Genomic DNA, 55,746 nt, shown 5'->3' on the forward strand with positions numbered 1-55,746 from the left:
GGCTCGTACAAAACCTCCGGCGCGATCCAGGACGATGCCGTCCCCGCGCTCAAGGACGGCCGCGTCATCATCACCAACGTCCGGGGCTTCACCCTGGAACGGGCCTACACCGTGTTCCCCGATCTGCCCAACACCGCGCAGATCATCAACCTCGATCTCGAATCCCTGGCCGATCTGGAAAAGATGCGCACGTGGTTTCAGTGGGCACCGCGGGGCGCGTTCCTGATCTTCGACGAAACCCAGCTGCTGTTCCCCAAATCCTGGCGCGAGAAAGACCTCGAGAAGTTCGACTTCCCCGGCGGTCCCGAGGCGGCGCACGAAGCAGATCGGCCGATGGGATGGCTGGATGCCTGGACCCGGCACCGGCACTTCAACTGGGACATCGTCCTCACCACGCCCAACATCAGCTACATCCGCGACGACATCCGCATGACCTGCGAGATGGCCTACAAGCATTCCAACCTCGCCGTCATCGGCATCCCTGGTCGCTACAAGGAGGCCCAGCATGACGCCCAGCTCAACCGACCACCCGCTGACGGCACCATCGTCGAGTACAAGCGAATCAAGAAGCAGACCTTCCGGCTCTACCAGTCCACCGCCACCGGAAAAACTCAGGACACCAAAGCAGGCAAGAGTCTCTTCCGGTCGCCTAAGTTGGTTCTTCTACTGGCACTGCTGGCCGGCACTATTGGCTTTGTCAGCTATATGGGACCTCTCAAGGTCGTCGGTGGCAGCGCTCAGCCGAAGCCTGATTCTCCCCATCCTCCGCAAGTCAGCGAGCCTAATCCTCAAGGGGCTGCTCTACCTGCTCAAGCGCCTGCTGCTGCGAATCGCGCTCTTTATGCTGGTGCTGTTCTTGGCCAATCAAGTGTTCCGACTCTTCCACTAGCTGAGCATCCCTTCGCGGGCCGGCAGATCGCCGTGGCGGCCCGCGTGAAAGGGCTGGTGAAGGGCATGCAGCGCGAGATGTACATGTTCGTCATCACCGACGCGGAAGGACGCCGGCTGATGCTCAACTCCTGGCAGATGGGCGAATCCGGCTACGGCGTAAAGGCCCGCTCTGAGTGCGTCGCCGAGCTCTCCTATGGCGAGTACCACGAAACCATTGTGTGCGCCGGAGCCTTCCCCAAGCCGGCGCAGATGCCTGCTACAGCGCCCGCAATGGCCGCTACCGCACCGCCGGCACCCGCACAGCCCACGCTCACCATCGTCCCCGACTCCGAATACCCGGCACGCCCCTGGAGGACCCAATGACCCTGCACGGCCTGATCAACGCCCTCGGGCTGCTCGCGCTCGCGTATGCGCTCGGCTTTCTCACTGCCCTGCAGGTCATGCAGCCGGTGGCGGCGTTTCCGTTTTGAGTCGGCGAGCCGCGCCGCCGGCCGGGAGCGCCAGGCACGAGCGGTAGGCCGAAGGCGCGGCCGACGACCCTGTAACACGTCGGATAGCTAACGAGTAAGCACCTCAATAAACCTCATTGAAGGTACGAAAGAATGAAAAAGGCAGTTCACCCCCTCCGCCTGATCCTCAAGGAGACCGGGGATTTTTATGAGTCGTCCGAAGGACGGATTTTCATGGACCCGAGCAACGGCAGATTCGCCGACCTGTCGGGTGTGCGCCTGCTGCGCTGTGGCGTCGATACAGTGCGGCAGCTGTACAACGGCATGATCCGCCCGGAAGTCATGGCGCTGTTCGATGAGCCCGAGGATCTCGTCAACTTCGCCGGCTACAAGTGGGCCAAGGGCCGCATCGGTCGGGACTCCGGCTACCAGTTCCGCCTGCAGAACGCCGACATGGGGCTGATCCTGCTGATCAAGAACCATAACGTGAAGCTCGAAAACATAGGCCCGCACCTCAAGATTGAAGTGTCGCCGCATGCCCTGGATGGTGCCGATCCGAAGATCCTGCAGGGCGTAATGGATGACCTGGCCGCTGGCGTTCTCTCGGCCTGCGAAGTGAACCAGTGCGCCGTCCATATCGCGCTCGACGTGCAGGGCTGGACCCCACCTGTGGACTTCGTGGATCGCATGCACTGCCGGTCCCGTCGCGTCCGCCAGATCAGCGGCATCGACCGCATCGAATACGACGGCAACGCCTCGGTCTATGGGCGTGGTGAGACCTTCATGTTCGGCTCGGCCAACGGCCTGCAGATGTGCCTCTACAACAAAACGCTGCAGGCGAGAGCGACCGACAAACTCGACTATTGGGAATCCGTGTGGGCTTCGCTCAACGGCGATCCCTTCGGCGATGGCGAACCTGCCTTCAACCCGCTGGAAACTGTGTGGCGTATCGAGTTCCGCTACCACCATTCCATCGTCCAGCAGTTCTCCGAAGGCTCCAGGATGACCTCTGGCGAGGTGATCGGCTGCCGCACCTACGAAGGCCTATGTCCACACCTGCAAGGCCTCTGGCAGTACGCCTGCGACAACTACAAGTTGATTTCCCGGGAAGGGATCTTCGACGCCTTCTGGTCGCTGATCAGCCTGGACACCAAGGTCCAGATTGAAGCCGATCCACTCATCGAACGCATCGAGTACCGCCGCTATTACAAGACCGCTCAGGGCTTTTCCGGCAAGAACTGCGAGATGTTCCTGGGCCAGTTCGCCAGCCTGATCGCACGGGAGCGCATCCCGCCAAAAAAAGCCTTAGAGGTCGGGCGTACTTTGCCCTTTTGGCACGTGATCGAGGATCACTACACCGCCAAGGGCTACAGCACTCGCGACCTCGAAAAGCACGTCATTGGACTCATAAATGATCGCTACATCAGGCGCGGCTACGCCATTTGATGGGATCAGCGAATCAAGTAGCGGCGACGGAGTAATGGAAATGGAATCGAAGGCACGCACTCGCAGAATACTGCGCTTACCCGAGGTGATTCACCTCTGCGGCATCAAGCGCTCGACCATCTATCTCTGGATGAGCACGGGAGCATTTCCCAAGGCCAAACAGATCGGCCCATCAATGGTGGGATGGGACTCCCTGGAAATCGATCAGTGGATCTCCGCTCGACTCGATGGAAAGGATTGGAAGTCCGAGGGGGAAGCATGAGCAGAGAGCTGATCAAGATTGCCGAGTTCCAGCGTCGGTATTGGGGAGCGAACGGCACACCACTCTGTAGTCAGACAATACGTAACCAGATCCGAAATGGTGATATTCCGGGCGTCAGGATCGGCAAGCTTTGGTATGTAGACTGGCGAGCATTCAATAAGGGGACAAGTAACGAACTGGTCGCCATGGTGCTCAAGGACCACTGCTGATGTCACCGCGTCCTCGTAACAAAGCAAATAGGTCCCTTCCGCAGAATCTCTACCTCGACGGTCGACGTGGGACTTTCAGGTACAGGCGCCCTACTGATGGCGTCTGGTTTCAATTCGGAAAGGATCGGCTCAAGGCAATTGATGCTGCCAAACAACTGAATCTCACCTTCATGCAGGGTGCCGACTTGGTTGCCAAGGTTAAAGGCCTGGCTACAACCTTGTTCGTCGACTTTCTGGATTACTACCAGCGCGAAGTACTGCCGCCGCGCGAGTTGGCGAAAGCCACTCTGGAACTCTACGCCGTGAGATTCAGGCAGTTCAGAACAGCCTGGCCGTCTCAGGCCGTGGATGAAATCACTCTTCGAATGGCCGCCGAACTACTCGATGGTTTAACCCCGCGAGCTGCCAACCAAGCCAGAGCCCTGCTTATCGATATCTTCAACCATGCCGCCGCTAAGGGACTATGCCCGGATAATCCTGCCGCTGGGACTATCCCCAGGATCGAAAAGAAGCAACGCAAGCGCCACACCGGGGAAGGACTGAAATCGATCAGAGAACAATCTCCGACCTGGCTGCAGAATGCGATTGATCTTGCGCTGATCACTGGCCAGAGGCGATCAGACATCTTGTCGATGAAATTCGACGATATACGGGACGGATTTCTGTACGTCATCCAGCAGAAGACAGCCAAAGTATCGGATGCCGCCTGGATCCGCTTCCGCGTAACCCCCGAGCTGCAGGATGTATTGGATCGCTGTAATGATGGTGTCCCCTCCCCCTTCCTGATTCATCGGCGACCGGACCGGAAGTTGGGCCTGGCTGACCGAAAGGAACACTGGACGAAGATCGATGAACGCTACCTGTCCAGGGCATTCAAGGAAGCGCGGGACGCTGCAGCCTGCTACTCAGGATGGAAAGACGAAGAGATGCCGGGCTTCCATGAGATCAGGGCCCTGTCGCTGCATTTGTATAAGAAGGCCGGGAAAGACGGCCAGAAGATCGCTGGACATGCCAGCGCAGAGATGACGAAGAACTATCAGCGGGACCACGCCGAAGTGGTCTGGTCAGATGCGATTCCGGACCTGGATATCAGCGAATTTGCCCGCTAGTTTTGCGCGCATATTGCGCCGGTTTTGCGCAGTCCAGAAATGAAAACGGCCCAAACACTGTAAGTATTTGAGCCGCTTCAAGAATTTGGTCGGGACGGAGTGATTCGAACACTCGACCCCTTGCACCCCATGCAAGTGCGCTACCAGGCTGCGCTACGCCCCGACGTTGCTTTTGAGTTCCCTCAGAAGCGGATCGCACTATACCCCAAGCATTTGCTTTGGAGAAGTGCTTTTTTCATTTTTTTCAGTTACTTGCGCAGCACATGCAGCACGTCTTCCAATTCGGCAATCATCTGCCGGATCAGTTGCTTGTACTGGGTGGCGTCCTCGCGGGCTTCGTCGCCGGTGAGGCGCTGGCGGGCGCCACCGATGGTGAAGCCCTGATCGTAGAGCAGCGCGCGGATCTGGCGAATCATGAGCACGTCCTGACGCTGGTAGTAGCGCCGGTTGCCCCTTCGCTTGACCGGGTTGAGTTGCGGGAACTCCTGTTCCCAGTACCGCAGCACATGCGGCTTCACCGCGCAAAGATCGCTTACTTCACCGATGGTGAAGTAGCGTTTGCCCGGAATGGGAGGCAACTCGTCGTTATGACTTGGTTCCAGCATAAGCTTCAACCCTGGCCTTCAGTTTCTGCCCTGGACGAAAGGTGACGACGCGCCGGGCTGTGATCGGGATTTCCTCTCCCGTCTTCGGGTTGCGTCCGGGGCGCTGGCGCTTGTCGCGCAGGTCGAAGTTGCCGAAACCCGACAACTTTACCTGTTCGTTATGCTCCAGCGCCTGGCGGATCTCTTCGAAGAAGAGCTCCACCAGTTCCTTGGCTTCCCGCTTATTCAGGCCCAGCTCTTCGTACAGACGTTCAGCAATTTCAGCTTTCGTCAGAGCCCCCATACGCTACTTCCTTAACGTGGCGTTGAACCTTTGTTCCAGCGAGGCGACGATATTCTGCGTAGTCGCGTTCACCTCGTCATCGTTAAGAGTGCGTGATGGATGCTGCCAGGTCAAGCCAACGGCCAAGCTTTTTCTAAGCGGATCAATGCCTTTACCGTGGTAGACGTCAAACAACCTGAGATCTGTCAGCCATTCGCCTGCATTGTCACGAATTGTGGCAAGAATGAAGTCGGCAGGAGTATCGAGATCGACGATCAGCGCCAGGTCACGGCGCACTTCGGGGAAGCGCGACAGTTCGCTGAATTTCGGCAGGCGACCCTTGGCGACTTCGGCCAGTACCAGCTCGAAGACATAGACCGGGCGATCCAGGTCCAGCGCCTTGGCCAGCTCCGGGTGCAAAGCGCCCAGGTAGCCGACCAGCACGCCGTCGCGCTCGATCTTGGCAGTCTGACCTGGGTGTAGTGCCGGGTGCTCAGCCGGGGAGAAGGTGAAGGCCTCGATGGCACCGGCGTTACCCAGCAGCGCTTCGACGTCGGCTTTTACGTCGAAGAAATCGACGCTTTCACGACCATTGGCCCAGCCTTCCGGCTGACGAGCACCGCAGACGACGCCAGCGAGCATGTTTTCCTGCACCAGCCCGTCCAGCTGACCAACGAAGCGCAAGCCGCTTTCGAACAGACGAACGCGAGTCTGCTGGCGGTTGAGGTTGTGCTGCAGGGACTTCACCAAACCCGGCCAGAGCGAGGCGCGCATGGCGGCCATGTCGGCGGAGATCGGGTTGGCCAGCATCAGCGGTTCGACACCCGGGTGGAACAGCTGGAACAGCTTGGGATCGATGAAGCTGTAAGTGATGGCTTCCTGGTAGTCGCGGGCGACCAGCAGGCGGCGCAGCGCCGGCAGCTCAGCCTGGGACTCGGACTTGGTGTTCGGCGCCAGGCGAGCCTGCGGGTAACGAACCGGCAGACGGTTGTAGCCGTACAGGCGGCCCAGCTCTTCGATCAGGTCAACTTCGATGGAGACGTCGAAGCGATGGCTCGGCACGCCCACGATCCAGGCATCGGCACCGGTTTTCTGGACATCGAACTCAAGAGCGGTGAGCAAACGCTCGATCTCGGCGTTTTCCAGGGTCATGCCCAGCATCTGGGTGACGCGCTCGGCACGCAGGGTAACCGGGGCAACCTTGGGCAGATCGGCTTCGCTGACTGCCTCCACGATCGGGCCGGCTTCGCCGCCGACGATCTGCAGCAGCAGTTCGGTGGCACGCTCCATGGCGCGACGGGCCAGCTGCGAGTCCACACCACGCTCGAAGCGATGCGACGCATCGGTGTGCAGACCGTAGGAACGCGCCTTGCCGGCAACAGCGATGTTGTCGAAGAAAGCACTTTCGAGGAACAAGTCGCGGGTCTTGGCGCTGACGCCACTGTGCTCACCGCCCATCACGCCAGCGATGGCCAAGGCGCGCTCGTGGTCGGCGATCACCAGGGTGTCGGCACGCAGGGTGACTTCCTGGCCGTCAAGCAGGACGAGCTTCTCGCCCTCCTCCGCCATGCGCACGCGCACGCCGCCCTTGATCTCGTCGAGGTCGAAGGCGTGCATCGGCTGGCCCAGCTCGATCATCACGTAGTTGGTGATGTCGACAGCAGCGTCGATGCTACGAATATCGGAACGGCGCAGACGCTCGACCATCCATAGGGGAGTCGGCTTGCTCAGGTCGACGTTGCGGACAACACGACCGAGGTAGCGCGGGCAGGCCTTGGGAGCAAGCAGTTCAACGCTGCGCACTTCATCGATCTGCGGAGCAACGGTGCTAACCACCACCGGCTTAACCTCGGTGCTGTACAGCGCGCCAACTTCGCGAGCGAGGCCAGTCAGGGACAAGCAGTCGCCACGGTTCGGGGTCAGGCCGATCTCAATGGAAGCGTCGTCCAGCTCGAGGTAGTCACGGATATTGGCACCTACCGGCGCATCCGCGGCGAGCTCCATCAGGCCGGCGTTTTCTTCGCTGATTTCCAGCTCTTTGGCCGAGCAAAGCATGCCGTTGGACTCAACACCGCGCAGCTTGGCCTTCTTGATCTTGAAGTCGCCCGGCAGTTCGGCGCCGATCATGGCGAAGGGGATTTTCAGGCCCGGGCGCACGTTGGGTGCGCCGCAGACGACCTGGAAGGTCTCCGAACCGTTGCTGACCTGGCAGACGCGCAGCTTGTCGGCGTCCGGGTGCTGCTCGGTCGACAGCACTTCGCCCACGACCACGCCGCTGAACTTGCCGGCAACCGGGATCACGGCATCGACCTCAAGGCCTGCCATGGACAGACGAGCCACCAGCTCATCACGGGATACCTGCGGATTTACCCAGCTCCGCAGCCACTGTTCACTGAATTTCATCCTGCTCTCCTAAATGCGTTGACGGTCGTGCGGGCTAGCGGAACTGACCGAGGAACCGCAGATCGTTGTCGAAGAACAGGCGCAAGTCGTTCACGCCATAACGCAGCATGGCCAGACGCTCGATACCCATGCCGAAGGCGAAGCCCTGGTATTTCTCAGGGTCGATGCCGGACATGCGCAGCACGTCGGGGTGGACCATGCCGCAGCCCATGACTTCCAGCCAGCCGGTTTGCTTGCAGACACGGCAACCTTTGCCGCTGCAGAGCACGCACTGGATGTCGACTTCCGCCGAAGGCTCGGTAAAGGGGAAGAAGGACGGACGGAAGCGGACGGAGAACTCTTTCTCGAAGAAGGCGCGGAGGAATTCCTCGATGGTGCCCTTGAGGTCGGCGAAGCTGACGTCCTCATCGACCAGCAGACCTTCGACCTGGTGGAACATCGGCGAGTGGGTCAGGTCGGAGTCGCAGCGGTAGACGCGGCCCGGGCAGACAATGCGAATCGGCGGCTTCTGGGTTTCCATGGTGCGGACCTGTACCGGCGAGGTATGGGTGCGCAGCAGCATGTTCGCATTGAAGTAGAAGGTGTCGTGCATGGCACGAGCCGGGTGGTGACCCGGAATATTGAGCGCTTCGAAGTTATGGTAGTCGTCTTCGACTTCCGGCCCCTCGGCCACTTCATAGCCGATGCGGGTGAAGCACTGCTCGATGCGTTCCTTGGTGCGAGTGACCGGATGCAGGCCGCCGGAAGACTGGCCACGGCCCGGCAGGGTCACGTCGATGCGCTCGGCGGCCAGCTTGGCGGCGAGGGCGGCGCCCTCAAGCTCGGCCTTGCGGGCGTTCAGCACATCCTGAACCTGCTCCTTGGCGACGTTGATCAGCGCACCAACCTTGGGGCGCTCTTCGGCCGGCAGGTCGCCCAGGGTCTTCATGACCTGGGTCAGCTCGCCTTTCTTGCCGAGGTAGTGAACCCGGATCTGCTCCAGGGCGTTGACGTCTTCGGTGTTTCGCACGGCGTCCAGGGCCTGCGAAACCAGCGCGTCCAGGTTTTCCATGTACCAACTCCAGATACAAAATAGGGGAAGAGCGGTAAGGCTCTTCCCCTATCGGTGACGTTACGTCCGGACCGAGATCCGGTAACTGTCGTGGGGCTTAAGCCAGGCTGGCCTTCGCTTTCTCGACAATCGCGGTAAACGCCGCTTTTTCGTTCACAGCCAGATCGGCCAGGACCTTACGGTCGATCTCGATGGCCGCCTTTTTCAGGCCAGCGATCAGACGGCTGTAGGACAGACCGTTCTGACGAGCACCAGCGTTGATACGGGCGATCCACAGGGCGCGGAACTGACGCTTGCGCTGACGACGGTCACGGTAGGCGTATTGGCCTGCCTTGATTACCGCCTGCTTGGCAACGCGGAACACGCGCGAACGCGCGCCGTAGTAGCCTTTTGCGAGCTTCAGAATCTTTTTGTGACGACGACGGGCAATCACGCCACGCTTAACACGAGCCATTTATTTATCCTCTACCAGAAATCAACGCAGACGCAGGGAGCGTGCTACACGGCGAACGTCGGAAGCAGCGAGCATCGAAGTGCCGCGCAGCTGACGCTTACGCTTGGTGGTCATTTTGGTCAGGATGTGGCTCTTGAAAGCGTGCTTGTGCTTGATACCACCAGCAGTCACTTTGAAGCGCTTTTTGGCGCCACTCTTGGTTTTCATCTTTGGCATGTTTGGTACTCCGCATTCGTTAACAACTGATAACCATCAGGCCTGCCAGTGCCCGGGAGGTTATTTACGCTTCTTGGGAGCGATGACCATCATCAGCTGGCGTCCTTCCAGCTTGGGATGCTGTTCCACGGTGCCAACTTCGGCGAGGTCGTTTTCGACTCGCTTCAGCAGCTCCATGCCCAGCTCCTGGTGGGCCATCTCACGACCACGGAATCGAAGCGATACCTTGGCCTTGTCCCCTTCATTAAGGAAACGTACCAGGTTGCGTAGTTTTACCTGGTAATCCCCTTCTTCCGTCCCTGGACGAAACTTGATTTCTTTGATCTGTTGCTGGTGCTGGTTCTTCTTCGCAGCAGCGGCTTGCTTCTTCTTCTCGAAGAGGTGCTTGCCGTAGTCCATGATGCGGCAGACTGGGGGCACCGCATCAGCAGAAATTTCCACCAGGTCCAGCTTGGCCTCGTCAGCTAGACGGAGGGCCTCATCGATGGAGACCACGCCGATCTGCTGACCGTCAGCACCAATCAGACGAACCTCACGGGCGGTGATGTTCTCGTTGATCGGCGGTTTCGGGAGAGCCCGCTTATCCTGCCTCATTTCACGCTTAATAATGATTACTCCGAGTCTTGGCGACCACGCCGGGAAACCGCCTGAGCGAGCAGCTCAGCGAACTGGGCGACCGGCATCGAGCCGAGGTCTGCCCCTTCGCGCGTACGTACGGCGACGGCCTGCGATTCAACTTCCCTATCACCGATAACCAGCAGATAGGGAACCTTGAGCAAAGTATGCTCGCGGATTTTAAAGCCAATTTTCTCGTTTCTCAAGTCGGACTTGGCACGGAATCCGCTTTGCTCGAGCTGACGCACCACTTCTTCGGCCCATTCGCCCTGCTTGTCAGTGATATTCATCACTACAGCCTGGGTCGGCGCGAGCCAGGCCGGGAACAGGCCGGCGTAGTGCTCGATGAGCATGCCAATGAAGCGCTCGAAGGAGCCGAGGATCGCGCGGTGCAGCATGACCGGGCGGGTACGGCTGTTATCTTCGGCGATATAGCTGGCATCCAGACGCTCCGGCAGGTTCGGGTCGTACTGCAGGGTGCCGCATTGCCAGTTGCGACCGAGGCAGTCCTTCAGGGTGAACTCGATCTTCGGACCGTAGAACGCACCCTCGCCCGGCTGGTATTCCCACTCCAGGCCGGATTCGTTCAGAGCGTCGGCCAACGCACTTTCGGCGCGATCCCACAGCTCTTCGGAACCAACGCGCTTGGCCGGACGAGTGGACAGCTTCATGGAGACGTCACTGAAGCCGAAGTCCGAGTAGACCTGCAGGGTCAGCTTGATGAAATCGGCCGCTTCCTTCTTCACCTGCTCTTCGGTGCAGAAGATGTGGGCATCGTCCTGAGTGAAGCCACGCACGCGCATGATGCCGTGCAGCGCACCGGAAGGTTCATTCCGGTGGCAAGCACCGAACTCAGCAAGGCGCAACGGCAGGTCACGGTAGGACTTCAGGCCCTGGTTGAATATCTGCACGTGACACGGGCAGTTCATCGGCTTGACCGCGAAGTCGCGGCTTTCCGACGACGTGGTGAACATGTTCTCGGCGTAGTTGGTCCAGTGGCCGGAGCGCTCCCAGAGGATGCGGTCGACAACCTGCGGGGTGCGGACTTCCACGTAGCCGTGGTCGCGCTGAACCTTGCGCATGTACTGCTCGAGCACCTGATAGACGGTCCAGCCGTTCGGATGCCAGAAGACCATGCCTGGCGCTTCTTCCTGAAGGTGGAAGAGATCGAGCTGCTTGCCGATACGGCGGTGATCGCGCTTCTCGGCTTCCTCGATGCGCTGGACGTAGGCAGCTAGCTGCTTCTTGTCCGCCCAGGCGGTACCGTAGACGCGCTGCAGCTGCTCGTTCTTCGAGTCGCCGCGCCAATAGGCACCGGAAATCTTGGTCAGTTTGAAGGCTTTCAGGAATCGAGTGTTCGGCACATGCGGGCCGCGGCACATGTCCACGTACTCCTCGTGGAAGTACAGGCCCATGGCCTTCTCGTCCGGCATATCGTCGATGAGGCGCAGCTTGTACTCCTCACCACGAGCCTTGAAGGTCTCGATGACCTCGGCACGCGGCGTCATCTTCTTGATGACGTCATAGTCCTTCTCGATCAGCTCGGCCATGCGCTTTTCGATGGCCGCCATGTCTTCAGGCGTGAAAGGGCGTTCGAAGGCAATGTCGTAATAGAAGCCTTCGTCGATCACCGGGCCGATGACCATCTTGGCGGTCGGGTACAGCTGCTTGACCGCATGGCCCACCAGGTGAGCGCAGGAGTGGCGGATGATTTCCAGCCCGTCCTCGTCCTTCGGGGTAATGATCTGCAGAGTCGCGTCGCTGTCGATGATGTCGCAGGCATCGACCAGACGGCCGTTGACCTTGCCGGCCAGGGTGGCTTTCGCCAGGCCCGCACCAATGGATTGCGCCACCTCGGTCACGCTGACCGGGTGATCGAAAGAACGCTGACTACCGTCGGGAAGAGTAATGATGGGCATGGCGCCTCCTCTCCTAGTGGTGACCCCTACGAAAGGCCACATGGGTTGGGATGTGCCAGTAAGCGTCGCCCGCCGGGTAAGCCTGCCTCACAGTGGCAGGCGCCTTATCGGCACCCTGCGCATTCGCGCGCGGACGTAGATCACTGGAAGAAATCGAAGACCTGCCCGCAAACGATTGCGGGCAAGGCGTGGAATGTTACTGCATGTTCGGGGAACTGACGAGCGGGACACCTGACTTCACTCAGTACCGCTCGACAAATTCCAGCACGGCGCGATTGAAGGACGCCGGGCGGATTACATTCATGCCATGGGAGGCGCCGGGAATCATCACCGACCGCACATCCACAAGCGTCGATTGCAATGCCTGGATGATTCTCGGGAAGGGTTCCGGACTTTTCGCTCCACCGACCAGCAACACCGGCAACTGCAACTGCACTATCTGCTCATGCGTTATAGGCAAGGGATGATCCGCGACCTGCCCAACCAATGTCATGGCATTAGCCGTCGCCATTTCGCGGAATTGCCGGGAAGACCGCGACCAGACTCCGGCACCACTGACCGTATCGACAAATAGTTGAAGCCCCTCTTCCACTGCCCCGCTGCGAATCATCTCCAGCGCCTGCTGGCGAAACTGATTGCGCTCCACGGGAGATACTGGCGCTTCGATATCCGCCCCGGTAAAAACATTATCGGCAAAGTCCCCGCCGGGATCAGCGAGTGTCAACGATAGCAATTTCTGCGGAGCCGCCAGCGCCACACGGAGACAGATATTACCGCCGCGTGAATGCCCCAGCAGATGAACAGGACCCGGCAACTGATCGAGCAACAGCAGCAGATCATCGACATGCTGCTCCGTCGTAAAGCCCGGTCCCGCGCCATTCCATTGCTCAGGGAAGTAATGACGCAGGCTGGGCACCATTACACGATAACGAGCCGACAATGCCTGGACCTGCCCCCGCCAGTAGCGGTAATCACAGAGCGACCCGTGCACCAGCAGGAGCGGCACGCCCCGCCCGGCAACCTGGCACGTTAGTGCATAATTATTGACCTGGTATTGCACTATCTCGTTATTCATCCAGCACTCGCACGCAACGCACCACAATAAAGCACACAGGATTCGCAGGGACTATTGTTCAACGGAAAATCCCGCCGCGCCCTTTAGCCTGAGCATTATCCCTCATCGATCAATTAATCGGCCAACCCTTCATGCACCCTTAACATTTAAAGTGTGTTTTCCCAATCGCAACAATTCATATATTCAGTTGACGCGAACAATCACAAGAACACAGAATCGCGCCGTACTAATCAACCCTGCATACGGGAGCACCCAGATGTCCAAACTTGCGGAATTCCGCGAAGCCGAGCGCAAACTCCAGGAACAACTCGCCCTGCTCGAGAAACTCAAGAGCGATGGCGGCCTGAAAAAAGAACTGGAGTTCAAGGATCAACTGCAAGCCTTGATGGACCAGTACGGCATGAACCTGCGCAATGTCATCGACATTCTCGACCCGCAGACTTCTACCGAGCCCGTTGCTGCGCAACAGCCGCGCCGCACCCGCCAACTGAAGGTCTACAAGAACCCGCACAACGGCGAGACCATCGAGACCAAGGGCGGTAACCACAAGACCCTGAAAGCCTGGAAGCAGCAATACGGTGGCGACACCGTGGAGTCCTGGCTGCAGTAAGACCGATCTTCCGCGGAGCGCTCCCGCTCCGCGGAATTTCCGCCCCTCCTGCAAGGATCTGACCGACGGCTGTATAAAAACTAGCCATCGTTAGCAGAAATCCTTATAGTTACCGAAGCGAACACCAAACCCAAGGTCGCCCCTCCCAGCACTCCCTACCTGATCCAGGGCAGAAGCTGGGCTCTACAGGGCCACGGCCAGCGCATCCTCCGCATCGATTCCAGAGCACGGCAACCGCGCCAGGAACACTTGCCCGAGCGATCAGCGCCCCACGTCAGACTCTCTGCTTTCACCCAACATCGCAGCCTGACGCGAACAGACCCTCAAGTTTCCAATCGCTGCCATATTCCGGTCATACGTTTTCTGCATTCTCAGATCGCACCCGGAGCTTTTGACGATTTCGACGGTCATAGGACCGTTACCTATTTGGAAAGACAAGACAATGAAAACCTCCCTGCAAATCCAGGAGGCGATTCGCACCCTCTCGGCGGCCTTCGCCCCTCTGAACTGCGTTATCCAGGCCAAGCGCAAGCACGGCTTCAGCTTCACCCTGGTGAATGAGCATGGCATCGCCAAGCACACTGAACGCCTCTACCCTCAACAGTACTTGGGCGAGGCACCGCTGAGCGCGGTGATCCAGCGAGTGCAAGCCACCATCGCTGCCTGAGCCTGAAAACGAAAAAAGCCCCGCATGAGCGGGGCTTTTGCTTTTCTGCCTTCTATATAGATAGAGGCAACGATCAATTCAGACTGATGCCCTCCTTCACCGACTCGATCTCCGCCATCAGGGCCGCGTAACGCTCCGATGGTGCTGCATAGGTCAGCGAATACGCCGCGCCATCACCCAACGCGACCTGCACGGTCTGCTTGAGCACCTCAGTACCGTTCTGGCTGATGCCACAATGCACCTCCAGCCCCGCCAACCCACCCAGTTTCGCATCCAGCGGCTTGCTGCACGCAGCCTGGAACCCCTGGCGCATGAAGTCCTTCTGCAGCGCCTTGCGCATCTCGACAATGACATTCTCGACACTGACCTTGGCAGCAGAGCCAAGGCGACTACGGGTGACTTCCATGACCAGATCCTGGGAGCCATCCTCCGCCATTCGCACACCACGCTGACGAACCACAGGCGCATCAGCCGTCGCATCCGCTGGCGAACGCGAAACCTCCCAGCCCTGCGGCCAGATCACTTGCATATCCGCCAACGCCGATATGGGCACACACAACACGCCGAGCAACAAACAGGATCGCAGACCGCGCATCACCACCTCCGAGCACGCCTCAAGGGAACACCATAGCAGGCAACCCCGGACTTTCGCGGCTCCACCACCTTTCCAAGGTCAAGCGAGAGGCTCGCGCAATCGAGCCGCCCACCCAGCGCGGACACCCTCGCAGCCAATGATGCATCAGCGCCGACACAATACTTACCTTGCCGATACCAAATTCTTCGAGACACCAGCGCCGCCGGCAGGTCTGCTTTGCGCCGATTTTTTCATGCCCCATGGTGCCTCGATGTTATCCAAGCTGACCAAAGCCGCTCTGCTCACCGCCCTGGTATTACTCTCCGGCTGCTGGCCATTCTTCCCGCCATTCGGCGGACCAGGTGGCGGAGGCAATCACGGAGGTGGCGGCCACGGCGGCGGGCCGGGCTTCGAAAACCGCCGATAGGAAAAACGCCCGATGCATCGCATCGGGCGTTTTTGCTTACCGCTATCGCAAACAACCCGGGTAGACACACTTGAAAGAAACATAAAGGCTTCGTCGCACTCATCCACAGGACAAGCAGAAGACCGAAGCAGGCTCCATACTTACAGTCGAAGTGAAATCGCAGGCTCAGTGAGGTCACATGAAAAAGCTCACAGCATTGCTCCTGCTCATGACCCTTGCGGTCGACACCCAAGCCTCCGACTTCTGCACTGGCATAGGCCTCTTCGCACGCGCGGGGGCCCTATACCGAAACGAAGGAAAAACCGAACAGCAAGCCATGGCAGCCGTTCACGAGGGAAGCGCCAAGCTCGACGCGGATACCCAGATGATCGTCAGGTACTTCGTGCGCTTCGGCTATCACGGAGATCAGACTCCGGACCAGGCATCTGCCAACGCCGAGCAGAAATGCCGGCAGTACGAAGCCTACAGCGAACGCAGAAGCGCGATGAATTAGCGCCCCGTCCAGGCCCCTCCTCGCGCACAAGATCCGGCTATCCATCACAGCATCGCCAGCCCGGGAAGACCGCAAGCCCCACACAAACGCACCGAGCCCATGACTCCATATAAAGGAGGAGCGACCGGCCGAGCACACTGAGCACACCACCGTCCCCAGCCGGCGACCTGATACCTTGAACAGCGCCGGGAAAGGGCGATCAAGCCCCCGGCAGGTACAGAGCCTCGAAACAGCAGACCAGGCAGCGCCTTCCCGACACCCGGAAAACGCCCAAAACAAAAAGGGCGATCCTCTCGGATCGCCCTCTAAGTACCGCCAGAAGCGGGTTTGTTTGGTAGGCACAATTGGACTCGAACCAACGACCCCCACCATGTCAAGGTGGTGCTCTAACCAACTGAGCTATGTGCCTGTCGTGTGGGGCGCATTCTACGCGATCGTTTTCCTTGGTCAAGCACTTTTTTCGCTAAGCCACTGAAAAAGTGAATTTTTTTATGTTCGACCGTCCGTAAATTATTTTGCACGGGCACTAGCCGGCCAGATTCGACTCAGGTAGCATCCGCACATCTCGTAAAAAATAACAAACACAGGTGCATTATGCCGCACACTTCCTACCCCTCTTCCTATTACGCAGCTTCGGCCAACCCGGTTCCGGCCCGTCCTGAACTGCAAGGCGAGGTGGAAACCGATGTCTGCGTGATCGGCGCAGGCTACACCGGCCTGTCGACCGCCCTGTTCCTGCTGGAAAACGGTTTCAAGGTCACCGTGCTGGAAGCCGCCAAGGTCGGCTTCGGTGCCTCGGGCCGTAACGGCGGCCAGATCGTCAACAGCTATAGCCGTGACATCGATGTCATCGAACGCAGCGTGGGCGCCAAGCAGGCAAAACTGCTGGGCGACATGGCGTTCGAAGGCGGCCGCATCATTCGCGAGCGCATCGCCAAGTACAACATCCAGTGTGACCTGAAGGACGGCGGCGTGTTCGCAGCCCTCAGCACCAAGCAGATGGGCCACCTGGAGTCGCAGAAAAAGCTGTGGGAACGCTTCGGCCACACCCAGCTGGAACTGATGGACGCCAAGCGCATCCGTGAAGTCGTCGGCACCGACAGCTATGTCGGCGGCATGCTCGACATGAGCGGCGGCCACATCCACCCGCTGAACCTCGCCCTGGGCGAAGCCGCAGCCGTGGAATCCCTGGGCGGCGTGATCCACGAGCAGTCCCCTGCCGTGAAGATCGACCGTGGCGCCAACCCGGTCGTGCACACTCCGAAGGGCCGCGTAAAAGCCAAGTTCATCGTGGTCGCCGGTAACGCCTACCTCGGCGGCCTGGTGCCGGAGCTGGCCTCCAAGTCCATGCCGTGCGGCACCCAGGTGATCACCACCGAGCCGCTGAGCGCCGACCTGGCCAAATCCCTGCTGCCGACCGACTACTGCGTCGAGGACTGCAACTACCTGCTCGACTACTACCGCCTGACCGGCGACAACCGCCTGATCTTCGGCGGCGGCGTGGTCTACGGCGCGCGCGATCCGTCGAACATCGAAGCGATCATTCGTCCGAAGATGCTCAAGGTCTTCCCGCAGCTGAAGGACGTGAAGATCGACTTCGCCTGGACCGGCAACTTCCTGCTGACCCTCTCGCGTCTGCCGCAGGTTGGCCGTATCGGCGACAACATCTATTACTCCCAGGGCTGCTCGGGCCACGGTGTGACCTACACCCACCTGGCAGGCAAACTGCTGGCCGAAGTCCTGCGTGGCCAGGCCGAGCGTTTCGATGCCTTCGCCACCCTGCCGCACTACCCCTTCCCGGGCGGCCGCATGTTCCAGGTTCCGTTCTCCGCAATCGGTGCCTGGTACTACACCATGCGCGACAAGCTGGGCATCTGACGTCTCGCTTCACACCGCACGAAAAAACGGCGCCTCAGGGCGCCGTTTTTCTTTTCGGGGATTTCTCCGGCGGCGTGGTGTCGCTGCGCACCTGGGCGTGGCTCATCAAGGCGAAGATCAGACTGCCCCCCACGATGTTGCCGGCCAGCGTCGGCAGGGCGAAGTCGATGACGAACGCCGCCAGCCCCACTTCCCCCGCAAACATCAGGTAGCCGACCTCGCACGTGCCGACCACGATGTGGCTGAAGCTGCCCAGCGCCATCAGGTAGGTGACCAGGAAGATGATCCATACCTTGGCGCTCTCGGCCGCCGGCACCAGCCAGACCATGGTGGCGATCATCCAGCCGGAGACAATGCCCTTGGAAAACATCTGCCAATGGTCGTTCTCCATCACTTCGCGGCCAATATCGAGGAAGGCCTGGTCGGCCTTGGTGTCGAAGATCGGCAGGTGCAGCATGCCGTAGGCAAACAACAGCGCACCGACGATATTGCCCGCCAGCACTACCGACCAGAGCCGTAGCAACTGGCCGAACTTTTCCAGCGTCGGCTCGCTCATCACCGGTAACACTGCTGTCAGGGTGTTCTCGGTGAACAGCTGCTGGCGCGCGAGAATGATCGCCAGGAAACCCACCGGGTAACCAAGGCTCGTGGTGATAACCGCCATGTCGTGGTCCGGCAGCCGTGCGCGGAACAACCCCATGGCCATCAGCGACAGGCCAATGGTCAAACCCGCGGCGAGCGCCGACCACCACAGCGCGGCCAGCGTGCGCTCCAGTTCGTGATTGCCCTGCAGGCGGATAACTTCGTGCAGCACCAATGCGCGGGGCGGCTGGCTCTTTTCGACCTTCCGGCGTTCCTCTGCGGAAAGATCGTCCGCCGTGTCGCTGCCTGTTTTTGAGCTTCGCGATGCGGGCTTGCGCTTGGCGGTCGACGCGCTCGGCTTGGCACGCTCGCGCGACTGGGCGCCGCCGCGTGCCGGGGGGTTTTCCGTGGCCATGCAAAGCACCTCGCTGGGGGCAGTGCAGAATTAGGCTGCGCTCCAGCCGCTTCGGTTCCGGAAACTTGCGGAACGCGATTGATCAGCTGATCGGTTCGAAACGCAACTGGCGCCAGTCAGTGTCGAGGTGGCCGACATAGACGCAGCCGTGGCCGCGCGGAAAGAGAATGTGCTCGGGGCCGATCCCCGGCCCTTCCAGGCGCAGCAGGCGTCCCCAGGAGTGATGACTGACGCGCCCGCGCACATCTTCGACGCTGCCGCCGCGCCACCAGTGGATAGCCGCCTCGGCATCCTCGACGCCGTCGGGCTGCTCGATCCTCACTGGCTCGTCCCGCCAGCCAATCACCCGATGCGGGTCGAAACCGGCCTGCTGCGCCAGCGGCAACGGCGTGACCCACTGTCCGCCGTCACGCTCCTGGAGCGAAACCAGCAGCGGGCACCACTGCGACTGCTCCAGAGCCCAGAGCAAGTCGCCATCAATGGCCAGCGAAGGTTCGGGCTGTGCCTGGATGCGGAAACCGGGGCAGATCAGCGTGCCTTCGCGCAGGGGAATACGGATCTCGCTCACGCACCCTCCTGCCGCAGGAGAGGCCCAACCTTGCGCTCCAGCAGGAGCACCAGTTCGGGCTGCAGATAGGCGTAGTCGTCCGGGATATCCAGACACACTAGGCGCTTGCCGCGCATCGCCACTGGGAAGCGGCGCAGTAACGCCTGCCGATGCCGACGCTCCATGACGAAGACCAGATCGGCCCAATTCAGTTGTTCGGCGCTCAGAGGGACTTCCGCGTCCGGCGCCAGCCCGGCGGAGTCGGTCTCGACCTCCGGCCAGCTGGCGAAGACGGTTTCGGCAGTCGGGCTACGCAGACGATTGCGGCTGCAGATGAACAAAGCGCGGCGCACTTCATCCTCCCTACGGCTGGCGCGCAAACGGCAGCGGCGATTCTAGGGAAGAAGGCGGCTCACGGCGACTTCTGTTTCGCTTTCTGGCGCTCAAGGAAATCCACTTTCCACTGCTCGACGCCCAGGTGCTCGGAATCGAGACTCGCCTCGACGCCGTACTTGGCCTTGATCGCGGCCACCTCCGTGGCGTGGTCGACCAGGAAGCGGTCGAAGCGCTCAATCAGCTCACCCTGCTTCACCGTGGACAGGTGGAAGGCGCTGCGCGTATGGGGCAGCGAAGGATCGAACACCAGTGCTCCCGGTTTCGCGCGGACGTTGTCCAGATAATAGGTGGCGACCACTACGTTGAAGTAGACGCCGTCGGCCTGCTTCTTCAGCGCGGCATGAATCATCTGCTTGAGGTCGGCGCTGGGCGCGAGGGCAATCTGCCCGGACTGCACCTGCTGTTCGTAACCGCGCGGCGTCCAGCCATCCACCAGCGCCAGCCGCTTCAAGGCAGCGACGCCCTGCCCCAGCCGCTCCGGCGCCACCAGCACGCCGTCGACGTACTCGGTCACCGGCTGGCTGTAGCGCAGGGTTTTCCCGGCTTTCTGCTCGAGCGCCCAGTTGGGGTTGTCCGGGTACTTGAGATCGACCTGCCCGGACAGCAAGGCCGGCAGCAGCGCATCCACCGGCAGCGGGCGATATTCCAGGGTAATACCGCTGGTGCTGGCGAACAGGTCCAGCACCTCGCGGGCGAAGCCCTGGTAATTGCCCTGCGCATCGGTGCTGTAGTGCGGAGCGAAAGCGAGGTTCTCGACGCCGACGAGGTAGGTCTGCGCCATGGCGGCACTTGATACACCGCTGGAAAGGATGCTGGCGAGCGCGCAGCAGAATGCCTTGAGCTTCAAACGACTCTCCTTGTTGCCTGTTGTTTTTGTTCTGTCCGGCGGGTCGGGCGTCCGCCGTGGCGGACTCAGCCGCCGGTCATGCTCATGAAGCGCAGCACCTGCACCTGCTGATCGGCTTCGAAATGATGGCGTTCGGGCTTGAGCTGCAACGCCTGCATCAGTGCTTCGCGCAGGCGCAGGCTGTCGCCGGGGTGCTCGCGCAGCAGTTGGCGCAGGTCTAGCGCACCTTCGTGACCAAGACAGAGCACCAGCTTGCCTTCGGCGGTCACCCGCACCCGGTTGCAGTCGCCGCAGAAGTTGTGGCTGTGCGGGGAGATGAAGCCAATACGACTGGCGTAGCCGTCGATGCGGTAGTAGCGCGACGGACCGCCACTGCGCTCCGGCGTCGGCAGCAATTGCCAACGCTCGGCAAGCTGCGCGCGGACTTCGTCACTGCTGCACAGGGTCTGCTTGCGCTCGTGGCTGCTGACGCTGCCCAGCGGCATTTCCTCGATGAAGCTGATATCGATGCCCTTCTCCAGGGCGAAGGCCACCAGGTCGCAGACTTCGTCGTCGTTGCGCCCCTTCTGCACCACGGCATTGAGCTTGATGCGCTCGAAGCCGGCCTCGCGGGCAGCGTCGATGCCGTCGAGCACCTGCTCCAGCTTGTCGGAACGGGTGAAGGCGGCAAAGCGTTCGCGGCGCAGCGAATCAAGGCTGATATTCAGGCGGCGCACGCCGGCGGAGCGCAGCTCGGCCGCACGCTCGCGCAATTGCGAGCCGTTGGTGGTGATGGAGAGATCGTCCAGCTCAGGACGTGCGCCCAGTCTTGCCAGCAGGCCGGTCAGCCCCTTGCGTACCAGCGGCTCGCCGCCAGTGATACGAATGCGCTTCACACCCAGGCCGATGAAGGCGTCGGCGACAGCTTCGAGTTCTTCCAGGCTCAACACCTGGTCGCGCGGCAGGAACTGCATGTCTTCGCTCATGCAGTACGTGCAGCGGAAATCGCAGCGGTCGGTGACCGACAGGCGCAGGTAGGTGATGCGTCGACCGAAGGGGTCGACCAACTGGGAATCGGACATGGGCAGTGGGAAGTTCCGGATGGCAGGTGCCGAACGAAAGTGCGCTAGAAATACCTCAGAACGCCGTCGCTGTACACACAAAACCGACTCGCGAGTCAGGAAAATGCGTACAAGCCTTGAGTTGAGGGCTTCCGGAGCCCGGTGCTACCATGCCCGGCTTAGTTGGGTGACCACGCAATACAAGAAAGAAGACCAGCCAATGACCAGCATTCGCGAGCGTAACCGGCGCCTCATCCTCCGAGCAGCCAGCGAGGAATTCGCCGAGAAGGGTTTCGCGGCGACCAAGACCAGCGACATCGCCGCTCGCGCCGGGCTGCCCAAGCCCAACGTCTACTACTACTTCCAGTCCAAGGAAAATCTCTACCGCTGCGTGCTGGAAAGTGTGGTGGAGCCGCTGCTGCAGGCGTCCGCGCCGTTCCGCGAAGACGATGAGCCGAGCGAGGCGCTGCGCGCCTATATCCGTTCCAAGGTGAAGATTTCCCAGGAGCTGCCGCACGCGTCCAAGGTGTTCGCCAGCGAGCTGATGCACGGTGCGCCGCACCTGCCCAAGGAATACCTGGACGAACTGAACGCCCAGGCGCAGCGCAACATCGCCTGCCTGCAGAGCTGGATCGATCGCGGCCTGCTGGCGCCGGTGGACCCGCATCACCTGCTGTTCACCATCTGGGCGGCGACCCAGACCTACGCCGACTTCGACTGGCAGATCTCCATGGTCACCGGCAAGACCAGCCTGAGCGACGCGGACTTCGAAGCCGCCACCGATACCATTACCCGCCTGGTGCTGCGTGGTACCGCGCCGGACAATGGCGGCGAGCCCAAGCCGCAGGGGCGTTTGCGGCCGTTGTCGATCTAACGGTTTTCGACCGCTGCCGCATGGGTATCGCTTCGCTCCACCCATCCTACTGGTGCCGCGGAAACGCGTAGGAGTGACGCGCGGTGATCTGCGCGCCCTTCCCTTCCTGACTCAGCCCGCGTCAGCGACCAGGCCCAGCGCCTGCACGCCACGGATCGCGCATTGCTCGTCGATGTCCGAGGCGTCGCCGCTGATGCCGATGGCGCCTATCACTTCATTGGCCGAATTGCGGATCAGCACGCCGCCCGGTGCGGGCACCACGTTGCCCTGCGCCAGGGTGTTCACCGCGGCAATGAACGACGGGCGCTGCTGAGCGTCCGCCGCCAGTACGCGCGACGACTTGCCCAGCGCCACCGCGCCCCACGCCTTGCCGATAGCGATCTGCGGACGAAGCATGCTCGCGCCATCCTCGCGCTGCAGGCTCAACAGGTGTCCGCCGGCATCCAGCACGGCAATGGTCAGCGGGGCGGTGGACAGCTCGCGACTGGCGACCAGGGCGTGGCGGGTGATGTCCAGTGCAGTTTCCAGGCTCAGGGTGCTCATGGGGTTTTCCTCTTCAAGTTGATAAGACCGATCAAGGTGGATAAGCCGGGGCAACGTCGCGCGCAGAAATCAAAGCTGCGCACACGCGTATCAGAAATTTGTACGCAATCTAGTAGCCGCAGGTCTCACCCAAAGCAACTGAAAAGGACAATTCACATCTATTTTTGTATACATTTTTTCAAACGATAGTTTGACCTTGCGTTCAGGTTTTCGCCGAAAGCCTCGCAATAGAAGGCTTACAGGAAAAAATGACCGCTCAGTCCCTCGTATACAACCCGTCTTGACCTTCGTCGAATTGCCTGCCTAGAATCGCCTCAACTTTTGTACACAATCAGTATAAGAACCGAGGAACAAAATATGGCCAGAATGAGAGCAATCGAGGCTGCCGTACTCGTCATGCGTCGCGAAGGCGTGGATACCGCCTTCGGCGTACCGGGCGCCGCCATCAACCCCATGTATGCGGCCATGAAGAAACTCGGTGGCATCGATCACGTCCTGGCCCGCCACGTGGAAGGCGCCTCGCACATGGCCGAGGGCTACACCCGCACCAACGCCGGCAACATCGGCGTGTGCATCGGCACCTCCGGCCCGGCCGGCACCGACATGGTCACCGGCCTGTACTCGGCCTCCGCCGACTCCATCCCGATCCTCTGCATCACCGGCCAGGCTCCCCGTGCGCGCATGCACAAGGAAGACTTCCAGGCCGTGGATATCACCAGCATCGTCAAGCCGGTCACCAAGTGGGCGACCACCGTGCTGGAGCCGGGCCAGGTGCCCTACGCCTTCCAGAAAGCCTTCTTCGAAATGCGCAGCGGCCGTCCCGGCCCGGTGCTGATCGACCTGCCATTCGACGTGCAGATGGCCGAGATCGAATTCGATATCGACGCCTACGAGCCGCTGCCGGTGAACAAGCCCAAGGCCAGCCGCGCCCAGGCCGAGAAAGCCCTGGCCCTGCTCAACGACGCCGAACGTCCGCTGATCTGCGCTGGCGGCGGCATCATCAACGCCGACGCTTCCGACAAGCTGGTGGAATTCGCCGAGCTGACCGGCGTGCCGGTGGTCCCGACCCTGATGGGCTGGGGCACCATCCCTGACGATCACCCGCTGATGGCCGGCATGTGCGGCCTGCAGACCTCGCACCGCTACGGCAACGCCACCGTCCTGGAATCGGACATGGTGTTCGGCATCGGCAACCGCTGGGCCAACCGCCACACCGGCTCGGTCGACGTCTACACCGCGGGCCGCAAGTTCGTTCACGTGGACATCGAACCGACTCAGATCGGCCGCGTGTTCACCCCGGACCTGGGCATCGTTTCCGACGCTGGCTCCGCCCTGGACGTGTTCCTGGAAGTGGCCCGCGAATGGAAAGCCGCCGGCAAGCTGAAAGACCGCAGCGCCTGGGTCGAATCCTGCCGCGAGCGCAAGCGCACCCTGCAGCGCAAGACCCACTTCGACAACGTGCCGGTCAAGCCGCAGCGCGTTTACGAAGAGATGAACGAATTCTTCGGCAAGGACACCTGCTACGTCAGCACCATCGGCCTGTCGCAGATCGCCGGCGCGCAGTTCCTGCACGTCTACAAACCGCGCCACTGGATCAACTGCGGCCAGGCCGGCCCGCTGGGCTGGACCATTCCGGCAGCCCTGGGCGTGGTCAAGGCCGACCCGAGCCGTCAGGTTGTCGCGCTCTCCGGTGACTACGACTTCCAGTTCATGATCGAAGAGCTGGCCGCCGGCGCGCAGTTCAACCTGCCGTACATCCACGTGCTGGTGAACAACTCCTACCTGGGCCTGATCCGCCAGGCGCAGCGCGGTTTCGACATCGACTACTGCGTGCAGCTGGCGTTCGAGAACGTCAACGCGCCGGAGCTCAATGGTTATGGCGTCGACCACGTCGCCGTGGTGGAAGGCCTGGGTTGCAAGGCGATCCGCGTGACCGACCCGAACCAGATCGGCGCGGCCTTCGCCCAGGCTCGCGAGCTGATGCAGCAGCACCGTGTACCGGTGGTGGTCGAAGTCATCCTGGAGCGTGTCACCAACATCTCCATGGGTACCGAGATCAACGCGATCAACGAGTTCGAAGAGCTGGCGCTCAAGGGCGTCGACGCTCCCACCGCCATCTCGCTGCTGGACTGACAGGACCGAACGACTCCTCCCTGCGGGGAGGAGCTGGGGGTGGACATTTCCTGGCGGGGAGTCCCCCACCCCCTGCTCTCTTTCTTGAAGAAGCCGAGCACCACGCACCACCCGTTCAACAGGAGTGACCCCATGCCCCGTTTCTGCGCCAACCTGTCCATGCTGTTCACCGAGGTGGACTTCCTCGACCGTTTCGAAGCCGCCGCGCGCGCCGGTTTCAGCGGTGTCGAGTACCTCTTTCCGTATGACGTCGAGGCCGAGGTGATCAAGGCCCGCCTGGACGCAAACCAGCTCGAACAAGTGCTGTTCAACCTGCCCGCCGGCGACTGGTCGAAAGGCGAGCGCGGCATCGCCTGCCACCCGGACCGCGTCGAGGAATTCCGCGCCGGTGTCGATAAGGCCATCGCCTACGCCAAGGTCCTGGGCAACACCCAGGTCAACTGCCTGGCCGGCATCCGTCCGCAGGGTTACGACTGCGCGACCATCGAGAACACCTTCCTGAACAACCTGGAGTTCGCGGCCGGCAAGCTCGAAGCCGCAGGCATCAAGCTGGTCATGGAAATGATCAACACGATCGACATTCCCGGCTTCTACCTGCAGACCACGAAACAGGCCCAGGACATCCGCGAGAAGGTCGGCAGCGCCAACCTGTTCCTGCAGTACGACATCTACCACATGCAGATCATGGAAGGTGACCTGGCGCGGACCCTCGAGAAGAACCTCGCCTCGATAAACCACGTGCAGCTGGCCGACAACCCCGGCCGCCACGAGCCGGGCACCGGCGAGATCAACTACCGCTTCCTGTTCGACCACCTGGACCGCATCGGCTACCGCGGCTGGGTCGGCTGCGAATACAAGCCCAAGACCACTACCGAAGCCGGCCTCGGCTGGCTGAAGAGCCACAACGTGGTGTGACCCGACTCACTTCGTAGGATGGCGTGGAGCGCAGCGATACCCATCGATCCCTGCACCATTGGGTGATGGGTATCGCAAGCTCCACCCATCCTACGGCCTGCACATCGACTCCTTGGGTACGCAGGGAGCCGAATGCCCAACAAGAACAACCAGGAGAATTCCTCATGGCCAAAATCGGATTCATCGGCACCGGCATCATGGGCCTGCCCATGGCACTGAACCTGCAGAAAGCCGGTCACCAGATCTTCGTTTCCACCCACCACGATGCCGCTCCCGCCGAGCTGGCCAACGGCGGCGCCGTCGCCCTGGCCAACCCCAAGGAAGTCGCCCAGGAAGCCGAGTTCATCATCGTGATGGTCCCGGACACCCCGCAGGTGGAAGATGTACTGTTCCGCAAGGACGGCATCGCCGAAGGCGTGGGCCCGAACAAGGTGGTGATCGACATGAGCTCGATCTCCCCCACCGCCACCAAGACCTTCGCCGAGAAGATCAAGGCCACCGGCGCGCAGTACCTGGACGCCCCGGTCTCCGGCGGTGAAGTCGGTGCCAAGGCCGCTTCCCTGAGCATCATGGTCGGCGGCTGCCCGAATACCTTCGAACGCGCCCTGCCGCTGTTCCAGGCCATGGGCAAGAACATCACCCGCGTCGGCGGCAATGGCGATGGCCAGACCGCCAAGGTGGCCAACCAGATCATCGTCGCCCTGAACATCCAGGCAGTCGCCGAAGCCCTGCTGTTCGCTGCGAAGAACGGCGCCGATCCGGCCAAGGTGCGTGAAGCGCTGATGGGCGGCTTCGCCTCCTCGCGCATTCTCGAAGTGCACGGTGATCGCATGGTCAAGGGCACCTTCGATCCGGGCTTCCGCATCAGCCTGCACCAGAAGGACCTCAACCTGGCCCTGGCCGGCGCTCGCGAACTGGGCCTGAACCTGCCCAACACCGCCAACGCCCAGCAGGTGTTCAGCACCTGCGCCGCCATCGGCGGCAGCAACTGGGACCACTCCGGCCTGATCAAGGGCCTGGAGCACATGGCCAACTTCTCCATCCGCAAGGACTGAGAAGTGCATTCGTAGGATGGGTGGAGCTTGCGATACCCATCATTCAGGGGCACCAGGATCGATGGGTATCGCTTCGCTCCACACCATCCTACGAAGAGCAGGTTGTACGGCGGATAAGCCAGCAAGGGCAAAGTGATGGGCGACGTTATGGGAGTGGCGTCGCCCGCCACGCTGCAAAGCGACTCGAACACCCGGCCGGTGGGAATCACGGCCTCGCCGGCCGGGGCGTTCGAATCCATCGCTGAGTCTCCTTTTGCGAAGGCGACTGAGCCATGGATACACCACAAGAAGAATCACGGGAGCCTGTCATGAGCCTCGACCCACGCGCCTTCCTGCGCGAGCTGTTCGACACCGCCATTGCCGCCGCGCATCCGGCCCAGGTACTGGCGCAGCACCTGCCCACCGATAAGGGCGGCCGCACCATCGTCATCGGCGCCGGCAAGGCTGCCGGCGCCATGGCCGAAGTCGCCGAGAAGCACTGGAAAGGTGAGGTCCAGGGTCTGGTGGTCGCGCCTTATGGCTACGGAGCCGAGTGCCGCAGCATCGAAGTGGTGGAAGCCTCGCACCCGGTGCCGGACGATGCCGGTGAACGCGTCGCGCGCCGCGTGCTGGAGCTGATCAGCGGCCTCAGCGAGAACGACCGGGTGATCTTCCTGCTCTCCGGTGGCGGCTCTGCCCTGCTCGCCCTGCCGGCCGAAGGCATCAGCCTCGACGACAAGCGCAGCGTGAACAAGGCACTGCTGAAATCCGGCGCCGCCATCAGCGAAATGAACTGCGTGCGCAAGCACCTCTCCGCCATCAAGGGCGGCCGCCTGGCCCGCGCCTGCTGGCCGGCCAGCGTCTACACCTATGCGATTTCCGACGTGCCCGGCGACGAGGCCACGGTGATCGCTTCCGGCCCCACCGTGGGCGACCCGACCACCTCGGCCGACGCCCTGGCGATCCTCAAGCGCTACGCCATCGACATCCCGGCGAACGTCCGCGCCTGGCTGGAAGACCCGCGCTCGGAGACCGTCAAACCCGGTGACGAGTGCCTGTCGCGCAGCCACTTCAAGCTGATCGCCACGCCCCAGCACTCCATCGACGCGGTGGCTGCCAAGGCTGAAGCCGCCGGCATCCCGACACTGATCCTGGGCGACCTGGAAGGCGAGTCCCGCGAGGTGGCCAAGGTCCACGCCGGCATCGCCCGGCAGATCCGCAAGCATGGCCAGCCGATGAAAGCACCGTGCCTGATCCTCTCCGGTGGCGAGACCACCGTGACCGTGCGCGGCAATGGCCGTGGCGGACGCAACGCCGAGTTTCTCCTCAGCCTCACCGCCGACCTGAAAGGTGAACCGAACATCTGGGCCCTGGCGGGGGACACCGACGGCATCGACGGCATGGAAAGCAACGCCGGTGCCCTGATGAGTCCGTGCAGCTACAACCGCGCCCTCAAGGCCGGCCTGAACCCGCTGCACGAGCTCGACAACAACAACGGCTACGGCTTCTTCGCCGAACTGGGCGACCTGGTCATCACCAAGCCGACCCGAACCAACGTCAACGACTTCCGCGCCATCCTGGTCCTCGAGAACGACAAATGACTCCTGACAAGAAAGTAAAAATCCTCGCGACCCTGGGCCCGGCGATCAAAAGCCGCGACGACATCCGCGCGCTGGTGGAAGCCGGCGCCAACCTGTTCCGCCTGAACTTCAGCCACGGCGAATACAGCGACCACGCCCAGCGTTTCGCCTGGGTGCGGGAAGTGGAAGCCGAGCTGAACTACCCCATCGGCATCCTCATGGACCTGCAAGGGCCGAAGCTGCGCGTGGGTCGTTTCTCCGAAGGTGCGGTGCAGTTGGAGAAGGGCCAGACCTTCACCCTCGACCTCAACGACGCACCGGGCGACCAGCAGCGTGTCATGCTGCCCCACCCGGAAATCATCCAGGCGCTGGAGCCGGGCATGAGCCTGCTGCTGGACGACGGCAAGATCCGCCTGCAGGTGCTCAATGCCCACAGCGACGCCATCGAGACCCGCGTGATGAACAGCGGCGAGCTGTCCGATCGCAAGGGTGTCAACGTTCCCGAAGCCGTGCTCAAGCTCAGCCCGCTGACCGCCAAGGATCGCCGTGACCTGGAATTCGGCCTGGAGCTGGGCGTGGACTGGGTCGCCCTGTCCTTCGTGCAGCGCCCCGAAGACATCGAGGAAGCCCGCGCACTGATCGGCGACAAGGCGTTCCTCATGGCCAAGATCGAGAAGCCCTCGGCGGTGCAGTCCATCGAAGCCATCGCCCGCCTCTCCGACGCGATCATGGTCGCCCGTGGCGACCTCGGCGTGGAGATGCCGGCCGAGAGTGTGCCGGGCATCCAGAAGCGCATCATCCAGGTCTGCCGCCAGCTTGGACGCCCGGTGGTGGTGGCGACGCAGATGCTCGAATCCATGCGTTTCTCCCCGGCGCCAACCCGCGCCGAGGTGACCGACGTGGCCAACGCCGTCAGCGAAGGCGCCGACTGCGTGATGCTCAGCGCCGAGAGCGCCTCGGGCCAGTATCCGCGCGAGGCAGTGGAGATGATGGCGAAGATCATCCGCCAGGTCGAAGCCGAGCCGGACTACCAGGCAACGCTGGAAATCAACCGTCCGGAACCGGACGCCACCGTCTCCGACGCCATCAGCTGCGCGATCCGCCGGATCAGTCGCATCCTGCCAGTGGCGGTGCTGGTGAACTACACCGAGTCCGGCGCCTCGACCCTGCGCGCCTCCCGCGAACGGCCCAAGGCACCGATCCTCAGCCTCACCCCGCAACTGAAATCCGCCCGCCGCCTGACCGTGGCCTGGGGCGTCCATTCGGTGGTCAACGCGCAGCTCGCCCATGTCGACGAGATCTGCTCCACCGCCCTGGACATCGCCCTGGCCCAGCGCATGGCACGCCGTGGCGACACCGTGGTGATCACCGCCGGCGTGCCCTTCGGCCAGCCGGGCAGCACCAACATGCTGCGGATCGAGACGGTGGCGCCGGCACTGGAAGTTTGATTCAAGCCTGAGAGTCCCTCTCCCGAACCCTCTCCCGCAAGCGGGAGAGGGAGCTTGAGCGGCAGCAAGCGAACGCCGGAGTTACCGGCAACGCCGAGCGGCCCCCCTCGCCCTTCAGGGAGAGGGCTGGGGAGAGGGAAAGCGGGCTGACAGGAGAAACACCGAGTTCAGGAGCCACGCCATACCGCGTGCCTCCGCACCGAGTCACTCCCGGACGGACGGGGCCGGGAATACGGGGCCGCGTCCCCGTCCGTCCGGGTTTGACCTTGCTACTGAGTGCTTCAGCAGCAGAAACATGAGCACCGAATGCTTGTCGGTCCATGGCCCCCACGCAGCAACTCCCAATGCTGGCCATGGAACTTTGAGGTTGTTGGCGGTGATCCCGCCGACAACCTCTTTTCTTTTTCCAGACCCGTGGCGCCGTCCCGTATCGCGACGTCACACCGTTCTCACGCAGCGCCCGTCGATGGGGCCTCGATGCCCCACACCCAACGAGGCGCTGCGGAGTCACTTTCAACTGCCCAGAACCACCATGCCCCTGACTTCGATCCTGAATAAGCAGTTCCTCTCGACCCGGCTGATCGGCTTCGGCCAGATCTACCTGCAGGCCGACGCCCGCTTCGGCCTGATCCTGCTGCTGACCATCGCCTGGGCCGCGCCGCCATTGCTGCCCGGCGCTCTGCTCGGGGCGCTGCTCGGCCCGCTCACCGCACGCTTCGTGCGCGAACCGCAGGCGGACATCGACGCCGGCCTGCACGACTACAACCCGATCCTCATCGGTCTGCTGCTGCCCTTCCTGTTCCAGTGGTCGCTGGGACTGGTGATGCTGACCATCGCCGCGATACTCACCGGCGTCGCCGTGCAGGCGGTGCTGCTGCGCCAATCGCGCCGACGCTTCGGCCTGCCAGCCTATACCTCGGCCTTCGTGCTGCTGGGCTGGGTGTCCAGCGCGCTGGGCAAGGCCATCGGCCTGGTGCCGGCGGCCGGCGCCGCCTGTCTGTCGTGTGGCGCAGTGAACCCGCTGCTGGACTCCTCCGCACTGGGCTTCGGCGAAGTGATCTTCCTCGGCGAACCACTGGCCGGCCTGACCATCGCCCTCGGCCTGCTGCTGGTGGAGCGCCGCGCGGCCTTCTGGGCCCTGGCCGGCACCGTCGGCGCACTGGCCCTGGCGCCGCTGTTCGACCTGCCGGCCGCCTCAGCGCAGGCCGGCCTGCTCGGCCTGAACGGCGCGCTCGCCGGTATCGCCCTGTCGCTGCGCTTCCGCAGCCCGCTGGCTCCGCTGTGCGGCATCCTCCTGGCGGTGCTGCTGCAACCCGGTTTCGCCCTCGTCGGCCTGCCCGCGTTCACCGCACCCTTCATCCTCGCCTGCTGGCTGGTGATTCTTGGCCAGCGCACGCTGGAAGCGCTATTGCGCGATCCGCAAAGGGAAAACAGCGGCCCGCGTGTATAGTCGAGGGCCTTCTTCCGGCGACGGATCGCACCGATGAACTTCGTGAAATACCAGGCTCTGGGCAACGACTACCTCGTCTATGCCGGCGACGCGCCGTTCGCCCTGACCGCTACCCAGATCGGACGCATCTGCGACCGCCACCACGGTATCGGCTCTGACGGCATCCTGGTGGCGAACCACACGGATGCCGCCTTCGGCCTGCGCATCCTCAACCCCGACGGCTCCGAGGCGGAGAAGAGCGGCAACGGCCTGCGCATCTTCTCCCGCTACCTGTGGGACTGCGGCCTGGTCGCAGGGCAGCCTTTCGACATCGTCACCGCCGGCGGCACCGTGACCAGCCAGGTATTCGACGACGGCCGTACCGTGGAGGTGTCCATGGGCAATGCCGAGTTCGCCTGTGCGCGGATTCCGGTGCTGATCGATGCGCCTGAAGCTTTGGACTACCCATTGGAAATCGACGGCGTGGCGCTGAGGATCAACCCCGTCTCCATGGGCAACCCGCATTGCGTAGTGTTCGTCGAACAGACCAGCCGCGAGCTGGCCTGCCGCCTCGGCCCGCTGCTGGAAAACCATCCATTGTTTCCCCGCCGTACCAACGTGCAGTTCGTCCAGTGGCTGTCCCGCGACGCGCTGCGCGTGGAAATCTGGGAGCGCGGCGCCGGTTATACGCTGTCCTCCGGAACCAGCAGCTGCGCGGCGGCCTCTGTGGCACGCAGGCTTGGCCTGTGCGACGAACGCATCGACCTGCATCTGGCAGGCGGTCTGCTGAACATCCGTGTCGAGGATGACTTCAAGGTCACCATGCGTGGCGCCGTGCAACGCGTCGCCGGCATCGACCTGGACCCGGAAGCTTTCGCCGACCTCGGCTAAGCCCCGCTATTGCCACTGCGACCGGCATGGATCAATGCCGGTGCGCTCACCCTCGCCCACACTGCGGCATAACGTCCGCCGTCTGGCTCAATCGACGGGTAACCGCGCATTTCCCGGATGCAGGCGGCATAATCCGCCCCCTTCCGCATCCGACCACGGGTGCGTCCCCTCATTCACGCAGCGAAAGATGTCATGACGCTTCCCTCCCCCACGCTTCTGCAGCGACTCAAAGGCACCAGCCTGGTCCTGCGGATCTTCATCGGCATGCTCTGCGGCATCGCCCTCGCCCTGCTCTGGCCGCAAGGCGCGCAGGCGGTCGGCCTGCTCGGCAAGCTGTTCATTTCCGCCTTGAAGGCGGTCGCTCCGGTCCTCGTGCTGGTGCTGGTGATGGCCTCCATCGCCAACCACAAGCAGGGGCAGCGAACCCATATCCGGCCGATCCTGATGCTCTACCTGATCGGCACATTCTCCGCGGCCGTGGTCGCGGTGATCGCCAGTTTCGCCTTCCCTTCCAACCTGGTACTGCACGCGCCGAGCAGCGAACTGGCGCCGCCCGGCGGCATCGGCGAGGTGCTGCGCTCGCTGCTCTTCAGCGTCACCACCAACCCGGTGAAGGCACTGCTGGAGGCCGACTTCATCGCCATCCTGGCCTGGGCCATCGGTCTGGGCATCGCCCTGCGCCACGCCCGCCAGACCACTCGCGACTTCCTCGATGACATGGCCAATGGCGTCACCCTGATCGTCCGTGTGGTGATCGCCTTCGCTCCGCTGGGCATCTTCGGTCTGGTGGCCGGCACCATCGCCGAGTCCGGCTTCGACGCCCTGATCGGCTACCTGCACCTGCTGGCCGTGCTACTGGGCTGCATGCTGTTCGTGGCGCTGGTGATCAACCCGCTGATCGTCTTCGCCAAGATCCGCCGCAATCCGTACCCGCTGGTGCTGATGTGCCTGCGCGAGAGCGGCATCACCGCCTTCTTCACCCGCAGCTCGGCGGCCAACATCCCGGTCAACCTGCAGCTGTGCCAGCGCCTGGGCCTGCACGAGGACACCTACTCGGTGTCGATCCCGCTGGGTGCCACCATCAACATGGCCGGCGCGGCGATCACCATCAGCGTGCTGACGCTGGCGGCGGTACACACCCTGGGCATCGCCGTCGACCTGCCCACCGCCATTCTGCTCAGCGTGGTCGCCTCGGTCTGCGCCTGCGGCGCCTCCGGCGTGGCCGGCGGCTCGCTGCTGCTGATCCCGCTGGCCTGCGGCCTGTTCGGTATCTCCAGCGAAGTGGCGATGCAGGTGGTGGCCGTCGGCTTCATCATCGGCATCCTGCAGGACTCGGCCGAGACCGCGCTGAACTCCTCCACCGACGTGCTGTTCACTGCCGCGGCCTGCCTGGCCGAGGGCGACGTGGACGAGCAGCAGGCGAGCGAGCGCGCCTGATCCTCGCTAGCGGGGCGGCCACGGCCGCCCCGGCGCATCTCGGCTATGGTGTCTGAATCCTTCCGCCGGATTCGCCCATGGCCGCCTCGCCCAGCTTTCGCCAGCGCCTCTACATCATCATCTTCGAGTCCGACACGCCGGCCGGGCAACGCTTCGACAGCGCGCTGCTGATTGTCATCCTCGCCAGTCTGCTGGTGGTGATCCTCGACAGCGTCGACGAGATCAACCATGCCTACGGCGGCCTGCTCAGCGACATTGAATGGGTGATCAACGGACTGTTCCTGATCGAATACCTGGCGCGCCTCTACTGCTCGCCCAAGCCCCTGCGCTACGCCCTGAGCTTTTACGGCCTGGTCGACCTGCTGGCGGTGCTGCCGGGGGTGATCGCCATCTTCTACCCCGATGCCCAGTACCTGCTGGTAGTGCGCATCGTCCGCGTGCTGCGGGTGTTCCGCGTGCTCAAGCTGCGCCAGTACCTGCGTCAGGCGGACTTCCTGCTCACCGCGCTGCGCGGCAGCCGGCAGAAGATCACTGTGTTCTTTCTCTCGGTGATGAGCCTGGTGACGGTGTTCGGCTCGCTGATGTACGTGGTCGAAGGCCCCGAACACGGCTTCACCAGCATCCCGCGCGGTATCTACTGGGCCATCGTCACGCTCACCACTGTGGGTTTTGGCGACATCACGCCGAAGACCCCGCTGGGTCAGGCCATCGCCAGCCTGGTGATGCTCACCGGCTACTCGATCATCGCCGTACCCACCGGCATCTTCAGCGCCGAACTGCACAACGCCATGCGCCAGGAGCGCACGCCAGGGCAATTGGCCAAGCCCTGTCCGGCCTGTGCCAAGGCCAGCCACGAGGCCGAAGCGGCGTTCTGCTCGCGCTGCGGTAACCCGCTGTTCCCGCGGACGGATGAATCTGTCCACCCTTGACCTGGCGACCGTTCGTCGCCCGTTGCGGCCTGCCTTCACCCACGCTCAACCCGTTGCTCCCGCCCTCTTCGTCACAAGCGGCATGGACGGACGCCATGGTGGCGTTCCGCAGTGCCGGCCGCCTTCCAGGCCGCGAGGTGAGCACATGCCCTCTCGACTCCACCCACTGATTCTCGCCATGGCCGGTGCGCTGGCCAGTCCCTCGCTGCTGGCCGCCCCCCAGGTAGCCGACAGCCGCATCAGCGCGGTGACCGTCTATACCGACCGTGCCATCGTCACCCGCACAGCCACTCTGCAACTGCCCGCCGGCCAGCACGAAATCGCCCTGGAGCAGTTGCCTCTGCGCATCGACGACAACAGCCTGCAGGCCTCGCTCAGCGCCAGCGCGGCCGCGACCCTGCTTGACGTGAGCAGCGCGCCGCAGGTTTCGCCGCCTTCCGAGGACAATCGTCTGCAACTTCTGGACACGCAGTTGCGCGACATCGAACGGCAGGAACGCGAGATCAGCGACCGTGGCAGCGTGCTGGAGAACCAGAAGCAGTTCCTCGCCGACATCCAGGCCAGCAGCACCAAGCCGGGCAAGAACCAGGCACTGCCGAGCATCGACGAACTGAAGAGCCTGCTGCAGATGAGCGAGAGCAACCTGGGCCACATCCTCGACGAGCAACGCAAGCTCGACCAGCAGAGCGAGGAACTGCAACAGCGCAAGCAGGAGCTGGAGAGCCAGCGCAGCCACCTGGCCGGGGACGGCACCCACTACAAGCGCGCGATCCTGCGCGTGGCGCTGGAGAAGCCGGCACAAGTCCAGCTGCAGCTCAGCTACACGCTGTACGACGCTTCCTGGCGCCCGGCCTATGACGCCCGCCTGCGCGACGGCGAGGACAAGATCGAGATGACCTACCAGGGCATCGTCCGTCAGAGCAGTGGCGAGGACTGGACCGACGTGGACCTCACCCTGTCCACCGCCCGCCCCAATCTGGGCAGCAACGTGCCGGCGCTCTCGCCGTGGTTCGTCGACACCTTCGACCCGCGCACGGTGATGGCTGCCAGGCCTGCCCCGGCGCCAGCCGCGCCGATGATGGCGCTGGAGGCGAAAAAGGCCCAGCGCTTCGCCGCCGACGAAATGGCCGTGGCCGGTTCGCTGGAAGAGATGCCCGTAGCCGTCGCCGAAGTCAGCGGCGCCACCACCAGCGCCTCGTTTCATATCCCGACCCACGCCACACTGAACAGCGACGGCAGCTCGCAAAAGGTCGCCATCGCCCAGTTCAAGCTGCCCGCGACCTTCCGCTACCTGGCCACACCGTCGCTGCGTGAAGCCGCCTACCTGCAGGCCGACACCCGCAATGCCAGCGACTATCCGCTGCTGCCGGGTACGCTCAACACCTACCTGGGCAACACCTTCGTCGCCAGCGGCCAATTGCGCGCGGTGATGCCAGGCGAAACCTTCGAGCTGGCCCTGGGCGGCGACGAAGCGATGTCGATCAAGCGCAAGCTGGTCAACCGCTACACCGACTACACCGGTCTGACCGGCGGCCGCAAACGCATCACGTATGAGTTCCGCATCGACGCCCAGAACAACCACAAGACCGAGCAGCGTCTGCAGTTCAAGGACCAGTTGCCGATCTCGCGCAATGAGCAGATCAAGGTCGCCCTGCTGGAGCCCGAAGACCAGTCCTTCGCTCGCGAGGACGACGGCAAGCTGCTGTGGGACTGGCAGCTGAAACCGGGCGAGAAACGCAGCACGACCTTCAAGTTCAGCGTCGAGTATCCCAAGGAGCTGGAGGTCAGCGGGCTGGACTGAGGCCGCAGGGGCAGTCATTGCCCGGCAAGCCTGCTAGGCTGCCGGGCAATCGGCCATTTCGCGGGCGCATGGAGCCCGGCGACAGGATCGAAAGCCGGGTGCGGGAGAGGATCGCGAGGGGATTGCGAGCCCCGCTCCCCGCATAAGCAAATAGCCTTTAAGTATTTAAGTGGCATATAACCTGTCGGCATAATCGACACCCAACAACACTGCCAAAAGGAACTGCTCGTGAAACGTCTGTTCAGCGCCTCGCTGCTGGCCGCCGGCCTCGCCCTGGCCTCCGCCGCCCAGGCCGCCCAGCCCCTGCTCAACGTCTCCTACGACGTGATGCGTGACTTCTACAAGGACTACAACGCCGCCTTCCAGAAACACTGGCAGGCCGAGAAAGGCGAGAAGATCACCATCCAGATGTCCCACGGCGGTTCCAGCAAACAGGCCCGTGCGGTGATCGACGGCCTGCCGGCCGACGTCATCACCATGAACCAGGCCACCGACATCGACGCCCTGGCCGACAACGGCGGCCTGGTGCCCAAGGACTGGGCGACCCGCCTGCCGAACAACAGCGCCCCCTTCACCTCCGCCACCGTATTCATCGTGCGCAAGGGCAACCCCAAGGGCCTGAAGGACTGGGACGACCTGGTCAAGCCGGGTATCCAGGTCGTGGTGCCGAACCCCAAGACCTCCGGCAACGGCCGCTACACCTACCTTTCCGCCTGGGGCTACGCGCAGAAGCATGGCGCCGATGAAACCAAGGCCAAGGAATTCGTCGCCCAACTGTTCAAGAACGTCCCGGTGCTGGACACCGGTGGCCGCGCGGCGACCACCACCTTCATGCAGAACCAGATCGGCGACGTACTGGTGACCTTCGAGAACGAAGCCGAGATGATCGCCCGCGAATTCGGCCGTGGCGGCTTCGAAGTGGTCTACCCGAGCGTCTCCGCCGAAGCCGAGCCGCCGGTGGCCGTGGTCGACAAGGTGGTCGACAAGAAAGGCACCCGCGCCGAGGCCGAGGCCTACCTGAAGTACCTGTGGTCCGACGAAGGCCAGACCATCGCCGCCAACAACTACCTGCGCCCGCGCAACCCCGAAGTGCTGGCCAAGTTCTCCGACCGCTTCCCGAAGGTGGACTTCTTCTCCGTGGTGAAGACCTTCGGTGACTGGCGCACCGTGCAGAAGACCCACTTCGCCGACGGTGGCGTGTTCGACCAGATCTACACCCCGAACTGATTCACTGGTACGGGAAAGTCAAAAGCCGGGGCTGCTGGGCAGCTCCGGCTTTTTTCATGGCACAGCGTCTGCACGCAGGAGCGAGCTTGCTCGCGAACCCGCCCAGCAACGGAATCGCCGGGGAATCCATTCGCGAGGCTCGTGGGATGGGTGGAGCACAGCGATACCCACGCTGCATCGGCACCGGGCCAATCGATGGCTATCGCTTCGCTCCACACCATCCTGCGAACGCGCCACGTCATCCCTTCCAACCGACCTCGCGCAACGCCGCCAACAGGCGCTCCCCGGTCAGGGCCGGCACCAGCACGCCGTCATCGGTGCGCATGTCCTGGCCGGCCAGCAGCACGTTGACGATAGCTTCTTCCACCGCCTCGGCGGCGGCTGCGAACAGCGGCGAGATATGGTCGTTGTTGACCATCTCCAGGGCCGTGGCGAAAGGCAGGTTCTTGCGTCCGTAGTCCGCCGGCGGCAGGTCGCGGTTACCGGTGGCGAAGGCGAGGAAGATGTCGCCGCTGGAGTCGTCGGTCCCGCCTCCCGTGCGCGCGATCCCCAGCGAGGCACGCTGCGCCAGGCGCTGACACTGGTGCGGCAGCAGCGGCGCGTCGGTGGACAGGATCACCACGATGGAGCCCATGCCCGGCGTGCCCTGCTCGGCGAAGGGCGACGGCAGATCGCCCAGCTGGCGACCCACCGGGTAACCATCCACCCGCAGCTCGCGGCGCTGGCCGTGGTTGGCCTGCACCAGCGCGCCCACGGTCCAGCCGCCCTGCTCTGCCGGCAGCTTGCGCGAGGAAGTGCCGATGCCGCCCTTGAACTCGTGGCAGATCATCCCCGTGCCGCCACCCACCGGGCCTTCCCGCACCGGGCCGGACTCAGCGGCGGCCAGCGCCTCACGCACCTGCTCGGCGCCGACGTGCTGGCCCCAGATGTCGTTGAGCAGCCCGTCGTAGGTCTCCATCACCACCGGCATGCACCAGTACACCGACGGGTCCGCCAGTTCGGCATGCTCGGCAGCGATCAACGCATCGCGCACCGCGCCCACGCTGTGGGTGTTGGTGATGGCGATGGGTGTGGTCAGCAGGCCCGCCTCGCGGATCCACTCCAGCCCCGTGGCATCGCCGTTGCCGTTGAGTACATGGCAACCCGCGAAACAGGGTTGCTGGCGCGCCGCCCCTTCGCGCGGCTGGACCACCGTGACCCCGGTGCGTACGGCGCGGCCATCGCGCTCGCCGATCAGGGTGCTGTGGCCGACGCGGATGCCGGGGACATCGGTGATGGCGTTGAACTCACCGGGCGTGCCCAGGCCGAGGGTGATGCCGAGTTGACGAGCGCGCATGCTCTCTCCTTGGTGTTCGCGAAGGGTTTCAGAGCTTCTGGAAGGCCGGGCTGAGCTTGCCGTAAGTGCTGTAGAGAATCACCGACACGGCCAGTATTCCGACAATGATCATGACGTCCCGCGAGGAGGCATCCAGTAGCAGGTTGAGCAACAGGTAACCGGCGCCGACCACCGCCAGCATCGCTGGCAACGGCCACAGCGGCATGCGGTACGGATGCTCGCGGTCGCGGCGCAGCACGCGGCTGAACAGCGCGCAGAGCGCCACCACCAGGTAGACCATCACCAGCAGCAGCACGGTGAAGGACGTCAGCTCCTCCAGGTTCGAGCTGAAGCTCAGCGCCGCCGAGGGCACGCCGAGGAATAGCGTGGCGATCCACGGCGACTCCCAGCGCGGGTGGATACGGGTGAAGGCCCGGTTCATCAGCGGTGTCCACAGCTCGTCGCGGCCACTGCTGAAAATCACCCGGCCGACCTGGATGACGATGGCGACGATAGCGTTGAACACCGAGAGGAAGATGCCGGCGCTGACCAGCCGCGACAGCGTTTCATTGCCATGGGCAGTGAGCAGGTAGCCGACCGGATCGGGGCTGGCAATCATGTCTTTCAGCGAAGGCGCGCCCAGCAGCAAGGCGGTCAGCGGGATGATCTCGATCGCCACCACCAGCACCAGCGACCAGATCACCGCGCGGTGCACGTTGCGCCCGCCGCACTTCATGTCCTCGGCCAGCAGCACTGCGCCGCCGAAGCCGTTGTAGGAGAACAGGGCGGTACCCACGGCGCCGATCACCAGCGCCCAGGGCGCAGCGGCCAGTATTCCGCCGTCGATATGCTGCGGCTGCACCAGCACAGTCACCGGCTGGCTGACGTGGCCGAAACCGAGCACCACGATCACCAGCAGCGCCGCCACTTCGCAGAGCAGGAACACACCGGTGATCCAGGCGTTCACCCGGATGTTGAGGATGCCCAGCACGTAGCTGGCGGCGACTATCACCAGGGCGACGGTCTGGGTGTCGAAGTTTGTCCCCAGGGCGTTGTTGAGGTAAGTCGCCGCGCCCGTCGCCAGTACCGGCGGGATGAACAGCAGCGAGACCAGTACGGTGAGGAAGGTGGCGTAGCCGGCGAGACCGCCAAACACGCGCTTGGCGTAGACGTACTCGCCGCCGGCGGAGTTATGGGCGCGGCCGAGTTCGGCGTAGCACCAGGCGAACATCAGCGCCAGGAAGCCGGCGAACACGAAGGCCAGGAAGGCGCCGCTGCCGGCCTGCTGGATGGCGAAGGGAGCGATGACGAAAACGGAGCTGGCGGGGGTGACCGCCGAGACGGTAATGGCGACCACGTCGAGCACGCCCAGGCTGGGCTTGAGCCCGCTCGCTGGCGCAGAAGAAGCGCTCATATCGTTTTTCCTCGAGTTTTTATTGGTGGTTGAGGCAGGAACGAAGACCTTGTCGCACCCTCTGTCCGGGGCGCTGCATGGGGTGCAGTCTGGGCATGGCGGGGGTGCTGGCCAATCACCATTTGGGGTTACGCCCTCTTGACGATGCCCCGGTAAAAGGAGGAAACCGTGAGCCGAATCCTCGCCATGCCCTTCCGGAGATACCCCACCGATGCACACCCTGTTCCGCGAAGTCGGCATGCACGCCAACCTCGGCCGCGCCATCGAGCAGATCGGCCAGCCACGCTTCTGGAAGCAACTGGTCCTGCTGCTGCACCAGTGGCTGCCGTTCGACAACGCCCTGGCGATGCTCTACCCGGCCGGCGGAACCCCGGTGGCGCTGGAGGAATACGACGCCGAGCCCACCGCCGGCCCGGCCGCCATGGCCATCTACCTCGACGGTCTGTACCAGCTCGACCCGTTCTACCAGGCGTGCCGTGAGGGCGTGCCCAGCGGGCTGTACCGCCTGGAGGAAATTGCCCCGGACCAGTTCCGCCAGAGCGAGTACTTCCTCAGCTACTTCCACGACAACGTGCTGGAGGACGAGGTGCAGTTCATCCTCCAGCTGCCCGGCCAGGGCGCTCTGTCGCTGTCGCTGGGTATGCGCCGCTTGTTCGATGGCGAGCAGACCGGCCTGCTGGCGATGCTCTGCCCCTGGGTGCTGGCGCTGATACAGCAGCATTGGCAGCAACGCAGCCAGCGCCTGCTGCCGGGCACCAGCGACGGTGTGGCGGTGCAGGTGCGTGACGCCCTGAGCCACTTCGGTGCCGGCGTCCTCTCGGAGCGCGAGCTGGAGATTGCCCGGTTGATCCTGCGGGGCTATTCCTCCAAGGCCATGGCCGAGCGCCTGGCCATTTCGCCGGAGACCATCAAGGTCCACCGCCGCCACCTGTACAACAAACTCGACATCTCTTCGCAGCCGGAGCTGTTCTCGCTGTTCCTGCAGTCGCTGGGGCACGACCCGGAAAACCCCTGATGCCCCATCGGTGCGACTGATGCCGCACCATTCGCGCCCACCGGGACACCCCACTGGCGCTGCACGGACACTACCGCGTGCCCGTCAGGCTTCTAGACTGGACCCGTGCCATCCAGACAAGCCACGACAATCACAAGAGAGCACAGCCTGATGAACGCACGCGCCAACTTCACCCACATGGAAGACGGCAGCGCCGAGGACTGGGCGATCATCGCCAAGGACTTCGGCCAGTACGCCGCGCTTCTGCCCGACAGGATCATGACCCACCTGCGCCTGCTCGACGGCGACTTCGGTGGCTTCCCGGTGGACCGCCTGGCCCACTCGCTGCAGACCGCCACCCTGGCCCACCGCGACGGCCGCGACGAGGAATACGTGGTCTGCGCCCTGCTCCATGACATCGGCGACACCCTCGGCTCGTTCAACCATGCCGATATCGCCGCGGCCATCCTCAAGCCGTTCGTCAGCGAGGAGAACCTGTGGATGATCGAGAAGCACGCGATCTTCCAGGGCTACTACTTCTTCCATCACCTGGGCCTGGACCGACACCTGCGCGAGCAGTTCAAGGACCACCCGCAGTTCGAGCAGACCATCGAATTCTGCGCCCGCTACGACGCCGCCGCCTTCGATCCGGACGGCGAAGTGCTGCCCCTGGAGTTCTTCGAACCCATGCTGCGCCGGGTCTTCGCCCAGCCCCGCCGCTCGATCTACCAGAAGCCCGACGGCACGATGGCCTGAGGGTCCCGTGGTGACCGGCGGTCCGCGACGAAGAGTGGCGAACCGCCGCTGGCCCGGGGGCTGCGCATGGAATAAGATTCCTCCCAAAATCAGACGCGCAATCGGCCACGAGCCTACGCGCACCAGGGAAGTTTCTTGCGCATGAAGCCTAATGTTCTCGAGCGTGCCAGCAGCCCGCTCACCCCCGCCCCTCTGCGCGAGTACCATTCCCGCGTGCTGGCGTATATCGCCATCGCCGCGACCATTACCGCCGGCACCTTCGCCAAGTACTTCGGCTACGACATCCTCTGGATGATTCCGTACGCCCTGCTCTACCCGCACCTCGCCCAGCAGGTCAGCCGCCGCTTCAAGCGCGACAACCCACAACGTACCCGCCTGGTGCTGCTGTTCATCGACGCCCTGCATGCTGGCATTGCCACCACCCTGCTGGGCTTCTCCGAGGTGCCCAGCCTGATGCTGGTGCTGATCCTCGCCTTCTCCGCACTGATCATCGGCGGCCTGCGTTCGCTGGGCCTGGCGCTGCTGGTGGCGCTGAGCGCCGCCGTACTCAGCGCCGCGCTGATCTCACCGGCCTACAAGGGCCAGACGCCGAGCATCGTCGCACTGGTCAGCGTGCTGTTCTCCACGCTGTACATCTGCATCACCGCCTTCTTCGTGCACCAGCAGGGTCTACGCCTGGCCCAGGCCCGCTCGGACATCACCCTGGAACAGGAAAAGGCCGCGCGCCTGGCCAGCAACCTGGCCAAGTACCTGTCGCCGCAGGTGTGGGAATCGATCTTCAGCGGCAAGCGCACGGTGCGTCTGGAGACCCAGCGCAAGAAGCTCACGGTGTTCTTCTCCGACATCAAGGGCTTCACCGAGCTGTCCGAGGAACTCGAGGCCGAAGCCCTCACCGACATGCTCAACAACTACCTCAACGAGATGTCGAAGATCGCCCTGAAATACGGCGGCACCATCGACAAGTTCGTCGGTGACTGCGTGATGGTGTTCTTCGGCGACCCGGCCACCCAGGGCGCGAAAAAGGACGCCGTGGCCGCCGTATCGATGGCCGTGGCCATGCGCAAGCACATGAAGGTCATGCGCCAGCAGTGGCGCGCCCAGGGCATCACCAAGCCGCTGGAAGTGCGCATGGGCCTGAACACCGGCTACTGCACCGTGGGCAACTTCGGCGCCGATACGCGCATGGACTACACCATCATCGGCCGCGAAGTGAACCTCGCCAGCCGCCTGGAAAGCGCCGCCGAGGCCGGCGAGATCCTCATCAGCCACGAGACCTATTCGCTGGTGAAGGACGTGCTGATGTGCCGTGACAAGGGTCAGATCGCCGTGAAGGGCTTCAGCAAACCGGTGCAGATCTACCAGGTGGTCGACTTCCGCCGCGACCTGGGCTCCAACCCCAGCTTCGTCGAGCACGAGGTGCCGGGCTTCTCCATGTACCTGGACACCAACAACGTACAGAACTACGACAAGGAACGGGTCATCCAGGCGCTGCAGCAGGCGGCGGAGAAGCTCAAGGACAAGATCATTCTCTGATCCGTTTCCGCTTCGTCAGCGCACGCCGCTGCGTGCGCTTTTCTCGTTGATGCACACCTTCCTCGCTGACGCCCGGCCAATCGCGGACAGAGTCCACTCCTGTGCGCGCCGGCGGTTCCTCTGCCAAACCCAGCCCCCTCTGCACGCAGCCAAGGCACAACTGTAGGAGCGAGCTTGCTCGCGAACCCACCCAACTCCGGAGCTGCCGGGAAACGATTCGCGAGCAAGCTCGCTCCTACAAAAGACACGCCGCCGCGCCAACCACCCGCGCATAAAAAAGCCCGCTCAATTGAGCGGGCTGGAAAGGCTCCGGCGCTTCACGTTCACCGGGCCGAATTGCTCGTTGGATAACGCGTCAGGAAGGCTGCAGCTCAGCGGAGTTGCCCGGGCCAGCGGCCAGTTCTGCGGACAGGGTCTTCTCGTCCAGCTGCTTGCACCACTTGGCAACCACGATGGTGGCTACACCGTTGCCAACCAGGTTGGTCAGGGCGCGGGCTTCGGACATGAAGCGATCGATACCCAGGATCAGCGCCAGACCGGCAACCGGCAGGTGGCCGACGGCGGACAGGGTGGCGGCCAGCACGATGAAGCCCGAACCGGTGACGCCTGCGGCGCCCTTGGAGGCGATCAGCAGCACGACCAGCAGGGTCAGCTGGTGGGTGATATCCATCGGGGTGTCGGTGGCCTGGGCGATGAACACGGCGGCCATGGTCAGGTAGATCGAGGTGCCGTCCAGGTTGAACGAGTAGCCGGTCGGGATTACCAGGCCGACGACGCTCTTGTCGGCGCCCAGTTTCTCCATCTTGGCGATCATGCGCGGCAGGGCCGACTCGGAGGACGAGGTACCCAGCACGATCAGCAGTTCTTCGCGGATGTAGGAAATGAAGCGCAGGATGCTGAAGCCGTGGGCGCGGGCAATGCCGCCCAGCACGATCAGCACGAACAGCAGGCAGGTGATGTAGAAGCACAGCATCAGCTGGCCCAGTTGCACCAGCGAGCCGAGGCCGTAGGCGCCGATGGTGAAGGCCATGGCACCGAAGGCGCCGATGGGCGCGACCTTCATGATCACGTTGATGATGTTGAACATCACGTGGGTGATGCGATCGATGAACTCGAACACCGGCTTGCCGTAGTCGCCCAGGCGGTGCAGCGCGTAGCCGAACAGCACGGAGAAGAACAGCACCTGCAGGATGTCACCGTTGGCGAAGGCGCCGACCACGGTGCTCGGGATGACGTTCATGAAGAAGTCGATGGTGCTCTGCTTCTCGCCCGAAGCGATGAAGCCGGTGAGCGCCGCGTTCTTGTTCATTTCGGCGGTCAGCGTGGCGACGTCGGCGTGCATGCCGGCACCCGGCTGGACGACGTTGACCACGACCAGGCCGATGATCAGCGCGACGGTGGAAACGATTTCGAAGTACAGCAGCGCCATGCCGCCCGTCTTGCCCACCGCTTTCATGCTCTGCATGCCGGCGATACCGGTGACCACGGTGCAGAAGATGATCGGCGCGATGGCCATCTTGATCAGTTTGACGAAACCATCGCCCAGCGGCTTCATCAGTTTGGCGGTGTCGGGGTAGAAGTGGCCGAGCGCGATACCGATGGCGATGGCAATCAGTACCTGCACGTACAGGCTTTTGTAGAAGGGTTGCTTGGTCATGGCAGCTCTGTCCTCTGGGCCCGCGCTCCCGTGACGGGTGCGCAAGACCGAACGCGTTATCTCCCTGCAATGGGAGAATTTGTTTTCAGGGCATGCCAGACGGCAGGCCTTGATCGCATATGGCAAGTGCTGTGCCAGACCTTTAAAAAATGTGTAATCCCTTCAAATTCAATAGTTTCCGTAAAAAGCCACGGCACGGAAGGCCTCGAAAATGGCGGATTCCCGCCTTCGAGCTGGCGGGTTTCCCGCCCTCTGGCGGGTATCCGCCACGGCCTTCGTACCGTAGATTGTAGAACCCCGATCAGGTTCGATCGGGTTTGCCGCACGGCTCCTGGATGTGTGGCCAGAACAACAAGGACCGCTCATGCGTGAACGCACCATTGCCAGCCATTTCGTCCGCGCCGCCATTATCGGTGCGCAGCGCAAGGGCCTGAACGTCCAGACGCTGCTGCGCGACGCCGGCATCGCCCCGGCCGTACTCGAAGAACCCCGCGCCCGTATCGATCCCTCGCAGTTCACCAGCCTGATGCAACGTCTGTGGGAAGCGCTGGATGACGAGTACATGGGCTTCGGCAGCCAGCCGAGCAAGCGCGGCACCTTCGCCATGATGTGCAACGCGATCATCCACTGCCGCACGCTGGAGAAGGCACTGGGGCGAGGCTCGCTGTTCTACGGGCTGTTTCCCGAGGCCCCACGGATCGAACTGGTGCGCGACGGCGACCGTGCCCGTCTGACCCTGGACGAAACCCACCTGCGCGACCCGGACCACTTCCTTGCCGAAAGCCTGCTGCTGATCTGGCACCGCCTGGCCAGTTGGCTGATCGGCCAGCGCATCCGCCTGGAGGAAGCCACGTTCAGCTACCCGGCGCCCGAGCACCAGGCCGAGTACGACCTGCTGTTCCCCTGCCCTCGCCGCTTTTCCGCCGGCAGCACCAGCCTGCTATTACAGGCACGCTACCTGGACATGCCGCTGCTGCAGGACGAGCGCACGCTCAAGCACTTCCTCAAGGACTCGCCCGCCGACCTGCTCGCCCGCCCCGACGGCGGCGACAGCCTGACCAGCCAGATCCGCCGCCTGCTCGGCCGCGACTGTCGCAGCTGGCCCGACCTGGAGCAGGTCGCCGCGCAGCTGCACATGAGCCCACAGACCTTGCGCCGACACCTGCGCGAGGAGGGCCCGAACTTCCAGGAACTCAAGGACCAGCTGCGCCGCGACCTGGCGATCTACTACCTGGGCCGCGACGAACACTCGATCCAGGACATCGCCGACCAACTCGGTTTCTCCGAGCCTTCGGCGTTCCACCGGGCGTTCAAGAAATGGACGGGGCTGACACCGGGGGCTTATCGTTCGCAGCACTCATAATGAGCAGGTAATGCCATGAACACTCCCCCTGTCACCACGCCGCTGGGCGACGTCGACGAAAAAGCCGTACAGCTCCGGCAGGCAAACCGCTTGATATTGCAAGGCTTTGCCGGAGCCGTTGGAAGCGTGGCGAAAATGGCCTACGCAATTGCCTTCCTTAGTACCGGGCCAGAAATGAGATTCGGCCGCACAGGCATCGCGATCGGGTTGGCCTTGCTCGCGTATGGTTTGCTGCGAAAAAGCCGGACATGCGCCGCGATCCTGGTGCTCCATGCCCTGTTTGCAGTGGTGTTTACAGCCAACACCTCAGCGTGGACTCCATGGTGGTTAGTCCAGCTGGTCATTGCATGGCTTCAGGTACAAGGCCTGCGAGGCGCATTGCTGCATACCCAGCTTAAGCAGACACGCTAGTACCGGGTCGATGCCCCGGCAACGGGTTAGCTGCTCGATCGCGCATAGCAGGGGAGTGACACGGCCACAATCTGAAGGAGAGCGCCATGCACTCGATCTCGGGCGCTGTGGACTAACCAGGCAGGCGAATCCGGAAGCATGCGCCGCCCAGCGCGGAATCCTCCAGCGCCAGCTCACCGTCGTAGCTGTCGATGATGTCCTTCACCACCGCCGTGCCGATACCCTGGCCGGGGTGCTGGGTGTCCAGCCGCTCGCCGCGCTTGAGGATGCGCTCGCGCTGGCTGGCCGGCACGCCGGGGCCGTCGTCCTCGATGATCAGCTCGAACATCCGGCCGTCCTTGCGCGCACTGACCTTCACAGTGGTCAGGCACAGGCGGTAGGCGTTCTCCAGCAGGTTGCCGAGCATTTCCAGCAATGCGCCCTTCTCCAACGGCAGGGAGAATCCCGGCGGAATATCCCGCTCCAGCTTCACGCGCTTGTCGCGATAGACCTTGTCCAGCGCACCGCCGATGGTGTCCAGCAAGGGATCGAGGGCCGCGCGGTGGCGGATCAGGCCACTCTTGCGCATCGTCGCGCGCTGCAACTGGTAGCCGATCTGCTGGCTCATGCGCTCGATCTGGGTTTGCAGTACCTGCACCTGCTCGCGGTTCTTCGGCTCATTGGCGAGGGTTTCGCTGACACCCTGGAGCACCGCCAGTGGCGTCTTCAGGCTGTGGGCGAGATCGCCCAGGGAGTTGCGGTAGCGCTCGCGCTGGGCACGTTCGCTTTCGAGCAGGCGGTTGACCGAGTCGGTCAGGCGCAGCATCTCGTCGGGGTGTTCATCGCTCAACCGCTCGCGGTCGCCGGCTTCGATCTGATCCAGCTCCGAGCGCAGCCCGCGCATGGAGCGCAGCCCCCAGCCCAGGCCGAGCCAGAGCATCGCCATGAGCAAGAGCAAGGCGCCCCCCAACCAGACATAGAGCTGCTCGCGGAAGCCATTGACCAACTGGCGAAACTCGCTTTCCGGCTGCATGGTGACGATGCTGTAGGCCGCGCGCTTGCCGCCCAGCAGATCGATCTCCACGTCGTAGACGAAGAACTCCTGGCCCGATCGGTCGCTGATGCGGGTGAAGATATCGATCATCCCATCATACTTGGGCGAATACTCCACGCTCTCGTCCTGTGCTGAGGTGGAGCGCCATACCAGCTTGCCGGATTGGTCGTAGATGTAGCCCAGCAGCTTGGACTCCGGGAGATTGAAGTCCTCTACTGGCAGATGGTCGGGCATGCTCAGCACATTGCCGTCGATGCGCGCCGCCGACACCAGGGTCGCCACATCGGAGGCCAGGCGCTGCTGGATGGCGTTCTCCAGGGCGATACTGAACGCACGCTGGAGAGCCGGGAGCAGCGCCGCCATGAACAGCACGGCGAGAATCGCCGCGCCGATCATCAGCCGCAGACGCAGCGAACGGATCATTTACACAGCTCGTTAAAGATGTAGCCCTGGCCGCGCACGGTATCGATCGGCTTGAAGCCCTCGGCGGTCTCCAGCTTGCGACGCAGGCGGCCGACCAGCACCTCGATGACGTTCGGGTCACGCTCGTCGTCGTCCGGGTAGAGCTGCTCGATCAGGCGCTCCTTGGCCACCACCTGCTGGTGATGCCGCATGAGGTATTCAAGGATGCGGTACTCGAAGGCGGTCAACTGCAGCGACTCACCGTTGACCAGCGCCTGCTTGCGGTTGGTGTCCAGCACCAGTGGGCCGGCCTCGATGCTCGACTGGGCGAAACCGCTGGAACGGCGCAGCAACGCGTTCAGACGGGCCTCCAGTTCTTCGAACTGGAACGGTTTGACCACGTAGTCGTCGGCGCCGGCGGCCAGGCCTTCGACCTTGTCCTGCCAGTTGCCGCGAGCGGTAAGGATGAGAATGGGGAAGGTCTTGCCCTGGCTGCGGAATTCGCGGATCAGGTCCAGGCCGCTCATGCCGGGCAGGCCCAGGTCGATCATCGCCAGGTCGTGATGGTATTCGCTGGCGCGGTACAGCGCCTCTTCGGCATTGGCCACGGCATCGACCACATGGCCTTGCTCGCCCAGCCGGGTATACAGGTGATGGCGCAACAGCGCCTCGTCTTCCACCACCAGCAGTTTCATGCGCGTACTCCCTGAGTCAGGCAGCCGGGCCGCGCAGGCCCGGTTGCGTTACCGGTCAGAACTTGTAGTTGGCGCCCAGGTAGAACTGGGAGCTGCTGTGCAGGTCAAGGGATCCCACCTTGCTGCCACCGTGCGGGCTCATCTCGGTACTCGCGTTGGTACGCAGGTAACGGTAGCCGCCTTCCACGGAAGCGTTCTTGCCGAGTTCCTGGAGGATACCGGCTTGGGCGCCGATGGCGTAACCCACATCGCTGTCGCGACTGTAGCCCTTGGCGTCCTGCTCCAGCTTGACCAGGCCGGCGGTGCCGCCACCGAACAGCTTGGTGCCCTGGTCGCCCAGCGGCAGGAAGGCGTCGTAGCTACCGAGCAGGTTCTGCTGGCGCAGCTTCAGGCCATTCTCGGTATCGGAAACGTTTTCATAGGTGATGTAGTAGCGGCCCTGCTCCATCTGCTGGCCGGCGCGTACGCCCCAGGTGCCGCTGTTGTTGATCACGCTGTCGAACTTCGGATTGTCGAGGTTGCGGTTCAGCGCGTCGGATTTCTGGATGTTGTTGCTGGTTTCACCCCAGGTCATACCGACGAAGGTGTCGGCGGCGTTAGCTGCGGTAGCGGCGACGCTGGCACCGAGGATGGCAGTGGCGAGGGCGATTTTCTTCATGGCTTTCATGGGGTTTCTCCCGTAGGGGTCAGTAATGTGTTGACGGGGAGAAGGTTACGGAGAGGGCACTGAACCGAACCTGTCGGACTGCTGAACCAATGCTGAACGACAGCGCTGTATGAAAAAAGAATAACGCACGTAGGCTTTTGCCCACACACAGCGCAGGGACTAGGCTCAATTCCAGTCGTTGGCGGGAGGCTGACCTAATGACTGAAGAGACCGGACCCGGCACGGATAAAGGCAAGGAAACCCGGCTGTTCCTGTTCCTCGTGATCTGCCTGTTCCCTCTGCTGTCCGTGGCCATCGTCGGTGGCTACGGCTTCATCGTATGGATGTACCAGCTGATGGTGGGGCCGCCCGGCCCGCCGTCGTAGTGCGCCGCCATGCTCGCCCGTCGTGCCCTGTTGCGGCGCCTGGGCGGTGCGCCTGAAGTACGTCGCCCGCCATGGACTGCCACCGACAGCGAATTCCTCGAAGGCTGCACGCGCTGCAATGCCTGCGTCGACGCTTGCCCCGAGCAGGTGCTGCGCATCGGCGATGGCGGCTACCCGCAGCTGGATTTCAGCCACACCGGCTGCAGCCTGTGCGGTGACTGCGCTCGCGCCTGCGAAGCCGAGGTGTTCGACCTGAGCCGCGAGGCCTTCTCCTGGCGCGCCCGGATCGACGAGCGCTGCCTGGCCCATGCCGGCATCCACTGCCGCAGCTGCGACGATGCCTGCGAGCCGCGGGCCATCCGCTTCCGCCCGCAGCTGGGCGGCCCGTCCCTGCCCACACTCGACCCGACCCTGTGCACCGGCTGCGGCGCCTGCGTTTCGCCCTGCCCCGGCAACGCCATCCACCTGAACCGTGAGGCCCACCATGCCTGAGAGCCAGATGCCAGAGAGCATCCAGATCGCCAGCCTGATCGTTCACACGCGTCCGGAGCTGCTGGGAGCCGTAAAGGCCAACCTGCAGCGCCTACCCAACCTCGAAGTGCACCAGCAGAGTCCGCAGGGAAAGCTGGTGGTGGTGCTGGAAGCGGCCCATGAAGCGAGCCTTCTCGACAACCTCAACGCCATCCAGAACCTGCCCGGTGTGCTCAACGCGGTGCTGATCTACCACGAGATAGTCGAGTTGCCTGAAGCTCCGCAGATCGACCACGAACCCGCGCTCGCCCAGGCTGGAGGTGCAAGATGAACCTGACCCGTCGCCAGTTCGCCAAGGCCAACGCCGCCGCCATCGCCGCCGCCGCCGCCGGCCTGCCGATCCTCAGTTCCGCCAGCAACCTGGTCACCGAGGCAGACATGACCCGCCTGGACTGGAACAAGGCGCCCTGCCGCTTCTGCGGCACCGGCTGTAGCGTGATGGTCGCCACCCGCAACGGCAAGGTGGTTGCCACCCACGGCGACATCAAGGCCGAGGTCAACCGCGGGATCAACTGCGTGAAGGGCTACTTCCTGTCGAAGATCATGTACGGCAGTGACCGCCTGACCCGTCCGCTGCTGCGCATGAAGGACGGCAAGTTCGACAAGCAGGGCGAGTTCCAGCCGATCAGCTGGGACGCCGCGTTCGACATCATGGCCGAGAAATTCAAGGCCGCGCTCAAGGCCAAGGGACCGACCTCGGTGGGCATGTTCGGCTCCGGGCAATGGACGGTCTGGGAAGGCTACGCCGCCAACAAGCTGTTCAAGGCCGGCTTGCGCAGCAACAACATCGACCCCAATGCGCGACACTGCATGGCTTCGGCGGTGATGGGCTTCATGCGCAGTTTCGGCATGGACGAACCCATGGGCTGCTACGACGACATCGAAGCCACCGACACCTTCGTGCTCTGGGGCTCGAACATGGCCGAGATGCACCCGGTGTTGTGGTCGCGGGTCACCGACCGCCGCCTGAGCGCCGGACAGGTGAAGGTCGCCGTGCTGTCCACCTTCGAGCATCGCAGCTTCGACCTGGCCGACATCCCGATGGTGTTCAAGCCGCAGACCGACCTGTACATCCTCAACTACATCGCCAACCACATCATCGAAAGCGGCGCGGTGAACCGCGATTTCGTCGACAAACACACCCGCTTCGCCCATGGCGCCGAGGACATCGGCTACGGCCTGCGACCTACCGATGAGCTGGAGAAGAAAGCGAAGAACGCCGACAAGGCCAACACCTGGAGCGACATCGACTTCGACCAGTTCGCCGCCTTCGTCAAGCCCTACACCCTGGAACGCACCGCCAAGGAAACCGGCGTGCCGGCCGAACGCCTGAAAGCCCTGGCCGAGTTGTACGCCGACCCGAAACGCAAGGTGGTGTCGTTCTGGACCATGGGCTTCAACCAGCACACCCGCGGGGTCTGGGCGAACAACCTGATCTACAACATCCACCTGCTCACCGGGAAGATCAGCGAACCGGGCAACAGCCCGTTCTCCCTCACCGGCCAACCCTCGGCCTGCGGCACCGCGCGCGAGGTGGGCACCTTCGCCCACCGCCTGCCGGCGGACCTGGTGGTGACCAACCCGAAGCACCGCGAAACCGCCGAGAAAATCTGGAAAGTGCCCGCCGGCACCATCCAGGAAAAGATCGGCTTCCACGCTGTGCAGCAGAGCCGGATGCTCAAGGACGGAGTGCTCAACGTCTACTGGACGCAGGTCTGCAACAACATGCACGCCGGGCCGAACATCATGCAGGAAGTGCTGCCGGGCTGGCGCAACCCGGAGAACTTCGTGATCGTCTCCGACGTCTACCCCACGGTCTCCGCCCAGGCCGCCGACCTCATCCTGCCCAGCGCGATGTGGGTGGAAAAGGAAGGCGCCTACGGCAATGCCGAGCGTCGTACGCAGTTCTGGCACCAGTTGGTCAAGGCGCCGGGCGAGGCGAAGTCCGACCTCTGGCAACTGGTGGAATTCTCCAAGCGCTTCACCACCGATGAAGTCTGGCCCGCCGAGCTGCTGGCCAAGGCGCCGCAACTCAAGGGCAAGACGCTCTACGAGGTGCTGTACAAGAACGGCCAGGTCGACGCGTACGAGAACGACGAGATCGCCAAGGGCTTCGAGAACGACGAGGCCAAAGCCTTCGGCTTCTACATCCAGAAAGGTCTGTTCGAGGAGTACGCCAGTTTCGGCCGTGGCCACGGCCATGATCTCGCGCCTTTCGATGCCTACCATGAGGCACGCGGGCTGCGCTGGCCGGTGGTGAAAGGCCAGGAAACCCGCTGGCGTTACCGCGAGGGCTACGACCCCTATGTCACCGCAGGCAGTGGTGTGCAGTTCTACGGCTACCCGGACAAGAAGGCGATCATCTTCGCCCTGCCCTACGAACCGCCAGCGGAGGCGCCAGACAAGGAGTATCCGTTCTGGTTGTCCACCGGCCGCGTGCTCGAACACTGGCACACCGGCTCGATGACCCAGCGCGTGCCGGAGCTCTACAAGGCCGTACCAGATGCCGTGGTGTACATGCACCCGGACGACGCGCGCGACCTGAAGATGCGCCGCGGCAGCGAGGTGAAGGTGATCAGCCGGCGTGGCGAGATCCGCGCGCGCATCGAGACCCGCGGGCGCAACAAACCGCCGCAGGGATTGGTGTTCGTACCTTTCTTCGACGCCAACAAGCTGATCAACAAGGTCACCCTGGACGCCACCGACCCGATCTCCAAGCAGACCGACTACAAGAAGTGCGCCGTGCGCATCGAACTGGTCAGCCTGGCCTGAGGAACGCGCGATGAAACCGATACTGCCCGCCCTGCTCCTGCTGCTCATCGCCTTACCGGCGCTGGCCGCCGACGTGAACTACCCCCTGGACGCCCCGGCACCGGATGGTCGCCGCCCCGGCGGTACCATCGCCGAGGACCGCCCGGCGCCGCCCCTGGCCAACGACGAGAACAAGGATATCCGCCGCGAACGGGCCTACCCCGAGCAACCGCCAACCATCCCGCACACCATCGCCGGCTACCGCATCGACACCAACAGCAACAAGTGCCTGTCCTGCCATAGCCGCGCCAACAGTGCGCGGGTGCAGGCACCGATGATCAGCATCACCCACTACATGGACCGCGACGGCCAGGTGCTGGCCGCCGTGGCACCGCGCCGGTACTTCTGCGTGCAGTGCCACGTGCCGCAGAAAGACGTGAAACCGCTGGTGGGCAATACCTTCGAGGACATCGACAAGATTCTCCAGCAGGAAGCGGCCGCTGGGAAATCAGCCAGCAACGACGACGGCACATCCACCGGCAACCCCTGAGGAGGCGCCATGAAAGCACTATTCGCCTGGCTCAAGGGTTACTGGGTTGTCCTGCGCCGGCCCAGCGTGCACTACAGCCTGGGCTTCCTCACACTGGCCGGCTTCGTTGCCGGGATCATCTTCTGGGGTGGCTTCAACACTGCGCTGGAAGCCACCAACTCCGAGCAGTTCTGCACGTCCTGCCACGAGATGCGCGACAACGTCTTCGCCGAGCTCAAGGACACCATTCACTACACCAACCGTTCGGGCGTGCGCGCCACCTGCCCGGACTGCCACGTACCGCATAAATGGACCGACAAGATCGCGCGCAAGATGCAGGCATCCAAGGAGGTCTGGGGCAAGATTTTCGGCACCATCAACACGCGGGAGAAGTTCCTCGACCACCGCCGCGAACTGGCCGAGCACGAATGGGCGCGCCTGAAGGCCAACGACTCGCTGGAGTGCCGCAACTGCCACAACTTCCAATTCATGGATTTCACCCGCCAGAGCCAGCGCGCCCGGCAGATGCACTCCACCGCCCTGGCCTCGGGCGAGGCCACCTGCATCGACTGCCACAAGGGCATCGCCCACCACCTGCCGGACATGACGGGGGTGAAGGGCTGGCAGTGAGCCTCGCCTGAAACCCGAGCGCGGACGGAGTCCGCTGCTACGAGATTGTTCTGTGCCCAGGTCGGCCCTCACCCTAGCCCTGGCTGCGCGCCCCGCTCAGAGGGAGAGGGGACCGTTCGGGGCAGGAGGAAACCCTAGCGTCAGCCGGCACAGATGGCTCCCTCTCCCTCCGGGAGAGGGTTGGGGTGAGGGGAATGCGCAGGCACGGGCTTGCGCTGCTTCTACGAAACCTGAGACCGCGCAGGATCGGACTCCGTCCGCGATTGACCTTCAGGCGCCGCCAGGCCCAATCCCCGCCACCAACGAAAAGCCCCGGCCAGTGCCGGGGCTTTGCTTGCTCAGAACGTAACCATCAGCCGCCCTTCAGCGCATTGAGAATCTTCTGCCCTGCACGCCCATCTGCCGGCGTCATTCCGCGCTTGTTCTGCTCCTGCTGGATCGCCTTGCGCGTCACATCGCCGATCATGCCGTCGGGCTGGCCGATGTCGTAACCACGCTGGATCAGCAACTCCTGCAGTTCCTTGCGCTGTGCCCGGCTCAGGCCCGGATCATCGGTCGGCCAGGGAGTACGCAGGCCCTGCTCGCCGCGCAAGCGGTCGGACAGCAGGGCGATGGCCAGCGCGTAACTCTCCGCTGCGTTGTAGGAATAGATCGCGTCGTAGTTGCGCAGCACCAGGAAGGCCGGGCCACTGATGCCCGCCGGCAACAGGATGGCAGCCTTGGAGTCGATACTCGGTATCGGCTTGCCGTCAACGCGCGTCACACCACGGCCGGTCCACTCCGACAGCGCGCGGCGCTTGGTGCGCCCGGCCAGCGAAGCATCGAAGCCCGCCGGCAATTTCACCTCGTAGCCCCAAGGTTGCCCCTCGCGCCAGCCAGCCTTGCGCAAGTAGTTGGCGGTGGACGCCAGGGCGTCGGCGGTGCTGCCCACCAGGTCGCGGTGGCCGTCGCCGTCGAAGTCCTCGGCGATGCGCGCGTAGGTCGAGGGCATGAACTGCGTCTGGCCGAAGGCGCCCG

At 63.2% G+C, this 55,746-nt stretch carries 55 protein-coding genes and 2 tRNA genes (1 of these 57 only partly in view); 32 read left to right on the top strand and 25 right to left on the bottom strand.

The genetic code is table 11. The features are described 5' to 3' along the window. The 5 genes from FAS41_RS24905 to FAS41_RS24925 all read left to right on the top strand — a co-directional run. A partial coding sequence (locus FAS41_RS24905) for a zonular occludens toxin domain-containing protein (protein WP_138526032.1) occupies nt 1-1,254 on the top strand: 1,254 nt, incomplete at its 5' end. A gap of 239 nt (nt 1,255-1,493) precedes the next feature. Further along, nucleotides 1,494-2,786, top strand: a complete 1,293-nt coding sequence (locus tag FAS41_RS24910) for a hypothetical protein (protein ID WP_138526033.1) — start codon at nt 1,494-1,496, stop codon at nt 2,784-2,786. A gap of 40 nt (nt 2,787-2,826) precedes the next feature. Further along, nucleotides 2,827-3,048 (top strand): AlpA family transcriptional regulator, encoded by a 222-nt coding sequence (locus FAS41_RS24915; RefSeq protein WP_138526034.1) that lies wholly within the window; start codon nt 2,827-2,829, stop codon nt 3,046-3,048. Further along, nucleotides 3,045-3,257, top strand: a complete 213-nt coding sequence (locus FAS41_RS24920; RefSeq protein WP_088418198.1) for a MerR family transcriptional regulator — start codon at nt 3,045-3,047, stop codon at nt 3,255-3,257. The genes FAS41_RS24915 and FAS41_RS24920 overlap by 4 nt, the downstream gene beginning before the upstream one ends. After that, nucleotides 3,257-4,366 carry a tyrosine-type recombinase/integrase gene (locus FAS41_RS24925; protein WP_138526035.1) on the top strand — a complete coding sequence of 370 codons (1,110 nt, stop codon included), beginning with the start codon at nt 3,257-3,259 and terminating at the stop codon, nt 4,364-4,366. Before FAS41_RS24920 ends, FAS41_RS24925 begins: the two co-directional genes overlap by 1 nt. Nucleotides 4,367-4,452: 86 nt before the next feature. On the opposite strand, the gene FAS41_RS24930 is transcribed toward FAS41_RS24925, so the two are convergent. From FAS41_RS24930 to FAS41_RS24980, 10 genes are all read right to left on the bottom strand, one after another. Next, nucleotides 4,453-4,529: transfer RNA gene (locus tag FAS41_RS24930), tRNA-Pro, on the bottom strand. 85 nt (nt 4,530-4,614) lie between these two features. Further along, the gene (locus FAS41_RS24935) at nt 4,615-4,971 is read right to left on the bottom strand and encodes a MerR family transcriptional regulator (RefSeq protein WP_015476661.1); all 357 of its coding nucleotides are present in this window, start codon (nt 4,969-4,971) and stop codon (nt 4,615-4,617) included. Next, nucleotides 4,952-5,254, bottom strand: a complete 303-nt coding sequence (ihfA, locus tag FAS41_RS24940) for an integration host factor subunit alpha (RefSeq protein ID WP_003090661.1) — start codon at nt 5,252-5,254, stop codon at nt 4,952-4,954. Before ihfA ends, FAS41_RS24935 begins: the two co-directional genes overlap by 20 nt. A 3-nt stretch (nt 5,255-5,257) precedes the next feature. After that, nucleotides 5,258-7,636: a phenylalanine--tRNA ligase subunit beta gene (gene pheT, locus FAS41_RS24945; protein ID WP_138526036.1), complete on the bottom strand. Its 2,379-nt coding sequence runs from the start codon at nt 7,634-7,636 to the stop codon at nt 5,258-5,260. A 34-nt stretch (nt 7,637-7,670) separates the two neighbouring features. Beyond that, a complete protein-coding gene (pheS, locus tag FAS41_RS24950; RefSeq protein WP_138526037.1) occupies nt 7,671-8,687 on the bottom strand; it encodes a phenylalanine--tRNA ligase subunit alpha in 1,017 nt (338 codons plus the stop codon). A gap of 97 nt (nt 8,688-8,784) precedes the next feature. Continuing rightward, nucleotides 8,785-9,141: a 50S ribosomal protein L20 gene (gene rplT / locus FAS41_RS24955; protein ID WP_003099086.1), complete on the bottom strand. Its 357-nt coding sequence runs from the start codon at nt 9,139-9,141 to the stop codon at nt 8,785-8,787. Nucleotides 9,142-9,162: 21 nt separating this feature from the next. After that, nucleotides 9,163-9,357: a 50S ribosomal protein L35 gene (gene rpmI / locus FAS41_RS24960; protein WP_017516491.1), complete on the bottom strand. Its 195-nt coding sequence runs from the start codon at nt 9,355-9,357 to the stop codon at nt 9,163-9,165. 60 nt (nt 9,358-9,417) lie between these two features. After that, nucleotides 9,418-9,969: a translation initiation factor IF-3 gene (gene infC / locus FAS41_RS24965; protein ID WP_171049545.1), complete on the bottom strand. Its 552-nt coding sequence runs from the start codon at nt 9,967-9,969 to the stop codon at nt 9,418-9,420. Next, on the bottom strand, nt 9,969-11,891 hold the full coding sequence (gene thrS / locus FAS41_RS24970) for a threonine--tRNA ligase (protein ID WP_138526039.1): 1,923 nt from the start codon (nt 11,889-11,891) through the stop codon (nt 9,969-9,971). Before thrS ends, infC begins: the two co-directional genes overlap by 1 nt. 241 nt (nt 11,892-12,132) lie before the next feature. After that, complete coding sequence (locus tag FAS41_RS24980; RefSeq protein WP_138526041.1) at nt 12,133-12,966, bottom strand: alpha/beta fold hydrolase; 834 nt, start codon at nt 12,964-12,966, stop codon at nt 12,133-12,135. 256 nt (nt 12,967-13,222) lie between these two features. On the opposite strand from FAS41_RS24980, the gene FAS41_RS24985 reads away from it, so the two are divergent. Together FAS41_RS24985 and FAS41_RS24990 are read left to right on the top strand one after the other, a co-directional pair. Further along, nucleotides 13,223-13,576, top strand: coding sequence for a histone-like nucleoid-structuring protein, MvaT/MvaU family (locus tag FAS41_RS24985; RefSeq protein WP_045217791.1), 354 nt, complete (start codon nt 13,223-13,225; stop codon nt 13,574-13,576). Between the two features lie 442 nt (nt 13,577-14,018). Then, complete coding sequence (locus tag FAS41_RS24990; RefSeq protein WP_138526042.1) at nt 14,019-14,243, top strand: hypothetical protein; 225 nt, start codon at nt 14,019-14,021, stop codon at nt 14,241-14,243. A gap of 73 nt (nt 14,244-14,316) precedes the next feature. On the opposite strand, the gene FAS41_RS24995 is transcribed toward FAS41_RS24990, so the two are convergent. Beyond that, on the bottom strand, nt 14,317-14,838 hold the full coding sequence (locus tag FAS41_RS24995; RefSeq protein WP_138526043.1) for a DUF4946 domain-containing protein: 522 nt from the start codon (nt 14,836-14,838) through the stop codon (nt 14,317-14,319). Nucleotides 14,839-15,422: 584 nt separating this feature from the next. Between FAS41_RS24995 and FAS41_RS25005 the strand changes: the two genes are divergently transcribed. Further along, nucleotides 15,423-15,737 (top strand): hypothetical protein, encoded by a 315-nt coding sequence (locus FAS41_RS25005; protein WP_138526045.1) that lies wholly within the window; start codon nt 15,423-15,425, stop codon nt 15,735-15,737. A 332-nt stretch (nt 15,738-16,069) separates the two neighbouring features. Here FAS41_RS25005 and FAS41_RS25010 read toward each other — a convergent pair. Beyond that, a tRNA-Val gene (locus FAS41_RS25010) sits at nt 16,070-16,146 on the bottom strand. 185 nt (nt 16,147-16,331) lie between these two features. Between FAS41_RS25010 and FAS41_RS25015 the strand changes: the two genes are divergently transcribed. After that, nucleotides 16,332-17,615, top strand: coding sequence for an NAD(P)/FAD-dependent oxidoreductase (locus tag FAS41_RS25015; RefSeq protein ID WP_138526046.1), 1,284 nt, complete (start codon nt 16,332-16,334; stop codon nt 17,613-17,615). A gap of 34 nt (nt 17,616-17,649) precedes the next feature. Here the strand turns inward: FAS41_RS25015 and FAS41_RS25020 are convergent, their stop codons facing one another. From FAS41_RS25020 to moaA, 5 genes are all read right to left on the bottom strand, one after another. Continuing rightward, a complete protein-coding gene (locus FAS41_RS25020) occupies nt 17,650-18,612 on the bottom strand; it encodes a formate/nitrite transporter family protein (RefSeq protein ID WP_138526047.1) in 963 nt (320 codons plus the stop codon). Between the two features lie 82 nt (nt 18,613-18,694). Further along, entirely contained in the window at nt 18,695-19,180 is a 486-nt protein-coding gene (locus FAS41_RS25025; protein ID WP_138526048.1) for a hypothetical protein, read from the bottom strand. Continuing rightward, nucleotides 19,177-19,512, bottom strand: a complete 336-nt coding sequence (locus FAS41_RS25030; RefSeq protein WP_138526049.1) for a low molecular weight protein tyrosine phosphatase family protein — start codon at nt 19,510-19,512, stop codon at nt 19,177-19,179. The genes FAS41_RS25025 and FAS41_RS25030 overlap by 4 nt, the downstream gene beginning before the upstream one ends. Nucleotides 19,513-19,571: 59 nt before the next feature. Beyond that, a complete protein-coding gene (locus FAS41_RS25035) occupies nt 19,572-20,402 on the bottom strand; it encodes a substrate-binding periplasmic protein (protein WP_246084934.1) in 831 nt (276 codons plus the stop codon). 65 nt (nt 20,403-20,467) lie between these two features. Then, a complete protein-coding gene (moaA, locus tag FAS41_RS25040) occupies nt 20,468-21,463 on the bottom strand; it encodes a GTP 3',8-cyclase MoaA (RefSeq protein ID WP_138526050.1) in 996 nt (331 codons plus the stop codon). A gap of 199 nt (nt 21,464-21,662) precedes the next feature. On the opposite strand from moaA, the gene FAS41_RS25045 reads away from it, so the two are divergent. After that, nucleotides 21,663-22,316, top strand: coding sequence for a TetR/AcrR family transcriptional regulator (locus FAS41_RS25045; protein WP_138526051.1), 654 nt, complete (start codon nt 21,663-21,665; stop codon nt 22,314-22,316). A gap of 111 nt (nt 22,317-22,427) precedes the next feature. Here FAS41_RS25045 and FAS41_RS25050 read toward each other — a convergent pair whose 3' ends face one another. Beyond that, complete coding sequence (locus tag FAS41_RS25050) at nt 22,428-22,859, bottom strand: GlcG/HbpS family heme-binding protein (RefSeq protein ID WP_138526052.1); 432 nt, start codon at nt 22,857-22,859, stop codon at nt 22,428-22,430. Between the two features lie 357 nt (nt 22,860-23,216). On the opposite strand from FAS41_RS25050, the gene gcl reads away from it, so the two are divergent. The 11 genes from gcl to FAS41_RS25105 all read left to right on the top strand — a co-directional run bounded on the left by gcl (nt 23,217) and on the right by FAS41_RS25105 (nt 37,683). Continuing rightward, complete coding sequence (gcl, locus tag FAS41_RS25055) at nt 23,217-24,992, top strand: glyoxylate carboligase (protein ID WP_138526053.1); 1,776 nt, start codon at nt 23,217-23,219, stop codon at nt 24,990-24,992. A gap of 132 nt (nt 24,993-25,124) precedes the next feature. Continuing rightward, the gene (gene hyi, locus FAS41_RS25060; RefSeq protein WP_138526054.1) at nt 25,125-25,907 is read left to right on the top strand and encodes a hydroxypyruvate isomerase; all 783 of its coding nucleotides are present in this window, start codon (nt 25,125-25,127) and stop codon (nt 25,905-25,907) included. A gap of 164 nt (nt 25,908-26,071) precedes the next feature. Continuing rightward, nucleotides 26,072-26,962 (top strand): 2-hydroxy-3-oxopropionate reductase, encoded by an 891-nt coding sequence (locus FAS41_RS25065; protein ID WP_138526055.1) that lies wholly within the window; start codon nt 26,072-26,074, stop codon nt 26,960-26,962. A 308-nt stretch (nt 26,963-27,270) separates the two neighbouring features. Beyond that, nucleotides 27,271-28,542: a glycerate kinase type-2 family protein gene (locus FAS41_RS25070; protein ID WP_138526056.1), complete on the top strand. Its 1,272-nt coding sequence runs from the start codon at nt 27,271-27,273 to the stop codon at nt 28,540-28,542. Next, nucleotides 28,539-29,969, top strand: coding sequence for a pyruvate kinase (gene pyk, locus FAS41_RS25075; RefSeq protein WP_138526057.1), 1,431 nt, complete (start codon nt 28,539-28,541; stop codon nt 29,967-29,969). Before FAS41_RS25070 ends, pyk begins: the two co-directional genes overlap by 4 nt. A 532-nt stretch (nt 29,970-30,501) precedes the next feature. Next, nucleotides 30,502-31,419 carry an urea transporter gene (locus FAS41_RS25080; RefSeq protein WP_138526058.1) on the top strand — a complete coding sequence of 306 codons (918 nt, stop codon included), beginning with the start codon at nt 30,502-30,504 and terminating at the stop codon, nt 31,417-31,419. Between the two features lie 33 nt (nt 31,420-31,452). After that, nucleotides 31,453-32,289: a diaminopimelate epimerase gene (gene dapF / locus FAS41_RS25085; RefSeq protein WP_138526059.1), complete on the top strand. Its 837-nt coding sequence runs from the start codon at nt 31,453-31,455 to the stop codon at nt 32,287-32,289. Nucleotides 32,290-32,481: 192 nt separating this feature from the next. Further along, the gene (gene sstT, locus FAS41_RS25090; protein WP_138526060.1) at nt 32,482-33,726 is read left to right on the top strand and encodes a serine/threonine transporter SstT; all 1,245 of its coding nucleotides are present in this window, start codon (nt 32,482-32,484) and stop codon (nt 33,724-33,726) included. Nucleotides 33,727-33,803: 77 nt separating this feature from the next. After that, a complete protein-coding gene (locus tag FAS41_RS25095; protein ID WP_138526061.1) occupies nt 33,804-34,655 on the top strand; it encodes an ion transporter in 852 nt (283 codons plus the stop codon). Nucleotides 34,656-34,800: 145 nt separating this feature from the next. After that, a complete protein-coding gene (locus tag FAS41_RS25100) occupies nt 34,801-36,456 on the top strand; it encodes a mucoidy inhibitor MuiA family protein (protein WP_246084935.1) in 1,656 nt (551 codons plus the stop codon). 228 nt (nt 36,457-36,684) lie between these two features. Then, nucleotides 36,685-37,683 (top strand): sulfate ABC transporter substrate-binding protein, encoded by a 999-nt coding sequence (locus tag FAS41_RS25105; RefSeq protein ID WP_138526062.1) that lies wholly within the window; start codon nt 36,685-36,687, stop codon nt 37,681-37,683. Nucleotides 37,684-37,921: 238 nt separating this feature from the next. Here the strand turns inward: FAS41_RS25105 and FAS41_RS25110 are convergent, their stop codons facing one another. Beyond that, nucleotides 37,922-39,019: a DmpA family aminopeptidase gene (locus tag FAS41_RS25110; RefSeq protein ID WP_138526063.1), complete on the bottom strand. Its 1,098-nt coding sequence runs from the start codon at nt 39,017-39,019 to the stop codon at nt 37,922-37,924. A gap of 28 nt (nt 39,020-39,047) precedes the next feature. Continuing rightward, entirely contained in the window at nt 39,048-40,412 is a 1,365-nt protein-coding gene (locus tag FAS41_RS25115) for an APC family permease (RefSeq protein ID WP_138526064.1), read from the bottom strand. 211 nt (nt 40,413-40,623) lie between these two features. Between FAS41_RS25115 and FAS41_RS25120 the strand changes: the two genes are divergently transcribed. The 3 genes from FAS41_RS25120 (at nt 40,624) to FAS41_RS25130 (ending at nt 43,695) form a co-directional block, all read left to right on the top strand. Next, the gene (locus FAS41_RS25120; RefSeq protein ID WP_138526065.1) at nt 40,624-41,427 is read left to right on the top strand and encodes a helix-turn-helix transcriptional regulator; all 804 of its coding nucleotides are present in this window, start codon (nt 40,624-40,626) and stop codon (nt 41,425-41,427) included. 150 nt (nt 41,428-41,577) lie between these two features. Then, nucleotides 41,578-42,162, top strand: a complete 585-nt coding sequence (locus tag FAS41_RS25125; RefSeq protein ID WP_138526066.1) for an HD domain-containing protein — start codon at nt 41,578-41,580, stop codon at nt 42,160-42,162. A 141-nt stretch (nt 42,163-42,303) separates the two neighbouring features. After that, nucleotides 42,304-43,695, top strand: coding sequence for an adenylate/guanylate cyclase domain-containing protein (locus FAS41_RS25130; RefSeq protein ID WP_138526067.1), 1,392 nt, complete (start codon nt 42,304-42,306; stop codon nt 43,693-43,695). A 355-nt stretch (nt 43,696-44,050) separates the two neighbouring features. Here FAS41_RS25130 and FAS41_RS25135 read toward each other — a convergent pair whose 3' ends face one another. Continuing rightward, on the bottom strand, nt 44,051-45,352 hold the full coding sequence (locus FAS41_RS25135) for a dicarboxylate/amino acid:cation symporter (RefSeq protein WP_138526068.1): 1,302 nt from the start codon (nt 45,350-45,352) through the stop codon (nt 44,051-44,053). 364 nt (nt 45,353-45,716) lie between these two features. Between FAS41_RS25135 and FAS41_RS25140 the strand changes: the two genes are divergently transcribed. Both FAS41_RS25140 and FAS41_RS25145 read left to right on the top strand, forming a co-directional pair. Next, on the top strand, nt 45,717-46,715 hold the full coding sequence (locus tag FAS41_RS25140; protein ID WP_138526069.1) for an AraC family transcriptional regulator: 999 nt from the start codon (nt 45,717-45,719) through the stop codon (nt 46,713-46,715). 15 nt (nt 46,716-46,730) lie between these two features. Next, the gene (locus tag FAS41_RS25145) at nt 46,731-47,126 is read left to right on the top strand and encodes a hypothetical protein (protein ID WP_138526070.1); all 396 of its coding nucleotides are present in this window, start codon (nt 46,731-46,733) and stop codon (nt 47,124-47,126) included. Nucleotides 47,127-47,238: 112 nt separating this feature from the next. Here the strand turns inward: FAS41_RS25145 and FAS41_RS25150 are convergent, their stop codons facing one another. From FAS41_RS25150 to FAS41_RS25160, 3 genes are read right to left on the bottom strand one after another with little or no spacing between them, the layout of a single operon-like run. Continuing rightward, nucleotides 47,239-48,582 (bottom strand): ATP-binding protein, encoded by a 1,344-nt coding sequence (locus FAS41_RS25150; RefSeq protein WP_138526071.1) that lies wholly within the window; start codon nt 48,580-48,582, stop codon nt 47,239-47,241. Further along, nucleotides 48,579-49,256: a response regulator gene (locus tag FAS41_RS25155; RefSeq protein WP_138526072.1), complete on the bottom strand. Its 678-nt coding sequence runs from the start codon at nt 49,254-49,256 to the stop codon at nt 48,579-48,581. The genes FAS41_RS25150 and FAS41_RS25155 overlap by 4 nt, the downstream gene beginning before the upstream one ends. 55 nt (nt 49,257-49,311) lie before the next feature. After that, nucleotides 49,312-49,923 (bottom strand): outer membrane beta-barrel protein, encoded by a 612-nt coding sequence (locus FAS41_RS25160; RefSeq protein WP_138526073.1) that lies wholly within the window; start codon nt 49,921-49,923, stop codon nt 49,312-49,314. Between the two features lie 197 nt (nt 49,924-50,120). On the opposite strand from FAS41_RS25160, the gene napE reads away from it, so the two are divergent. From napE to FAS41_RS25190, 6 genes are read left to right on the top strand one after another with little or no spacing between them, the layout of a single operon-like run. Further along, nucleotides 50,121-50,288, top strand: coding sequence for a periplasmic nitrate reductase, NapE protein (gene napE, locus FAS41_RS25165; protein WP_138526074.1), 168 nt, complete (start codon nt 50,121-50,123; stop codon nt 50,286-50,288). Nucleotides 50,289-50,297: 9 nt separating this feature from the next. Next, nucleotides 50,298-50,780 (top strand): ferredoxin-type protein NapF, encoded by a 483-nt coding sequence (gene napF, locus FAS41_RS25170; RefSeq protein WP_138526075.1) that lies wholly within the window; start codon nt 50,298-50,300, stop codon nt 50,778-50,780. Between the two features lie 7 nt (nt 50,781-50,787). After that, nucleotides 50,788-51,090, top strand: a complete 303-nt coding sequence (locus FAS41_RS25175) for a chaperone NapD (protein ID WP_138526076.1) — start codon at nt 50,788-50,790, stop codon at nt 51,088-51,090. Next, entirely contained in the window at nt 51,087-53,591 is a 2,505-nt protein-coding gene (gene napA, locus FAS41_RS25180) for a nitrate reductase catalytic subunit NapA (RefSeq protein WP_138526077.1), read from the top strand. Before FAS41_RS25175 ends, napA begins: the two co-directional genes overlap by 4 nt. Nucleotides 53,592-53,601: 10 nt before the next feature. Beyond that, nucleotides 53,602-54,120 (top strand): nitrate reductase cytochrome c-type subunit, encoded by a 519-nt coding sequence (locus tag FAS41_RS25185; RefSeq protein ID WP_138526078.1) that lies wholly within the window; start codon nt 53,602-53,604, stop codon nt 54,118-54,120. A gap of 9 nt (nt 54,121-54,129) precedes the next feature. Further along, the gene (locus FAS41_RS25190; protein WP_138526079.1) at nt 54,130-54,729 is read left to right on the top strand and encodes a cytochrome c3 family protein; all 600 of its coding nucleotides are present in this window, start codon (nt 54,130-54,132) and stop codon (nt 54,727-54,729) included. A 352-nt stretch (nt 54,730-55,081) separates the two neighbouring features. On the opposite strand, the gene FAS41_RS25195 is transcribed toward FAS41_RS25190, so the two are convergent. Then, nucleotides 55,082-55,746 carry the 3' portion of a lytic murein transglycosylase gene (locus FAS41_RS25195; protein WP_138526080.1) on the bottom strand. The gene runs 547 nt beyond the window's last position, so 665 of the gene's 1,212 nt are visible here — the last part of the coding sequence; its start codon lies off the right edge, out of view; the stop codon is at nt 55,082-55,084.

It is taken from the genome of Pseudomonas nicosulfuronedens (genome assembly GCF_005877905.1).
Lineage (GTDB): Bacteria > Pseudomonadota > Gammaproteobacteria > Pseudomonadales > Pseudomonadaceae > Pseudomonas > Pseudomonas nicosulfuronedens.

What these genes read in the sequence shown, in the direction of transcription:
- FAS41_RS24910 (WP_138526033.1), top strand. Translation starts at nt 1,494, where the DNA reads ATGAAAAAGGCAGTTCACCCCCTCCGCCTGATCCTCAAGGAGACCGGG.
- FAS41_RS24915 (WP_138526034.1), top strand. Translation starts at nt 2,827, where the DNA reads ATGGAATCGAAGGCACGCACTCGCAGAATACTGCGCTTACCCGAGGTG.
- FAS41_RS24920 (WP_088418198.1), top strand. Translation starts at nt 3,045, where the DNA reads ATGAGCAGAGAGCTGATCAAGATTGCCGAGTTCCAGCGTCGGTATTGG.
- FAS41_RS24925 (WP_138526035.1), top strand. Translation starts at nt 3,257, where the DNA reads ATGTCACCGCGTCCTCGTAACAAAGCAAATAGGTCCCTTCCGCAGAAT.
- FAS41_RS24935 (WP_015476661.1), bottom strand. Translation starts at nt 4,971, where the DNA reads ATGCTGGAACCAAGTCATAACGACGAGTTGCCTCCCATTCCGGGCAAA.
- ihfA (WP_003090661.1), bottom strand. Translation starts at nt 5,254, where the DNA reads ATGGGGGCTCTGACGAAAGCTGAAATTGCTGAACGTCTGTACGAAGAG.
- pheT (WP_138526036.1), bottom strand. Translation starts at nt 7,636, where the DNA reads ATGAAATTCAGTGAACAGTGGCTGCGGAGCTGGGTAAATCCGCAGGTA.
- pheS (WP_138526037.1), bottom strand. Translation starts at nt 8,687, where the DNA reads ATGGAAAACCTGGACGCGCTGGTTTCGCAGGCCCTGGACGCCGTGCGA.
- rplT (WP_003099086.1), bottom strand. Translation starts at nt 9,141, where the DNA reads ATGGCTCGTGTTAAGCGTGGCGTGATTGCCCGTCGTCGTCACAAAAAG.
- rpmI (WP_017516491.1), bottom strand. Translation starts at nt 9,357, where the DNA reads ATGCCAAAGATGAAAACCAAGAGTGGCGCCAAAAAGCGCTTCAAAGTG.
- thrS (WP_138526039.1), bottom strand. Translation starts at nt 11,891, where the DNA reads ATGCCCATCATTACTCTTCCCGACGGTAGTCAGCGTTCTTTCGATCAC.
- FAS41_RS24980 (WP_138526041.1), bottom strand. Translation starts at nt 12,966, where the DNA reads ATGAATAACGAGATAGTGCAATACCAGGTCAATAATTATGCACTAACG.
- FAS41_RS24985 (WP_045217791.1), top strand. Translation starts at nt 13,223, where the DNA reads ATGTCCAAACTTGCGGAATTCCGCGAAGCCGAGCGCAAACTCCAGGAA.
- FAS41_RS24990 (WP_138526042.1), top strand. Translation starts at nt 14,019, where the DNA reads ATGAAAACCTCCCTGCAAATCCAGGAGGCGATTCGCACCCTCTCGGCG.
- FAS41_RS24995 (WP_138526043.1), bottom strand. Translation starts at nt 14,838, where the DNA reads ATGCGCGGTCTGCGATCCTGTTTGTTGCTCGGCGTGTTGTGTGTGCCC.
- FAS41_RS25005 (WP_138526045.1), top strand. Translation starts at nt 15,423, where the DNA reads ATGAAAAAGCTCACAGCATTGCTCCTGCTCATGACCCTTGCGGTCGAC.
- FAS41_RS25015 (WP_138526046.1), top strand. Translation starts at nt 16,332, where the DNA reads ATGCCGCACACTTCCTACCCCTCTTCCTATTACGCAGCTTCGGCCAAC.
- FAS41_RS25020 (WP_138526047.1), bottom strand. Translation starts at nt 18,612, where the DNA reads ATGGCCACGGAAAACCCCCCGGCACGCGGCGGCGCCCAGTCGCGCGAG.
- moaA (WP_138526050.1), bottom strand. Translation starts at nt 21,463, where the DNA reads ATGTCCGATTCCCAGTTGGTCGACCCCTTCGGTCGACGCATCACCTAC.
- FAS41_RS25045 (WP_138526051.1), top strand. Translation starts at nt 21,663, where the DNA reads ATGACCAGCATTCGCGAGCGTAACCGGCGCCTCATCCTCCGAGCAGCC.
- FAS41_RS25050 (WP_138526052.1), bottom strand. Translation starts at nt 22,859, where the DNA reads ATGAGCACCCTGAGCCTGGAAACTGCACTGGACATCACCCGCCACGCC.
- gcl (WP_138526053.1), top strand. Translation starts at nt 23,217, where the DNA reads ATGGCCAGAATGAGAGCAATCGAGGCTGCCGTACTCGTCATGCGTCGC.
- hyi (WP_138526054.1), top strand. Translation starts at nt 25,125, where the DNA reads ATGCCCCGTTTCTGCGCCAACCTGTCCATGCTGTTCACCGAGGTGGAC.
- FAS41_RS25065 (WP_138526055.1), top strand. Translation starts at nt 26,072, where the DNA reads ATGGCCAAAATCGGATTCATCGGCACCGGCATCATGGGCCTGCCCATG.
- FAS41_RS25070 (WP_138526056.1), top strand. Translation starts at nt 27,271, where the DNA reads ATGAGCCTCGACCCACGCGCCTTCCTGCGCGAGCTGTTCGACACCGCC.
- pyk (WP_138526057.1), top strand. Translation starts at nt 28,539, where the DNA reads ATGACTCCTGACAAGAAAGTAAAAATCCTCGCGACCCTGGGCCCGGCG.
- FAS41_RS25080 (WP_138526058.1), top strand. Translation starts at nt 30,502, where the DNA reads ATGCCCCTGACTTCGATCCTGAATAAGCAGTTCCTCTCGACCCGGCTG.
- dapF (WP_138526059.1), top strand. Translation starts at nt 31,453, where the DNA reads ATGAACTTCGTGAAATACCAGGCTCTGGGCAACGACTACCTCGTCTAT.
- sstT (WP_138526060.1), top strand. Translation starts at nt 32,482, where the DNA reads ATGACGCTTCCCTCCCCCACGCTTCTGCAGCGACTCAAAGGCACCAGC.
- FAS41_RS25095 (WP_138526061.1), top strand. Translation starts at nt 33,804, where the DNA reads ATGGCCGCCTCGCCCAGCTTTCGCCAGCGCCTCTACATCATCATCTTC.
- FAS41_RS25100 (WP_246084935.1), top strand. Translation starts at nt 34,801, where the DNA reads ATGCCCTCTCGACTCCACCCACTGATTCTCGCCATGGCCGGTGCGCTG.
- FAS41_RS25110 (WP_138526063.1), bottom strand. Translation starts at nt 39,019, where the DNA reads ATGCGCGCTCGTCAACTCGGCATCACCCTCGGCCTGGGCACGCCCGGT.
- FAS41_RS25115 (WP_138526064.1), bottom strand. Translation starts at nt 40,412, where the DNA reads ATGAGCGCTTCTTCTGCGCCAGCGAGCGGGCTCAAGCCCAGCCTGGGC.
- FAS41_RS25120 (WP_138526065.1), top strand. Translation starts at nt 40,624, where the DNA reads ATGCACACCCTGTTCCGCGAAGTCGGCATGCACGCCAACCTCGGCCGC.
- FAS41_RS25125 (WP_138526066.1), top strand. Translation starts at nt 41,578, where the DNA reads ATGAACGCACGCGCCAACTTCACCCACATGGAAGACGGCAGCGCCGAG.
- FAS41_RS25130 (WP_138526067.1), top strand. Translation starts at nt 42,304, where the DNA reads ATGAAGCCTAATGTTCTCGAGCGTGCCAGCAGCCCGCTCACCCCCGCC.
- FAS41_RS25135 (WP_138526068.1), bottom strand. Translation starts at nt 45,352, where the DNA reads ATGACCAAGCAACCCTTCTACAAAAGCCTGTACGTGCAGGTACTGATT.
- FAS41_RS25140 (WP_138526069.1), top strand. Translation starts at nt 45,717, where the DNA reads ATGCGTGAACGCACCATTGCCAGCCATTTCGTCCGCGCCGCCATTATC.
- FAS41_RS25145 (WP_138526070.1), top strand. Translation starts at nt 46,731, where the DNA reads ATGAACACTCCCCCTGTCACCACGCCGCTGGGCGACGTCGACGAAAAA.
- FAS41_RS25150 (WP_138526071.1), bottom strand. Translation starts at nt 48,582, where the DNA reads ATGATCCGTTCGCTGCGTCTGCGGCTGATGATCGGCGCGGCGATTCTC.
- FAS41_RS25155 (WP_138526072.1), bottom strand. Translation starts at nt 49,256, where the DNA reads ATGAAACTGCTGGTGGTGGAAGACGAGGCGCTGTTGCGCCATCACCTG.
- FAS41_RS25160 (WP_138526073.1), bottom strand. Translation starts at nt 49,923, where the DNA reads ATGAAAGCCATGAAGAAAATCGCCCTCGCCACTGCCATCCTCGGTGCC.
- napE (WP_138526074.1), top strand. Translation starts at nt 50,121, where the DNA reads ATGACTGAAGAGACCGGACCCGGCACGGATAAAGGCAAGGAAACCCGG.
- napF (WP_138526075.1), top strand. Translation starts at nt 50,298, where the DNA reads ATGCTCGCCCGTCGTGCCCTGTTGCGGCGCCTGGGCGGTGCGCCTGAA.
- FAS41_RS25175 (WP_138526076.1), top strand. Translation starts at nt 50,788, where the DNA reads ATGCCAGAGAGCATCCAGATCGCCAGCCTGATCGTTCACACGCGTCCG.
- napA (WP_138526077.1), top strand. Translation starts at nt 51,087, where the DNA reads ATGAACCTGACCCGTCGCCAGTTCGCCAAGGCCAACGCCGCCGCCATC.
- FAS41_RS25185 (WP_138526078.1), top strand. Translation starts at nt 53,602, where the DNA reads ATGAAACCGATACTGCCCGCCCTGCTCCTGCTGCTCATCGCCTTACCG.
- FAS41_RS25190 (WP_138526079.1), top strand. Translation starts at nt 54,130, where the DNA reads ATGAAAGCACTATTCGCCTGGCTCAAGGGTTACTGGGTTGTCCTGCGC.